63 protein-coding genes and 1 pseudogene (2 of these 64 cut by a window edge) are annotated in these 57,135 nt (G+C 39.8%); 18 read left to right on the forward strand and 46 right to left on the reverse strand.

The genetic code is table 11. The annotated features are described in order from the left end of the window. From JNO66_RS17440 to JNO66_RS17520, 16 genes and pseudogenes are all read right to left on the reverse strand, one after another. Positions 1-289, reverse strand: a pseudogene (locus tag JNO66_RS17440) (IS256 family transposase) (it extends 896 nt beyond the left edge of the window). 361 nt (positions 290-650) lie between these two features. Further along, complete coding sequence (locus JNO66_RS17450) at positions 651-1,895, reverse strand: alpha/beta fold hydrolase (protein WP_203090447.1); 1,245 nt, start codon at positions 1,893-1,895, stop codon at positions 651-653. Beyond that, positions 1,885-2,313 (reverse strand): hypothetical protein, encoded by a 429-nt coding sequence (locus JNO66_RS17455; protein ID WP_203090449.1) that lies wholly within the window; start codon positions 2,311-2,313, stop codon positions 1,885-1,887. The genes JNO66_RS17450 and JNO66_RS17455 overlap by 11 nt, the downstream gene beginning before the upstream one ends. 24 nt (positions 2,314-2,337) lie before the next feature. Then, a complete protein-coding gene (locus JNO66_RS17460) occupies positions 2,338-2,616 on the reverse strand; it encodes a hypothetical protein (RefSeq protein ID WP_210340930.1) in 279 nt (92 codons plus the stop codon). A 14-nt stretch (positions 2,617-2,630) separates the two neighbouring features. Beyond that, on the reverse strand, positions 2,631-2,927 hold the full coding sequence (locus tag JNO66_RS17465) for a hypothetical protein (RefSeq protein WP_203090451.1): 297 nt from the start codon (positions 2,925-2,927) through the stop codon (positions 2,631-2,633). Positions 2,928-3,054: 127 nt separating this feature from the next. Next, positions 3,055-4,533: an Lsa family ABC-F type ribosomal protection protein gene (locus JNO66_RS17470; RefSeq protein ID WP_203090453.1), complete on the reverse strand. Its 1,479-nt coding sequence runs from the start codon at positions 4,531-4,533 to the stop codon at positions 3,055-3,057. Between the two features lie 656 nt (positions 4,534-5,189). Next, positions 5,190-5,753, reverse strand: a complete 564-nt coding sequence (locus JNO66_RS17475; protein ID WP_203090455.1) for a hypothetical protein — start codon at positions 5,751-5,753, stop codon at positions 5,190-5,192. A 227-nt stretch (positions 5,754-5,980) separates the two neighbouring features. Then, entirely contained in the window at positions 5,981-8,560 is a 2,580-nt protein-coding gene (locus tag JNO66_RS17480) for an ABC transporter permease (RefSeq protein ID WP_203090457.1), read from the reverse strand. After that, positions 8,557-9,240: an ABC transporter ATP-binding protein gene (locus tag JNO66_RS17485; protein WP_203090459.1), complete on the reverse strand. Its 684-nt coding sequence runs from the start codon at positions 9,238-9,240 to the stop codon at positions 8,557-8,559. The genes JNO66_RS17480 and JNO66_RS17485 overlap by 4 nt, the downstream gene beginning before the upstream one ends. 79 nt (positions 9,241-9,319) lie before the next feature. Then, positions 9,320-10,324, reverse strand: coding sequence for a sensor histidine kinase (locus JNO66_RS17490; RefSeq protein WP_203090461.1), 1,005 nt, complete (start codon positions 10,322-10,324; stop codon positions 9,320-9,322). Then, positions 10,311-11,015 (reverse strand): response regulator transcription factor, encoded by a 705-nt coding sequence (locus JNO66_RS17495; RefSeq protein WP_203090463.1) that lies wholly within the window; start codon positions 11,013-11,015, stop codon positions 10,311-10,313. Before JNO66_RS17495 ends, JNO66_RS17490 begins: the two co-directional genes overlap by 14 nt. Positions 11,016-11,093: 78 nt before the next feature. After that, positions 11,094-11,603 (reverse strand): tubby C-terminal domain-like protein, encoded by a 510-nt coding sequence (locus JNO66_RS17500; RefSeq protein WP_203090465.1) that lies wholly within the window; start codon positions 11,601-11,603, stop codon positions 11,094-11,096. Between the two features lie 2 nt (positions 11,604-11,605). Continuing rightward, positions 11,606-12,217, reverse strand: a complete 612-nt coding sequence (locus tag JNO66_RS17505; protein ID WP_246483340.1) for a hypothetical protein — start codon at positions 12,215-12,217, stop codon at positions 11,606-11,608. Between the two features lie 16 nt (positions 12,218-12,233). Further along, entirely contained in the window at positions 12,234-12,815 is a 582-nt protein-coding gene (locus JNO66_RS17510; RefSeq protein ID WP_203090467.1) for a GNAT family N-acetyltransferase, read from the reverse strand. Beyond that, positions 12,812-13,297: a GNAT family N-acetyltransferase gene (locus tag JNO66_RS17515; protein ID WP_203090469.1), complete on the reverse strand. Its 486-nt coding sequence runs from the start codon at positions 13,295-13,297 to the stop codon at positions 12,812-12,814. The genes JNO66_RS17510 and JNO66_RS17515 overlap by 4 nt, the downstream gene beginning before the upstream one ends. Next, positions 13,294-14,550, reverse strand: coding sequence for a S41 family peptidase (locus tag JNO66_RS17520; protein WP_203090471.1), 1,257 nt, complete (start codon positions 14,548-14,550; stop codon positions 13,294-13,296). Before JNO66_RS17520 ends, JNO66_RS17515 begins: the two co-directional genes overlap by 4 nt. 211 nt (positions 14,551-14,761) lie before the next feature. Here JNO66_RS17520 and JNO66_RS17525 point away from each other — a divergent pair, with 211 nt between their 5' ends. Further along, complete coding sequence (locus JNO66_RS17525; RefSeq protein WP_203090473.1) at positions 14,762-15,721, forward strand: LacI family DNA-binding transcriptional regulator; 960 nt, start codon at positions 14,762-14,764, stop codon at positions 15,719-15,721. On the opposite strand, the gene JNO66_RS17530 is transcribed toward JNO66_RS17525, so the two are convergent. Next, positions 15,718-15,858 carry a hypothetical protein gene (locus JNO66_RS17530; RefSeq protein ID WP_203090475.1) on the reverse strand — a complete coding sequence of 47 codons (141 nt, stop codon included), beginning with the start codon at positions 15,856-15,858 and terminating at the stop codon, positions 15,718-15,720. The two genes, JNO66_RS17525 and JNO66_RS17530, sit on opposite strands and share 4 nt — an antisense overlap. A 14-nt stretch (positions 15,859-15,872) precedes the next feature. Beyond that, complete coding sequence (locus JNO66_RS17535) at positions 15,873-16,346, reverse strand: hypothetical protein (protein ID WP_203090477.1); 474 nt, start codon at positions 16,344-16,346, stop codon at positions 15,873-15,875. A 42-nt stretch (positions 16,347-16,388) separates the two neighbouring features. On the opposite strand from JNO66_RS17535, the gene JNO66_RS17540 reads away from it, so the two are divergent. Then, positions 16,389-16,772: a hypothetical protein gene (locus JNO66_RS17540; RefSeq protein WP_246483341.1), complete on the forward strand. Its 384-nt coding sequence runs from the start codon at positions 16,389-16,391 to the stop codon at positions 16,770-16,772. On the opposite strand, the gene JNO66_RS17545 is transcribed toward JNO66_RS17540, so the two are convergent. Next, entirely contained in the window at positions 16,756-17,274 is a 519-nt protein-coding gene (locus JNO66_RS17545) for a hypothetical protein (protein WP_203090478.1), read from the reverse strand. The genes JNO66_RS17540 and JNO66_RS17545 overlap by 17 nt on opposite strands. A 112-nt stretch (positions 17,275-17,386) precedes the next feature. Between JNO66_RS17545 and JNO66_RS17550 the strand changes: the two genes are divergently transcribed. Together JNO66_RS17550 and JNO66_RS17555 are read left to right on the forward strand one after the other, a co-directional pair. Continuing rightward, positions 17,387-17,839 (forward strand): OsmC family protein, encoded by a 453-nt coding sequence (locus JNO66_RS17550; RefSeq protein WP_203090479.1) that lies wholly within the window; start codon positions 17,387-17,389, stop codon positions 17,837-17,839. A 15-nt stretch (positions 17,840-17,854) separates the two neighbouring features. Further along, positions 17,855-18,151, forward strand: coding sequence for a hypothetical protein (locus JNO66_RS17555; protein ID WP_203090480.1), 297 nt, complete (start codon positions 17,855-17,857; stop codon positions 18,149-18,151). Positions 18,152-18,229: 78 nt separating this feature from the next. Here JNO66_RS17555 and JNO66_RS17560 read toward each other — a convergent pair whose 3' ends face one another. The 6 genes from JNO66_RS17560 to JNO66_RS17585 form a co-directional block, all read right to left on the reverse strand. After that, positions 18,230-18,475, reverse strand: coding sequence for a hypothetical protein (locus JNO66_RS17560; protein WP_203090481.1), 246 nt, complete (start codon positions 18,473-18,475; stop codon positions 18,230-18,232). A 108-nt stretch (positions 18,476-18,583) separates the two neighbouring features. Beyond that, positions 18,584-19,567: a tRNA dihydrouridine synthase gene (locus JNO66_RS17565; RefSeq protein WP_203090482.1), complete on the reverse strand. Its 984-nt coding sequence runs from the start codon at positions 19,565-19,567 to the stop codon at positions 18,584-18,586. Positions 19,568-19,685: 118 nt separating this feature from the next. After that, complete coding sequence (locus JNO66_RS17570; RefSeq protein WP_246483342.1) at positions 19,686-20,105, reverse strand: NUDIX hydrolase; 420 nt, start codon at positions 20,103-20,105, stop codon at positions 19,686-19,688. 23 nt (positions 20,106-20,128) lie between these two features. Continuing rightward, entirely contained in the window at positions 20,129-20,656 is a 528-nt protein-coding gene (locus JNO66_RS17575; RefSeq protein WP_203090485.1) for a P-loop NTPase family protein, read from the reverse strand. Positions 20,657-20,748: 92 nt separating this feature from the next. Beyond that, positions 20,749-22,125, reverse strand: a complete 1,377-nt coding sequence (gene rlmD / locus JNO66_RS17580; protein ID WP_203090486.1) for a 23S rRNA (uracil(1939)-C(5))-methyltransferase RlmD — start codon at positions 22,123-22,125, stop codon at positions 20,749-20,751. A gap of 101 nt (positions 22,126-22,226) precedes the next feature. Beyond that, positions 22,227-22,439, reverse strand: a complete 213-nt coding sequence (locus tag JNO66_RS17585) for a hypothetical protein (protein WP_203090487.1) — start codon at positions 22,437-22,439, stop codon at positions 22,227-22,229. Between the two features lie 227 nt (positions 22,440-22,666). Between JNO66_RS17585 and JNO66_RS17590 the strand changes: the two genes are divergently transcribed. The 3 genes from JNO66_RS17590 (at position 22,667) to JNO66_RS17600 (ending at position 25,200) form a co-directional block, all read left to right on the forward strand. Continuing rightward, the gene (locus JNO66_RS17590; protein WP_210340931.1) at positions 22,667-23,254 is read left to right on the forward strand and encodes a hypothetical protein; all 588 of its coding nucleotides are present in this window, start codon (positions 22,667-22,669) and stop codon (positions 23,252-23,254) included. Between the two features lie 57 nt (positions 23,255-23,311). Continuing rightward, a complete protein-coding gene (locus tag JNO66_RS17595) occupies positions 23,312-24,529 on the forward strand; it encodes an MFS transporter (protein WP_203090489.1) in 1,218 nt (405 codons plus the stop codon). A gap of 95 nt (positions 24,530-24,624) precedes the next feature. Next, positions 24,625-25,200 (forward strand): TetR/AcrR family transcriptional regulator, encoded by a 576-nt coding sequence (locus tag JNO66_RS17600; RefSeq protein WP_203090490.1) that lies wholly within the window; start codon positions 24,625-24,627, stop codon positions 25,198-25,200. Positions 25,201-25,258: 58 nt separating this feature from the next. Here JNO66_RS17600 and JNO66_RS17605 read toward each other — a convergent pair whose 3' ends face one another. From JNO66_RS17605 to JNO66_RS17625, 5 genes are all read right to left on the reverse strand, one after another. Beyond that, the gene (locus JNO66_RS17605; RefSeq protein ID WP_203090491.1) at positions 25,259-25,537 is read right to left on the reverse strand and encodes a hypothetical protein; all 279 of its coding nucleotides are present in this window, start codon (positions 25,535-25,537) and stop codon (positions 25,259-25,261) included. A 16-nt stretch (positions 25,538-25,553) separates the two neighbouring features. After that, positions 25,554-26,072 (reverse strand): YfiT family bacillithiol transferase, encoded by a 519-nt coding sequence (locus tag JNO66_RS17610; RefSeq protein WP_203090495.1) that lies wholly within the window; start codon positions 26,070-26,072, stop codon positions 25,554-25,556. Between the two features lie 19 nt (positions 26,073-26,091). After that, on the reverse strand, positions 26,092-26,853 hold the full coding sequence (locus JNO66_RS17615) for a (2Fe-2S)-binding protein (RefSeq protein ID WP_203090497.1): 762 nt from the start codon (positions 26,851-26,853) through the stop codon (positions 26,092-26,094). A gap of 19 nt (positions 26,854-26,872) precedes the next feature. Further along, positions 26,873-27,841, reverse strand: coding sequence for an ABC transporter substrate-binding protein (locus tag JNO66_RS17620; RefSeq protein ID WP_203090499.1), 969 nt, complete (start codon positions 27,839-27,841; stop codon positions 26,873-26,875). Positions 27,842-27,946: 105 nt separating this feature from the next. Next, a complete protein-coding gene (locus JNO66_RS17625; RefSeq protein WP_203090501.1) occupies positions 27,947-29,455 on the reverse strand; it encodes an AraC family transcriptional regulator in 1,509 nt (502 codons plus the stop codon). 194 nt (positions 29,456-29,649) lie between these two features. Between JNO66_RS17625 and JNO66_RS17630 the strand changes: the two genes are divergently transcribed. Then, on the forward strand, positions 29,650-29,979 hold the full coding sequence (locus tag JNO66_RS17630) for a hypothetical protein (RefSeq protein ID WP_210340932.1): 330 nt from the start codon (positions 29,650-29,652) through the stop codon (positions 29,977-29,979). 108 nt (positions 29,980-30,087) lie between these two features. On the opposite strand, the gene JNO66_RS17635 is transcribed toward JNO66_RS17630, so the two are convergent. The 10 genes from JNO66_RS17635 to JNO66_RS17680 form a co-directional block, all read right to left on the reverse strand. After that, on the reverse strand, positions 30,088-30,957 hold the full coding sequence (locus JNO66_RS17635) for an AraC family transcriptional regulator (RefSeq protein ID WP_203090503.1): 870 nt from the start codon (positions 30,955-30,957) through the stop codon (positions 30,088-30,090). A 96-nt stretch (positions 30,958-31,053) separates the two neighbouring features. Further along, positions 31,054-32,307: an aminopeptidase gene (locus JNO66_RS17640; protein WP_203090504.1), complete on the reverse strand. Its 1,254-nt coding sequence runs from the start codon at positions 32,305-32,307 to the stop codon at positions 31,054-31,056. Between the two features lie 420 nt (positions 32,308-32,727). Further along, entirely contained in the window at positions 32,728-33,348 is a 621-nt protein-coding gene (locus JNO66_RS17645) for an NAD(P)-dependent oxidoreductase (RefSeq protein WP_203090505.1), read from the reverse strand. Positions 33,349-33,478: 130 nt separating this feature from the next. Then, positions 33,479-34,531: a threonine aldolase family protein gene (locus JNO66_RS17650; RefSeq protein ID WP_203090506.1), complete on the reverse strand. Its 1,053-nt coding sequence runs from the start codon at positions 34,529-34,531 to the stop codon at positions 33,479-33,481. Positions 34,532-34,721: 190 nt separating this feature from the next. Further along, the gene (locus JNO66_RS17655) at positions 34,722-35,036 is read right to left on the reverse strand and encodes a YxeA family protein (protein ID WP_203090507.1); all 315 of its coding nucleotides are present in this window, start codon (positions 35,034-35,036) and stop codon (positions 34,722-34,724) included. Positions 35,037-35,051: 15 nt separating this feature from the next. Further along, positions 35,052-36,956: an ABC transporter permease gene (locus tag JNO66_RS17660; RefSeq protein ID WP_203090508.1), complete on the reverse strand. Its 1,905-nt coding sequence runs from the start codon at positions 36,954-36,956 to the stop codon at positions 35,052-35,054. A gap of 2 nt (positions 36,957-36,958) precedes the next feature. Beyond that, complete coding sequence (locus tag JNO66_RS17665; RefSeq protein WP_203090510.1) at positions 36,959-37,732, reverse strand: ABC transporter ATP-binding protein; 774 nt, start codon at positions 37,730-37,732, stop codon at positions 36,959-36,961. A gap of 166 nt (positions 37,733-37,898) precedes the next feature. Beyond that, positions 37,899-38,936 (reverse strand): sensor histidine kinase, encoded by a 1,038-nt coding sequence (locus JNO66_RS17670; RefSeq protein ID WP_203090512.1) that lies wholly within the window; start codon positions 38,934-38,936, stop codon positions 37,899-37,901. 11 nt (positions 38,937-38,947) lie between these two features. Next, the gene (locus JNO66_RS17675) at positions 38,948-39,631 is read right to left on the reverse strand and encodes a response regulator transcription factor (RefSeq protein ID WP_203090514.1); all 684 of its coding nucleotides are present in this window, start codon (positions 39,629-39,631) and stop codon (positions 38,948-38,950) included. 27 nt (positions 39,632-39,658) lie between these two features. Then, positions 39,659-40,048: a hypothetical protein gene (locus JNO66_RS17680; RefSeq protein WP_203090516.1), complete on the reverse strand. Its 390-nt coding sequence runs from the start codon at positions 40,046-40,048 to the stop codon at positions 39,659-39,661. A gap of 191 nt (positions 40,049-40,239) precedes the next feature. Here JNO66_RS17680 and JNO66_RS17685 point away from each other — a divergent pair, with 191 nt between their 5' ends. Next, entirely contained in the window at positions 40,240-41,220 is a 981-nt protein-coding gene (locus JNO66_RS17685; protein WP_203090518.1) for a metal-binding protein ZinT, read from the forward strand. A 215-nt stretch (positions 41,221-41,435) separates the two neighbouring features. On the opposite strand, the gene JNO66_RS17690 is transcribed toward JNO66_RS17685, so the two are convergent. The 3 genes from JNO66_RS17690 to JNO66_RS17700 all read right to left on the reverse strand — a co-directional run bounded on the left by JNO66_RS17690 (position 41,436) and on the right by JNO66_RS17700 (position 43,815). Next, on the reverse strand, positions 41,436-42,617 hold the full coding sequence (locus JNO66_RS17690; protein WP_203090520.1) for a YhgE/Pip domain-containing protein: 1,182 nt from the start codon (positions 42,615-42,617) through the stop codon (positions 41,436-41,438). Positions 42,618-42,698: 81 nt separating this feature from the next. Then, positions 42,699-43,283, reverse strand: a complete 585-nt coding sequence (locus tag JNO66_RS17695; RefSeq protein WP_203090522.1) for a TetR/AcrR family transcriptional regulator — start codon at positions 43,281-43,283, stop codon at positions 42,699-42,701. A gap of 64 nt (positions 43,284-43,347) precedes the next feature. Beyond that, complete coding sequence (locus JNO66_RS17700) at positions 43,348-43,815, reverse strand: flavodoxin (RefSeq protein WP_203090524.1); 468 nt, start codon at positions 43,813-43,815, stop codon at positions 43,348-43,350. A 125-nt stretch (positions 43,816-43,940) separates the two neighbouring features. On the opposite strand from JNO66_RS17700, the gene JNO66_RS17705 reads away from it, so the two are divergent. Together JNO66_RS17705 and JNO66_RS17710 are read left to right on the forward strand one after the other, a co-directional pair. Further along, positions 43,941-44,477, forward strand: coding sequence for a hypothetical protein (locus JNO66_RS17705; protein ID WP_203090526.1), 537 nt, complete (start codon positions 43,941-43,943; stop codon positions 44,475-44,477). A 19-nt stretch (positions 44,478-44,496) separates the two neighbouring features. Further along, positions 44,497-45,006, forward strand: coding sequence for a hypothetical protein (locus tag JNO66_RS17710; protein WP_203090527.1), 510 nt, complete (start codon positions 44,497-44,499; stop codon positions 45,004-45,006). An 84-nt stretch (positions 45,007-45,090) separates the two neighbouring features. On the opposite strand, the gene JNO66_RS17715 is transcribed toward JNO66_RS17710, so the two are convergent. Beyond that, positions 45,091-46,050 carry an oxidoreductase gene (locus tag JNO66_RS17715; RefSeq protein WP_203090528.1) on the reverse strand — a complete coding sequence of 320 codons (960 nt, stop codon included), beginning with the start codon at positions 46,048-46,050 and terminating at the stop codon, positions 45,091-45,093. Positions 46,051-46,362: 312 nt separating this feature from the next. On the opposite strand from JNO66_RS17715, the gene JNO66_RS17720 reads away from it, so the two are divergent. Further along, positions 46,363-47,610, forward strand: coding sequence for an NTTRR-F1 domain (locus tag JNO66_RS17720; RefSeq protein ID WP_203090529.1), 1,248 nt, complete (start codon positions 46,363-46,365; stop codon positions 47,608-47,610). Between the two features lie 295 nt (positions 47,611-47,905). Here the strand turns inward: JNO66_RS17720 and JNO66_RS17725 are convergent, their stop codons facing one another. After that, the gene (locus tag JNO66_RS17725) at positions 47,906-48,349 is read right to left on the reverse strand and encodes an NlpC/P60 family protein (protein ID WP_203090530.1); all 444 of its coding nucleotides are present in this window, start codon (positions 48,347-48,349) and stop codon (positions 47,906-47,908) included. 501 nt (positions 48,350-48,850) lie between these two features. On the opposite strand from JNO66_RS17725, the gene JNO66_RS17730 reads away from it, so the two are divergent. The 5 genes from JNO66_RS17730 (at position 48,851) to JNO66_RS17750 (ending at position 54,247) form a co-directional block, all read left to right on the forward strand. Beyond that, on the forward strand, positions 48,851-49,978 hold the full coding sequence (locus JNO66_RS17730) for a hypothetical protein (RefSeq protein ID WP_203090531.1): 1,128 nt from the start codon (positions 48,851-48,853) through the stop codon (positions 49,976-49,978). Between the two features lie 349 nt (positions 49,979-50,327). After that, entirely contained in the window at positions 50,328-51,386 is a 1,059-nt protein-coding gene (locus tag JNO66_RS17735; protein WP_203090532.1) for an iron-siderophore ABC transporter substrate-binding protein, read from the forward strand. Beyond that, positions 51,358-52,416: a FecCD family ABC transporter permease gene (locus tag JNO66_RS17740; protein WP_203090534.1), complete on the forward strand. Its 1,059-nt coding sequence runs from the start codon at positions 51,358-51,360 to the stop codon at positions 52,414-52,416. The genes JNO66_RS17735 and JNO66_RS17740 overlap by 29 nt, the downstream gene beginning before the upstream one ends. Beyond that, complete coding sequence (locus JNO66_RS17745) at positions 52,413-53,444, forward strand: FecCD family ABC transporter permease (protein WP_203090535.1); 1,032 nt, start codon at positions 52,413-52,415, stop codon at positions 53,442-53,444. Before JNO66_RS17740 ends, JNO66_RS17745 begins: the two co-directional genes overlap by 4 nt. Further along, the gene (locus JNO66_RS17750) at positions 53,444-54,247 is read left to right on the forward strand and encodes an ABC transporter ATP-binding protein (protein ID WP_203090536.1); all 804 of its coding nucleotides are present in this window, start codon (positions 53,444-53,446) and stop codon (positions 54,245-54,247) included. Before JNO66_RS17745 ends, JNO66_RS17750 begins: the two co-directional genes overlap by 1 nt. An 18-nt stretch (positions 54,248-54,265) precedes the next feature. Here JNO66_RS17750 and JNO66_RS17755 read toward each other — a convergent pair whose 3' ends face one another. Next, a complete protein-coding gene (locus JNO66_RS17755; protein ID WP_203090537.1) occupies positions 54,266-55,204 on the reverse strand; it encodes a diacylglycerol kinase in 939 nt (312 codons plus the stop codon). Positions 55,205-55,762: 558 nt separating this feature from the next. Here JNO66_RS17755 and JNO66_RS17760 point away from each other — a divergent pair. Then, positions 55,763-57,135 carry the 5' portion of a VanZ family protein gene (locus tag JNO66_RS17760; protein ID WP_210340933.1) on the forward strand. It continues 16 nt past the right edge of the window, so only the first 1,373 of its 1,389 coding nucleotides appear in the window; it begins with the start codon at positions 55,763-55,765; its stop codon lies off the right edge, out of view.

A 57,135-nucleotide genomic window follows, 5' to 3' on the forward strand; every position in this document is an offset into this window, starting at 1 on the left:
GATATTTCTCAAAGATAGACGGTGAGAACTCTCCACTTCGAGTGCGAGGAACACGGAGTTTAACACGTCCAATTTGATACATCATCTCCCGCTCATAGTAGCCATTACGATAGTCCTTTCGAAGATCTGAGCGTTCATAGTGATCCACTTGGAGATAATCATCTCGTTCTTTTTCCATGTATTCATTTAAAATTAAAACAATCATGGACTTCATAACAGGTTCAATGGAAGAATTCATCACCGATTCTTTTAAGGTATCCATATTTAGGTTAAACTGAAATTGAGTCATCATCATTCTCCTTCACGTTTTGTTTTTATGGGTAAAAACATTGTGGTCGGATTGATGATGGCTTATTCTCTTTTACACAATTATATGGACTTAATCGCTCTCTTCGTCGATTCCCTGTTCTCTCCGTCGATTCCGCGCTCTCTCCGTCGATTCCGTGCTCTCTCCGTCGATTCCGTGCTCTCTCCGTCGATTCCACGCTCTCTTCGTCGATTCCCTGCTCTCTTCGTCGATTCCGTGCTCTCTTCGTTGATTCCGTGCTCTCTCCGTCGATTCCGTGCTCTCTCCGTCGATTCCGTGCTCTCTTCAGCGCCTCCATGCTCTTCCCCTAAACTATATACTCCTCAAAAATTCTTCACTGCGCTCATGCAAACTCCTCCAAAAAACCAAGCAGCTCCTCCCACGAATCCGTTGTCGCTTCTGCATTCGCCGCTTTGGTCCCTCCAAAATCCATGATCATTCGACTCCCCACATGCATAAGCACATTTGCGGGCATTCCAGGTAGTGCGTAAGGGAAAGCGAGAAAATGTCCAGCTTCCTCATAATGGAGTTCGCGTGTCTCTGTCTCCGTTTTCTCAGCAATCTGTCTCGCAAATTTCTCTGAGGGCCACACTTGATCCTGACCACCGGCAATAAGAAGAACAGGAGCTTTGATTCGTTCTACCTCTATTCGACTCGGTTCTGCTTTTTCAGGCTTAGACAAACTGTTCTCCCAAATGGATAAAAACGAAATGGGTTTACGCTTAATCATTCCACCAAGCATCGAGAACATTTGTGAAGGTCGATATTTAAAGGTGAGGTACGATAAATCCTTCCCTCCCAGTGTCCAAGAAGGGATAGGGGCATAGATTGTATTTTTCAATCCCGAGGTCACGTATGCACCTGGTGCTCCAGCCACAACGGCCTTAAACTCATCCGGATAAACGGAGGCGAGTACCAGCGCCGCTTCTGCTCCTCTGGAGTAACCGATTAGTGTCACACCCTCTACACCAAATCGTCCCTTCACCCACTGAATGGCTCCATCGAAATATTCTAGAGGAATCTGGTCCAGATCTTTTGGCACACCCTCTTGACCAAAATAAGCTAAAGCAAACACGTTGTACCCTTTTGTAGCGAGTAGCGCGGCCGCATGCTCTTGAATTTCACCATCGGATCCCCCTAAAACAACCACAACAGGCTTTGCTGGCTCCTGCTCATGGTAAAAAAGTGTACCGACAACGCCTTCTTCAAGAATAACCTCCCTCATTACATCTTCCCGCCCAAACGCTCGTACAGTTGTTACCTGACCTACCTCTTCTCCATCACGCTTCAATGTCCACTTCATTTTAAGCTCAGACGCATCCGATTTATAAAAATAATCACCATGTACCTCTCCGACTTTTTCTGCAGACCAAAACAACCCTTCCACATCTAGTTCGGGAAGGGTTTGTTCACCACTTTCGTTTGTTTTAATGCTTACTGTTGATTTAAACTCATTTTCCTTTTGGTCAGTCAGGCTCAGTTCAACTTTAAGCGTCTCACAAGGCGTACAGCCAGTCACTGTAATGGTTGTTAATTCATCAATTAAACCGTGCATGGGCGAGACATGAATAGCTGGTTTATTCTGCATCTATTACTCCTTTCTCATTAAACAGTTCCTTTAAGCTCGAGGTTTCGTCTTCAAGCAACGTATAATATACTTCAGTTCCATCCTCTGTTCGTTCCATTAAGATGGCTTCGATTGTCTCTTCATCTAACCATAGAAACATGGGATTAACTTCTTGTTCAATAAGATCTAATCGGTAAGATGCAGGCTCAATATCAAGAATACCATCCATCTTTTTAGCTGATTGCAGGATAGACATCATCTCATCTATGTCTTCCTTCTCTGTCCATTCTACAATAGGTTCATCTTCAAGCTGTTCATAATCAACCAATTCATACAGCTTAATTTCCTGTACTCCGTGATTGGGTTGCTGTTGTTGGTTACATGCCCCTAATACGCCTATGATTAAAAATAGAACAACTGCCATCATACTCTTCTTCATTATTTTCCTCGCTTTACTATTCGTTTAAGGCTCGCTGATACCCATTGCTAACAATAACAAGAACGTATTAGCAAGTACAGCGCCATTCCCCAAGAAACCAATAATCAAATAAACATATCTTTTCGAAAGAATGGCAGATACAATGGCGAGTACTATTCCAAGCAGAGAAAGGACTCCACCAAGGCTGATAACGAAATAGATATCTACATCAGGACCTCTCAGCACAAAGAAACTAATCACATAGAAAACAATACAAATAAGTGACCCAATTCCACACCATCTTCCTACTCCTTGTTTATTCAAGATTCCGCCTCCCGTTATGTGCTAGACTCAACCGCCAACATAACAAAAAATAATAATCCACTGATCATTAGCATGAAACTATTGCCAACGACACCTATAACAAATAGCTTAGAACGTTTTGATTCTTTCCCAGAATAAATGGCGAGTGTGATACCCGTGATGGATAATGCAGCAAATAAGATTATTTCTATATAAATGCCCGCATCTGCAATTAATTGAGTATAAAAAATGGTCATACTAATAAGCATTAAAGCGATTGATCCTAATGCTAAGCGTTTTCCACGCGTTTCTTGTGTATTTTCTCTTTCCATCCTTTGTATCCCCCTTTTTCTTAGAGAACTTCTCGAAACGGTCTTCAAAATCCTTTAATAAATTTAATCGAATCAAAACCATTAAAAAGATATAGAAGCTTCGTCTTCTATACCTTTTCAAATTAAACTATAAGTTTATAGTTTTCGTTGCGATTGTTGCTTGGAATGCCTGATCATGCTCAACAAAGACCATTGTTACATTAAAGGTCTGGAGAAGTTCTTCAATTTGCGTACGCGAATAAATATCTATAAAATTGAGCGGTTCATCCCAAATGTACAAATGTGCTTTCTCACATAAGCTTTTTGCTATAAGTAGCTTTTTCTTTTGTCCACCGGAATAACTTGATATTTCTTTTTCAAATTGATTTCTGTCAAAGTCCATTTTACGTAAAATCGATTTAAATAAGGACTCATCTATCTGACTTTCTTGGATAAAGTCAGATAATAAACCTTTTAATTGAGAAGTGTCCTGTTGAACATATGAAACCACAAGACCTGAACCTATACTTATCGTACCCTTATGTTGAATTGGTTCTCCGAGTATTAACTTTAGGATACTACTTTTTCCACTACCATTCTTACCATCAAGTACAACTCGATCACCTTGTTCAACTTTGAAACTAATTGGCTCATTCACTACTTCTCCATCATACATAACTGATACATCTGTTAAGTGTATCAATTCTTTCGATTTAAATTGTAATGGTTTCAACTTTAGAGACTCTGATTTTTCCACGTTTTTTAGAAGCCTTGACTTTTCCTCTAACGCTTTCTCTTGTCTTGATTCAATATTTTTTGAACGTTTCATCATTTTTGCAGCTTTATGTCCTACGAACCCTTTGTCTAATTTAGAACCCGAATTGGTAGTACCGTTTTTAGAGGCTTCCACCTGATTAGACCAACTTGCTGAACGTTTTGATGATCGTTTTAATCTACCAATATCTTTCTGTAAACGTTCGTTTGTCGATTCCTCATGTTCCTGTTTCCTATCAAAATTTAACTTCCAGGAAGAATAATTTCCGCTTTGGATATCTATATTCGTTCTGTTTATTGATAAGATATGGTCCACACATCCATCTAGAACGTTTCGATCATGTGAAATCAAAATAAAACCTTTTTTTCTTTTAAGATAATCAGATACTATTATACGTGCATGCGTATCTAAGTGATTGGTCGGCTCATCAATTAATAAAAATTGATCCTCAATTAAAAAAAGCGCTGCCAATAAAACCTTAGTTTGTTCTCCATTTGACAATGTTTCAAATGGTCGGTACATCACTTCCGCATCGACATTTAAATAAGAAATCTCTTTAAGGAATTGCCAATCTTCTGCTTGAGGGCAAATCTCTTCTAAGATCTCATGTGTAAACTTCCTTTTATTCGGAATAGGTTGAGGAAAGTAATTAAATTCTACTGTTGAACTAATTTTCCCGCTATATTCATACTTACCTAATAATAAGTTGAAAAAGGTCGTTTTCCCACGTCCATTACGACCTATAAAACCTAGCTTCCAATCTGTATCTATGTGAAAACTAACATCTTCAAAAATATTGTCGAAGCTATTTGGGTATGAAAAAGTAAGATTTTGCACTTGAATCATTGACATGTTTGTTCCTCCTTTGTACATCTCTCTTTTCTTTTATACAAGGTCGGCACATCCATCAATTCTTAAGATACTCCGCATAAACTTGATGGATACTAACGACTTATACGGAGTTTGTCATGTGTAACCAACGTATCTAAACTCATATCAACTCTCCTTTAATAAGAATGGGGATACTACCTTACAATGCGAAAAAAAATCCTTCCAATAAAAAATTGAAAGGATTAGTCGTTTGCGTGCTACTTGTATTTTATACACCCTTATTATCATATAACATTATAAAAAAGGTTAAAGCTGAATGTATAACAATGAATAGACTAATCCTATATTTTAATAATCAAACAGATTCGTTTTGAATAAAATATAGATTAGTTAATCATTTTATAAAATCAGCCCTCTCATATTGTTTCCACTATAATAACAGTTTCTAATAAGAAATTCAAATCTATGCTACTTCACACCATGTGTGAAATGCAAATGTACAAAAAAAGAGTTGAACCATTATTCGGCCAACTCTTCCACACTATCTTATTTATTTTTTTGATCCTTTAAAGTCGAATACGCTAGCATCCCTAAACTAAATACAATGACGCCCATGATGAGCCACATAAATAGATCAAGTAAATCCATTGTATCACCTCTTTTCTATAGGGTTGATGCTACTGAACACATTCAAAGCTATACTCATTTGACATCTTCCACCAGGCCTTCTGAGGTTCTCCACCCATTCCACCTACATCACCAGAATCAATGGAAGGCGTGCCACCCATGTCATAGCAGCGATTAATCAAGTTTTGTTTCTCTTGGTGAGTCATATACTTTGAAGAAAAATACAATGCTGCCCCTGTAAAGAGCCCAATTACCGCAATTCCTCCCCAAATGATGGCCGGAGCCACTTGTGTTGAAACATCTCCAGAGTTAGGTGTAGCATAGTTAATCATCTCTTGTATTTGGTCATCTGTTAACTGATCGAGTCGCTCTTGAATGAGCGTGAATTCTTCATCTGTAAACGAGTAAAGTTCTAATGCTTTCTCTTGATCAATGTGTGCCGTTCTTGAATTTGTGTCTACATATACACTACTTTCTAATGCTTCAAGAGCCTCTGGCGGGAATTGCAACGGCTCCTCGTCTGTTGCTGCATTGGCCTGCCCTGCTGGAAATACTAATGAGGCAACCAGCATTAATGCACTCATCATGGATAGAAAACTCATCCTGTTCATCATCTAAAACCTCCTAAAAGTTTGAAAATGATCTACACATAAAATGGTAAGGGGATCTGGAATTCTTTTGAAGTGTCGAACGAAGCGAGATCTCTGTAGCCTTTTTTAACCATAGATCGGTAAAAATGTTCAAGATCTTAGCAAAAAATAGCAAGTTCACATTGCAATGGATTCTCTTACTTTAAAAAACCAGCTGATACGTTCATATCAGCTGGTCTGGTCTTCATTAATTATTGATTTTCTTGAATTAATCCTTCAATAATCGTTTCGTTTTTCGTTTTAGTTAAGGAGTAAAGCATGGCTAGCCCAACAATCACAAAGACACCTATGATTACGCCTAGAATATGAAGCCAAGGAATCGTGAAGCTGTACGAGAAAGCATACTGAGTTTGGCGATAAATCATGTACATAACCAAAATGCTTAGTGGCAACCCATAGAGAAGAGCCTTCACCCCGTAAAAAGCACTCTCAAACATCATCATCTTTTTAAACGATTTGTTTGTCAATCCAACCGACCGTAGCATGGCGAATTCTCGCTTACGCAGAGCAACCCCTGTTGAGATCGTGTTCAGGATATTTGCCAAGGAAATCAGCGTGATTAATGTGACAAACCCATAGGTGAATACGGATATGACGGCAATCATTTGCTCGCCTTGTGTTCTTTGATCGTATAAATTATTTATTGAACGATTTGAAAGCTCTGAAAGCGTTTGTTCCGTAGCCATTGGATCATCACTTTTTACGTACATCAAGTTATCCTCTGCTTCCAAATCTGATTCATTAAGTATTGCTTCAAATGTTTCGTTGGAAACAAAAATGTTTACGGATCCTAAATAAGCGTTATAACTTCCCATTGGTGTTTTGTCCGTTAAGGCTGTGACTGTCAGCGTAGGTAACTCTTTTGTCTCTTCTGTATCCCAATTGGTTTCTACGATATTTAACGAATCATTGATGTTTGTGATAATTGATTTTGTACGAACATATTTACTTTGTTCGAAATCCTCATACGTAATGGTATCAAGCACGATTGCAGACATCGACTCATCATCCCAATTATCAGGAATTTGTGCACCATCCACATATTCATCTAAGCTATCTTTATCAATTGAGGTAATTTTGGCATAATACCTATACTGTCCATCATCCATTCGGTCGTAACCACCAGATTCAAGTAGTTCAGGTGCCACTTCTGATTCATCCAAATACAAGGAGACATTCATTTCTCGTTGAGTTAAAACGTCTGTTACCTCTGCAGAGTCTTCCATACTCTCTCTTAGTTCACTCACCGATTCAGCATCATCTGAATAAATCTCCAAGTCATAACTCACAGCATCTCCAGACTCAGCGATCTGATAGGACTGCTTTAGACTATCAGTGAAAAAAGAGACACTTAAAAACAGAACAATACTGACGATGAGAGAAAGTACCGTCACATGATATCTTTTTTTGTTACGCTTTAGATTCTTAAGTCCGAGTTCAGCTTCAATGCCAAACAGTCGTCGAACTAATTTGGACGTACGAATCGTTTTATTTTTAAGCTTAATATCGTGTGTTTGCCTGATCGCATCCATCGCCGTAATTCTAGACGCGCGGAGCGCAGGAAACCAAGTAGATATAAAGATCGTTAATGCAGACAACAGAATGGTGATTAGAATGGAAAAAGGAGTAACCGTTAAGCTTAGCTGCTGATCTAGCCCAATGGAATCTAACATCGGATTAATCGCTAAAAACGTAATACCTATTCCAACAATCCCAGCAACAATCCCAATTGGAACACTTATTACTCCAATTATGGCCCCCTCAAAAAAGACGGAGTTACGCTTCTGACGTTTTGTTGCTCCAACACTTGAAAGCATTCCTAAGTATCTTGAACGCTCTGAAACTGAAATCGCAAATGCATTAAAAATCAATGCAACGGATCCCGCAATAATCACAACTATAATGACCCCTAACATTCCATTCATCGTTCGGTCGATACTGTCACTTGCTGTTATTCCTGAATGACGCAGAAGATCACTATTGTACTGCACATTTGTGATACCAAGCATATCTGAGAGTTCATCAGCATGGTCATAGATGGATCGATCAGGTTTGTCTACATACACAAAGCTATCCACTGGATAGTGCTCATCACTTTCATCAATATACGAAAGCACCATATATCCTGGCGTCCAGCCCCATTCCCAGTTCGGTTGTTCAAAGAAACCTACGATTGTGTAGGATGCGTCTTCCACTTCAATGAGTGTTTCGTTCAAATTGCCTTCGTCATCCTGCTCCAGCCAATTTTCACTTGTCAATAAACCGTCCTGTGGCTCTGCCCATTCTGCATCAGTGAATCGTTTTCCAGTGGCAAGTGTCACTTCATCTCCAATGGACCACGTAACTTCTTCATCTAAAGACGAGCTTACGATCAATTCATTTTCGGTCTTAGGCAGGCGCCCTTCTAGCAACTGCACATCAAATTGGGTGAAGGCTTCATCGTTCATTCCTCTTACCCAAATATATGGTTTAAAACTACTCATTGAATCATCAAGCTCCGCATATCCGCGACCTTGAATCAGTGACAGTGAGTCTGTTTGCTCATCCTGAAGAAGACTATCAATTTGATCGGTTGTAAGATCTTTATAGGAAACATGCCAATTCCCGTTATTCTCAATTGCTTCTTTTTTTAATAAGTCCGCATAAGACACACCAATCGTCACTACTGCCATAATCATCGCTGCTGAGATAATGGTTCCGAGGATTGTCACCAATGTTCGTTTTTTGTTTTCTTTTAAATGACGAATCGTCAGCTTATTCACAATGTTCATGGCCGAATGACCTCATCACTAGCAACCTTGCCATCCTCAATTGTAATGACACGATCTGCCTGTAGGGCAATCCGATCATCATGCGTAATCATAATTAAGGTTTGTTTGTACGTTCGGTTAAATCGTTTCAGAAGATCAATAATTTCTTTACTGTTTTTACTATCAAGATTTCCAGTCGGCTCATCAGCTAACATAATTGAAGGGTGACTGATCAACGCACGTCCAATAGAGACCCGCTGTTGTTGACCTCCTGATAATTGATTCGGTAAATGGGTTAATCGACTATCTAGGCCAAGCTGACCAATCAAGTCCGTGAAGTGCTGCTGATCTACCTTGTGCTCATCTAGTAAGAGAGGCAACGTTAAATTTTCCTCTACCGTTAAGATCGGAATTAAATTATAAAATTGATAAATGAGTCCAATCTGACGTCGTCTAAAGATCGCCAGCTGCGTTTCGTTTAGATCATAGATATTCGTTTGATCAATCAACACATTCCCACTTGAAGGACGATCCACCCCGCCAAGCAAGTGTAGGAGCGTAGACTTACCAGATCCAGAGGGACCAATAATTGCTACGAATTCTCCCTTATTCACAGTAAATGAGACGTTATCCAATGCCTTAACAGCTGTTTCTCCCTTGCCATACACTTTAGATAGGTTTTCAACCTTTACTAATTCCATATAATTCCCTCCAGCAGTTGATATCCTAAGTGTACAAAGAGAAGATGACGCTTTAATGACTCACCAGGTGACAATTCAGTCACTTTCGATTGTTCTTATAAAACGTGATGCGAAACACCGTGCCCTCTCCTTCTTTACTTTGAACATCAATCTCTCCATTTTGGCTTTTTATGATCTGTTGAACCAAGGCCAAACCAATGCCTACACTTCCTTCTTTTGCATGTGTTCCTTTGTAAAATCGTTGAAAAATATAAGGAAGCTCCTGCTTTGGAATGCCACTTCCGCTATCTGCAATTTGAATTTCCGTAAATAAAATGTTACTTGTATAGGAAATTGTTAGCTTTCCACCCGGTTGCGTATGCTCCACTGCATTCTTTAACACATTCCCGATTGCTTCCATACTCCATTGAAAATCTCCGACATATTGAACATTTGTCTCTCCTTCAATCTGAACATGAATCTCTTTTAACTCAATAGGGATCAGCAAGGGTTGAAGCGAACGTTCAATTAGGTCCGTCACTAAAACCTTCTCCCTCTTAAACGCAATCCCCCCGGCATCCATCTTTGAAAGCTTTAACAGTGAGGTCACTAACCATTCCATTCGTTCAAGTTGGACAAGCTGATGACGGGCAAACTCACGCCTTTTGTTATCACTTACTTCTGGCTCATACATAAGATCAGCCATAACAGTCATAGACGTAAGAGGTGTTTTTAACTGATGTGAAATGTCTGAGATCGCATCGGTTAGCTTATTCTTTTCTCCTTTTAAATCATCACTTTGCTCAGCAAGCATTCGTGTCACTCGGTAGATATCGTTTTTGAGTATACTCAGCTCCCCCTCCTCGTTATCTCGGATATCAAGCGTTTCACTCCCTGCAGCAATACTGCGCACATATTCGGACAGCCGCTCAATATCCTTATACCGCCTATTTGTGAAAACAAAAAAACCTCCTACTATAAGAATAGAAGGGATGAGAACTAGCCAAACAGCAGGAGCCTGGAGAAGCATTGCACAAAGCAAACCACCGCCAATAACCAAAGCGAAATAAAACAGTAAACCCTTTACTTCTCTATGGCGTAGCATGGCTATCACCTGCCTTGTAACCTAGTCCACGAACTGTTTGAATCATCTCAGGCTGATGCGGATCATCTTCAAGCTTTTCTCTAAGTCTCTTTATATAAACAGTTAACGTATTATCATTTACAAACTCTCCACCCACATCCCAAATCCGGTCCAAAAGCTGTGCACGCGAGAGAACCTGTCCAGGATGCGCAGCAAAAATCATGAGCAACCGATATTCCAGAGCAGTCAGCACAATTTCCTGACCACGTTTGTATACTTTTGCTTCTAATGTATGGACTTCAATGGGTCCTATGGATAAGGTATTTGATTGCGGCGAGGATGTTTGCTTGGAATACCGTCTTAGAACAGACTTAATCCGCGAGGTAAGCTCTCTCACTCGAAAGGGCTTCGTGATATAGTCGTCGGCTCCCATATCAAGCCCCATCACCACATTCACTTCTTCATCCATTGCTGTTAAGAAAATAACAGGAAGATCTGCCTTCCCTTTGACGAGCTGACAAAGCTCATACCCGCTTCCATCAGGGAGCGTCAAGTCTAGTAAGCAAAGTGTAATCGACTCAAGTTCCTGCTCAATAACCTGCTTCGCCGCTTTTGTATTCTCACATAACCGAACATCATAGCCTTCTTGTTTTAAAGAATAGCTTAGTCCTTCAGCAATGGCTCGGTCATCTTCTACAACTAGGATCGTCATGTGTGTCCCTCTTTCTGTACAGTACTCTCCCATTATTCTACTCACATTTTTGCGCTGCGTATACACTACGTTTAATACTTAGCTCAGATTTGACGAACACCAAAACGTATGGACAAGTCCATAAAAAAGAATGAGAGGCATCTGAAAAAAATGACCGTCCACTTCTCCTTCATAGGTATGTTGGATGTTGGTCGTACGCTCTGTGCTTCCAATTTGTTCTTCTTTTTTATCCAGAATAACCGCAGTCCGATCCATTTGAATCTTAAATGTAAATGTAGGATGACCCTCCAGATACACAACCACCTGGTGCGCTTTGAAAAAACCTTTTGGATATTCCGCTTCACCGATTGTCTGGTCATTCTTAAGAATCTCCCACTTCGTTTCACCCAAGAGTTTGATTTTCTTTTGTGAGATTGTATATGTATCCTGATTCCTATCATCGTAGGTACGAATGTTCACATCATAGATTGGATTACGTGTTTGTTTCGTAAAGAACCTCTCCATGGAGCCAATTTTAGCTTGTCCATCGTAAATTGAGAAGGAGTCGGTGGATCTCGCTATTGTTGGGGCGGTGTAACTAAAGTTCACTGTTAACCCTCCCACTCTTCCTCAAAACACATATACCAGTAATACGAGGGATCAAGCAGAGCAACAGCGCTTCTTGTTTCGGTCCAGTCCTCACTGTTCCCTTCAAATGCTTTGATTCTCTCAACCTGTTTTTTTCGATCCAATTCCCGATAAATCATAAGCACTTGCGATTTCTGATGTTTATTTAGAGTAAAAATTTTATTGTTTAATGAATCGATATCACCCAATGAATCTACGTATTGAATGCCTATCACATGTTCTGGACGATAACCTTCAGCTGACTCAGTAAAAAGCTTTTCAATTGTGTCCTCCGCCTTTTGAGGCAATGACTCACGCTCTAAGTGCAGTGAAAGGGAAACGTAATTTTCTTTATCTAATCGTGTATCCCATCTCCACCAGGATAAGTCCATTGGTCTTGAGCGACCGGTTAAATCATTTCGTTTGGAATCTTCCACATATGCATCAAAGCCTAGCCATTCACCTAAACGAGCAAAGTAATCTATCTCTCTGCTTGTGAACATTGAACGATTATGTAAGGAAGAAAGATTTAGCCTGCGAAAGTTTCGAACATAGCCTTCAAAGAAGGACATAAGTGGGTGCATTTGGTTAGCCAATAGTTACAACTCCTTTTTAAGAAAATGTTTTCTCATAGCACCTACATTCATGAACTCGCTCGTATCTGCTCTTCATCTGCTCAAGATTGTCTCCCGTATAATGAGCGAATCCTTGAATAAAGTGCAATCCTTTTGCCTTTACAGAGACTTGATCGTTATTGTCTATATAAACGTGGTAGTAGGAATCCACGTTCTGAAATCCGTTCCGTACATACCATTCACTCACCCACACGTCATCTCTTGTCCATGCCTCAAATCGATTAAGTCCCGTTTCTTTGGCCAATTTTTCTGCTTCTACTAGCAACTGATTACCAATACCTTTTCGCCGGTAGTCCGGATGTACGGCGATGTGCCAGATCATTCCGCCTAATCCTTCTCCTCTGGAGCATACTGTTTTTTCTGCGACTTCATATTCCACATCAATAAGTCCAACCACTTGATGATCTTCGATTGCCACCAACTCAATGGACGGATGCTCATACGTTTCTTTTTCCTTTAAAACATTGTCAAAATAAGCTGTATTTAGGAAGGCCAGAACCCTGCAACGAAGCCAGCTCTGTTCATCTGATGGTTGATATGGTCTGATTTCGATGTTCATTCAGCTCCTTTTAAGTTCAACACAGCAACAAGCTCTCCGTCTTCATCAACCTGCCCCGTTTCAACAAACCCACAAGAAGTGTACAATGCTCGCGCTACTTTATTATCTGCTTCATATGAGAGATAAATAGAATCAGCAGCACCTTTTGGAAATGTGCGAATATAGTCTATCGCCTCATGAGTAGCAAGCATCCCGTATCCCCTGCTTTGAAATTGTTTATCTAACATCAGTCTGGCAATGGTGTAACTTGGACCTCCTCCAAATTCATGCTCCTCGCTATACGTCATCATAATAAAGCCAATCATCGTATCACCCGCGTAAACTGCAAAAGGCATAACGGTTAGTTTCCCTTCTTCCAGGGCCACATATGCTTGCGCCAAGCTATATTCATTTGATCCAACAAAGGTTTTCTGATTATCTGCTACTTCAAGCTTCAAACATTGATCAAGGTTTTCCCAGGTAATTTTTTTAAAAGTAATCATTTCAGTTGATTCTCCAATCTTTCTAGTGCGTTATTAAGGTCTACATCCACTTCAACATGCTTAGGCGTCCAAGGTATATAAACATGAGGTTCAATCCCTTTGCCAGTCATACCCAATCCATCGTCAACTCGTGCTAACTTGGAGCTAGGATAGTGAAGAACATACCCTTCATCCCATTCTTGGCTCACCAAATTAGTGTAATCATTTACGCCAAGTGTGGGCCTTCCAATCACAGTTACTTTGGGTGACTTTTTGCACAGCTCAACAAAGGATTCTCCTGAGCTTGCACACTCTACATCAGTTAATACAACGACCGATTTTGGATACTCAGTTCCTTTTATAAACGTATCCGGTAAAAACGCGTCAAACTTAAATTCTACAAATCCTTTCCCACGATGCCTCGACCATTGATCCTGATAGGTTTCTAAGAACAATCGTGCGTTTGGATCTTCTACCTGCTCAAGATCAAGAGATAGATCACGCAGGGCACGCTCTGCATTTGCCTCTGTGCAATGATAAAGCATCCGATCCTCGGGTCCGCGAAGCTCCACTCCTTCTTCTGGCATTAGAAATGGCATGAGTGGGTAAAAGCTTGAATCACTTCCTCCTCCATTGTTTCGAACGTCAATAATCCAGTTTTCTGCTTGGGTGAGCTGCTCTTGATGCTCTAAGACCAATGTCATGATTGCATCTGGATTCGCGAAGTCGGAGAAGGTTAGAAGAAGTGTCTCTTCAGATACAGACTCCAGCGTATACGATGGTTGAGCGATGGATCTTTCCACCAATTGATAGGTAAAAGATTTTTGCGCTCCTTCTTTATCAATGATTTCACCGTAGGAATATCGCAATAAAACAGGTAACCAATTCTCTCTCTCCGCTTGAGATTCATGAAGCATGCGTTGATGAATTTTAAGTAGTTCAGTCACAGAATGGCCGCCCAATGAATAGATACTCATCCCTTTTTCCAAAAATGTATCTCCTAAAATGTCCGTTACAATTAAATGATCCTGATATCGTCTCACTCGAAAACCTGGATCTTTTTTTGCTTCTTTATGTATGGATGTATCGATAAATTGTATGTGATAATCATTAAAATCAAGTAGATAATCCCTAACACTATGTACAAACTCTTCTCTTGTTTGCTGATCTGCTCCTTGAATCAAGGTTTGAGGAAAATCCCAGCCCTTTTTGTCTTGTCCTCCTGCGTAATCATGCTGCATTGTATGCACAATGTCTCTTGCTATTTTTTCCATTATGTCACCTCCCTCCTACTATTCGACAAACCTAGGAGAATTCCTTTTCTCAAAACGTCTAAGAAAAGAGTTGACCTGAAATGCATTTCATACCTTATGCTCAAGATGCCACTAGTCGGCGAGATTCTTAGAGAAGCGTAACGACTAGTGGTTTTTACGTCGTTACTTAAGGTAAAATGAGGCTTAGTAAATGACGTAGGAGCTGTTTATTGTGACCAACATTCATGACATTGCTAAGATGGCTGGTGTTTCTGCTACAACGGTATCTAGAGTGTTAAATCATCATCCGCATGTGAATGAAGAAACCGTTAAAGCGGTGCAACGAGCCATTGATGAAACTGGCTATACAAAAAACATTCATGCGGTCCATTTAAAAAAGGGCAGAACAAATCTAATTGGGATCGTTGTGCCATTTATGGATCAAATCTATTTCAGTCAGCTCGTAGACGGGATTGCTAGAGCTGTTTCCAAAACAGACTGTCATTTGCTTATTATCCAAACGCAATACATTGAAGAAAAAGAGCTAGAAGCACTAGAGCTCTTAAAAACAAAGCAAATCGATTGTTTAATTTTTTGCTCTCGGAGTGTTCAGATGGATGTCTTACAAAGCTATAGTCAAAGCGGAAAAATGGTGGTGCTTGAGGATATTCAAGTCGAGGGGATTAGCTGTACCTACATGAATCACTATGACTCGTTTTATGCCGCCCTAGCGTTTTTGTATGCAAATGGGCATAAGCGGATCGGCATCTGTCTTAATAGAGAGAATAGTACAAGCAGCCTGCAACGTAAAAAAGCGTTTGCCGATTTCCTAAACGCACATCAGCTCCCATTTTTAGATGAAGACGTTGTGACGGATTGTTTATACCTTGAGGATGGCATCAATTTGGCCAATCAACTGATACAATCTGCTGCTCGACCAACCGCTTTTTTAGTAACAAATGACCAAGTAGCTGCTGGACTTTACACAACACTCGTTCGTGCAGGATGGAACGTTCCAAAGGACCTTGCGATTATTGGCTTTGACAATCAATCCATTTCCAAAGCCTTAGACATGACGACTGTACAGATCCCATTTAACAAAATTGGCGAACAGCTTATTAAGCAAGCATTGGAGTCTGAGGCAACAAGGCATGAAATTAAGCTTGAGCTCATTAAACGAGGAACCGTTTAAAATAGCATGAGGATGGCATAAAGTAACGCTCCTGCAACGAACATAAACCCACCAACCATCACAAAGCCATAAAGAAAACCCTTTGCCATCGCGAACAAATCAAGAGTCATTTCTTTTAGTATATTTAAAATTAACATGTTCCCCACTCCTTCTATTCGTACCCACCATTCGCTTCCGGTAGCTGCTGATACTCTGGTTTCGTTTGAATAATATTTATACGTATTTCATTTAAAACGGTTTCCCATTTTAATTGTTTCTGAAAATGACACGACGTGTTCCAACTAAGATCATAATCTTGCTCATTCATCGTCATTTTCAGCTCATATTTTTCATAAGGTTCCATACATGGAGGTCCTGAGCCCTTTGATACCTTAAACACATCGACCTCTCTAAACAAATTATAAATGTGTGAGAGTTCCTCATCCGTAAGAATCATTTCAGTCTCAGCCTTACCGTCAGCAACAAGATCCTTTGTAAACGTATGCTCATATGTATTAAGTTCGTTCGCGAGCATCACTCCATACTTAAGGGAAAAGGCAAAATCATCGGGCATTTGCTTAGGAAACGATTGATCACAGCCACTTACTATGAACAGGATAAGCAGAGGGAGACACCACTTTTTCATCAACTTTTTCCCTTCTATTATAAAATAAAGGAGAGCTTATTTTTGGATATAACTACTAATCTTGCAATTTTTGTTATGATCTTATTCATTCTAGTTTCCATCTTCCAATTCCTTCTTGCTTTTGGTTTTCCATTTGGTGAGTATGCCATGGGTGGCTACCATCGAACCTTGCCTAACAAGCTTCGCATAGTGAGTGTGGTAAACGGCATTGTACTACTTTTAATGGGGACAGTTTTTCTGATGAAAGCTGAGGTCTTAGACGCTCCAAGCTTCCTTCCCACTACGGTTCTAGTCTGGGTTTTCACAGGATTTCTTGCATTGAATACAGTAGGTAACCTGGCTTCTCAAAGCAAAAAGGAACGCATAGTGATGACACCATTGTCAGGACTGATGTTTGTCATGTGCTTGATTATTGCGTTGTCTTGATTTTCAGGCGGCGCCTCTTCATTTCAGCCTCATAGGTTAGTGCTCCATTAACTGCATTTGCATTTACATTTACCCACCCATTCTCATACTGATCTGAATCATCCCAAGGGAGGTATAATTCCCACAATCTCTGTTTCTTTTCACTCAATCCCAACACACTAACCACGTCTCTAAAATGTAATAGCCGACCAAAGATATGCGGACGATCTAACGTGCAGTTGCTTAGAGGATTATGAGTAAACATCCCTAAAGGTTGGGCTTCTGCTCGACTTTGGTAGACAAGCTCATTCTCACTTTCATAGGATAATTGCATGTGAAAATACATCGCTTCAAATTGAACGACCATTTCGTTATAGTTATTCTCATAACCCAACTTAGAAGCTATCATACACTTTGCCTCTAAGCGGAGTAAACGGCCAATCGGGATCACAATCTGTTCCACATTCTCAAATGACACTTCAATAAAAGCCGTCTCCTTACTAACCCAATCCTTAATCCACATTGGCTCTCTCACCTCACTACCTAAAAATATTCAATAAGATTCGCCTTTTTCCTCTTCATTTCTATTATGGTAAACTGTACGTACTAAAGACGAGAATGTAGGAGGCATAAACATGGCAGAACATAGCTTTCACCTAAAAGCCAACTGGCCAGGCTTACGTAATGATGTAGGAGAGATTGAATCAGGAAACCTTGTAACGAAAGTCTCGATCCCTCCTGAAATGGATGGACCCGGAGTTGGGACAAACCCCGACGAAATGCTGCTTGGCGCCGCAGCCACTTGTTACATCATCACGCTTGCTGCAATGATGGAACGCAGTAAATTAGATAAAACTTCGCTCACCATGGAATCCGAGGGAATTGTGGATGTCACAAAAGGCGTCATCACCTACAAAACAATCATACATAGACCACAAGTCGTGTTAACTGCAGAAGCCACAGAAAAGGACATTCAGCTTGCCCGCAAGCTTGCTGAAAAAGCAGAAACTTCTTGTATGATTAGTCGTGCCATTCAAGGAAACGTAGAAGTGAAGCTTGAAGCGAAGGTAGAGAAAGCAGAAAAATAGAGGAGGCTAATGACGATGAACATTACATTACTCGTATTTTTTCACTCGATTGATGACGCAAAGCAGGAGCTTATGAGCAAAACGTATCAATCAGACATCCGCCCGGTGGTCGGCGACATCATTCACGATCCCGGCTTCCACCCAAAATTTCATAACGGATATGAAGTGGCGAAGGTGACCATTGATTATTCTACTAATGAATGTCTTGCATCGCTGTCGCCATTGGTTGTGGAGCTGCATGAGATTTCATTTGATGAATACCAGGAGCATTTAGCTGAGCATGGGTGGAAGTCGGTTGAGCGGGAGAAATAGGCGTGGGGACACGATGTGGGTTTTGCGCATTCTCAACGTTTTTGAGCATCGACTGACCGGACCGAGCTTCTCCCAAAATTACTCTCGGCTTTCCAATTTCTTTTTCATCAACAGTCGCTGCCTCTCTCTCATTTCTTCAAACTTTAATTCTTTAAGCTCAACGACCTCTAACCAAATCATATATAGTAATGTAATTGGGGTACAAATGATAAAACTGACTGCTAAGGTCGTCACGATGTTTCCGATTAGACCGAAATAAGTAAAGATCACCTGTAAAAGCGTAAAGATCGTGACAGCGACGATTCCATATATCACGTATAACATGGCTCTTACTCCCCTCATCAACTTATGTTACTTCTTATTCCACAGCAAACGATTTATTCCTCTTCCACCAAAAAACAGCGCACCCTCAATTTAGGCACGCTGTCTCAATTAATCCTGTAATACTTCCTTCTGTTCTTCTACTTTAAATGCATCCAACAATGCACGAACTTCATCCGTAGACTTCGCATTCATAAGCTGATTTCTCAGCTCTCCCGCTCCGCGGAAATCACGAACGTAAATTTTAAAGAAGCGATGTAGCGGCTTGAATGCACGTGATTCAATTTCATGATACTGATCATGAAGATCTAGCTGCATTCTTAAAAGTCCTAGTAATTCCTCGCTTGTATGCTCTTTTGGTTCTTTTTCAAACGCATATGGGTTAGTGAAGATACCACGCCCAATCATGACACCATCAACACCGTACTTCTCAACAAGCTCCATCCCCACTTGACGGTTCGGTATGTCCCCATTGATTGTTAACAACGTGTCAGGCGCAATCTCGTCACGAAGCTTTTTAATTTCAGGAATTAGCTCCCAGTGCGCATCCACCTTACTCATCTCTTTACGCGTACGAAGATGGATAGACAGGTTCGCAATGTCTTGTTTTAAGACATGAGTTAACCAGTCACGCCACTCATCCACATACGTATAACCAATTCTTGTTTTTACGCTGACAGGTAGACCACCGGCTTTAGCCGCTTGGATCAACTCTGCTGCTACCTCAGGACGACGGATAAGGCCACTACCCTTTCCGTTTCCAGCGACATTCGCCACTGGGCATCCCATGTTTAAGTCGATTCCTTTGAAGCCCATCTCAGCCATACCGATACTCATCTGCTTAAAGTATTCAGGCTTGTCTCCCCAAATGTGCGCAACAATCGGCTGCTCATCTTCGGTAAAGGTCAAACGCCCGCGAACACTCTGCTTCCCGTCTGGATGACAGTAGCTCTCAGAGTTCGTGAACTCCGTAAAATACACATCTGGAGCAGCGGCCTGTGCGACAACATGACGGAACACAACATCCGTCACATCCTCCATCGGTGCTAATATAAAAAATGGCCGTGGTAAGTCACGCCAGAAATTTGTACTCATTGATTCATTCAGATCCTTTCATCTATGAAGCTGTGCATCAATCGATTGTATCAAACTCTCATAATCCTATCACAAAGCGGGTTTCACTAAAAGAACCCCGAATTCGATTTTACCGAAATCAGGGTGTGTCTCGCAAGTGTTTTTTAGATAGTGAAGGTTCTGTATGTTTACTTGTGTTCAATTCAAGAATTTTACGAACGACCTCTCTAGGCCTCACGTCTAATTCAGGTAAGTCATCTATAGGGATCCATAAAGGTACATACCGACCTTTTTCCTCTACCTTACTTATGTATTCAAGTCCACATCCTGTACCAAAAGTACCTGAAACAACCTCTGCTAAGTAAAAGTACTGAGTTCCCTGCCACTCAACAGTTTCTACAAGTTCTTTAATACGCACCTCTAAACCTAGCTCCTCAAATGCTTCTCTTACCGCAGCTACCTCTGGAGTTTCCTGTTCTTCAATTCCACCACCTGGAAACACATAGTAAGTACTTGGTCCTTTTATTCGTTTAATAAGAGCAACCTTGTGATCTTTCATGAGAACAATTGATCCACGATCTCTCATTGCCTCAGCTCCATTTTAATAAAATTCTTCAAATCAACATTATTTTTACATATAACTACCTTATCTCCATAATGATCTAATAGCTTTAATATCTCAGGCTTACTCTTGTTCTCAAAATAAGCGTTCCACTTAAACATGTTAATAAACATCTTAAAGGTTGGAGTATAATTGGCTTTCTCAATTCCTACTATTTGACGAATAAATCGTTTGATAATCCGATAATTCCTTTTCCCATAGGGTATGTCTAGAAATAAAATGAGGTCGGCCTGATCTAAACTGCCCTTGACCCATGTATGATGAACACCTTCTATAATCCATTTATCAAATTTCACAATGTTGTATAGTTGTCCATCTCTCTCTTCCACATTTCTTCTTATGTCTCTACTCCCTTCTACTCTTTCCCACACCATATTATCAAGTTCGTAATGTTGTATACCTGTTTGAATGGATAATTTCTTAGCAAAAGTTGTTTTGCCACTACCTACGGACCCAATGATGTGAATTTTACTAGGAAGGTCTTTCATATAATCCTCCTCTTGTTCTTTTTGTATTAAAAATACCACTCCGGAAACTTAAAGGAGTGGCATTCTTGATACACTTTTTTTACTTCTATTCTCTAGTTCGCCAACTCCATCTCCACCACACACTCCACATGCGTACTCTGCGGAAACATGTCCACCGGCTGCACTTTCTTTGTCTTATATCCACCTTCTTCAAGCACCTTCAGATCTCGTGCTAGTGTGGCAGGATTACAGCTCACATAGACAATTCGCTCTGGCTTCATTTGAAGCATGGTGTTGAGTAGCTTTTCGTCACAGCCTTTTCGTGGTGGGTCGACAACCATGACGTCTGGGCGGATGCCTTGGGCTGCCCACCATGGGATGACATTTTCGGCTTCGCCTACTGCGAAGTCGGTGTTTGTAAATCCGTTTAGTTCGGCGTTGCGCTTCGCATCGCTGATGGCTTCGGGAACAATTTCGACTCCATAGACATGTTTTGCTTGCTGGGCTAAGAACAGCGAGATGGTTCCGATGCCGCAGTATGCGTCGATCACGGTTTCTGAGCCAGTCAGGTTTGCGAACTCTAAGGTTTTATCGTATAAAACTTTGGTTTGCTCCGGGTTGACCTGATAAAAGGATCTGGCAGAGATCGCGAATTTAATATCCCCGATGGAGTCATAGATGTACTCTTCGCCCCAGAGAACTTTGGTTTTATCTCCAAAAATAACGTTTGTGCGTTTTGGATTGATGTTTTGAACAATCGACTTTACTGATGGAAAAGCTGAACGAATTTCTTCGATTAGGTTCTTTTTGTTTGGTAGAGCTTCATCGCGAGTAACGAAAACTACCATTAATTCGCCACTTTGACGACCATACCGAACAACCACATGTCTTAATGTGCCACGGTGTTTGTCTTCATCATATCCACGGATCCCATACTGGTTAGCTAGCTCTTTCACCTTTTGTACGATCTCATCGTTATGTTTGTTTTGAATGATACATTCTTCCATATCAACGATGCGATGGCTTCGTTCCTGGTAAAATCCTGCAATGACTTCTCCGTCACGTTCGCCGACTGGTACTTGTGATTTGTTGCGATAGCGCCAAGGCTCGTCCATTCCGAGTGTTGGAAGAACAGGAACGTCGGTAATTCCTCCTAATCGTTCTAAGGCATCCTGTACTTGCTTTTGCTTATAGCGCAGCTGACCAGCGTAGGTCATATGCTGCAGCTGACAGCCTCCACATTGGTCATAGATCGGACAGGGTGCCTCTGTCCGGTCAGGGCTTGGTTTATGAATCTTCATCAAACGTGCAAATCCATAGCCTTTACTTGTTTTTGTCACCTTCACTTCACAGGTTTCACCGGGCAGTGCTTTTGGGATGAACAATGTGTAGCCTTCATGCTTTGCAACCCCTGCTCCTTGGTGACTTAAGTCAGTGATTGTGACATCAAGTGTTTGATTCTTTTGTACGGGTGGTGTGATTTTACTCATCTATGTTAATTCCTTTGCTTCTAAATTTGATCGTATCGTTATTTTAGCATGAATGGAAATCCGTTGATATAGCATCGGTTTTCATTTCATTAATCGGAAACTTATGGATTTTTAAGAAGTTTCCTTTTTGAAAGCTTCTTCATTTCGACAGTACCTACAATACTACTTATCATGCCTATAACAATACTAGTCGTCACTACTTTAACCACATAATAAATCCCTGTTCCAGAAATACAATCGATAATGATGAAATTTCGTATGGTTGAACCTTCTATACTGTAAAACACGGTTTGATCCTTGCTGCTTTTTGACATCATTCCCCCTCCTTCCCACTATGGTATGTCGATGTAATTTGTCCAATAACAACCGATTTTGACATCAATTCATATAAGTCTAGCAACTTTACAAAGCTCTTCTTTTTATGTATGATCTGATACACAGACCGATCAGTCGGTATAATATAAAAAGGGTGATTAAAGTGACTAAAACAAAAAAGAACCTACTTGTTTTTCTGGAGAAACATCATTACAACCCCCTTGTGATGAAAAAAGCAGAAAAACTAGCTATGGCGTTTAATACAACGATAGATATTGTGATCATGTTTGATGTATATGAGGAAGATCAAGAAGACGAATTACAATTTATTAAAAGCGACTTAGAAAGCTTCTCAACTACTAGTCAATTGACTAAGAATATTTGGTTTGAAGAGTTAAGGAGTGAGTCTGATTATTTAAAGATCTTGAAGGAGAAATACAAGCTTAAAGCGTACTCACAATTACTTTCGGTAAACGAGGAAGAACATTTTCTAGATACCATGATTCATAGTTCTATGAGTCAAATGGTTCAAAAGCATTTTCCAGAAAGTGATTTGCATCTTCTTTCTATTAATCTATTACTATTCAAGAAAGACGAATTTGAATCTGGAAAATTTGCTTATTTGAATGAAGAGGTCAATGGTGATCTTACTTTAGTTTGTACTCATGAACCTAATGAGAATTCTGGACTCTATTTTAGAAGACTTTCAACTGATTTTGAGAACGGACTATTCCTAACCTCAATTAAAAATGGAACCGAGATTTATAAAATAGTCGATCGCGTCGCTATTGAGAAAATAAAGCTTGAACTATAAAATAAAATATACACCATATAGACCGATCAGTCGGTTTATTTTGAAAGGAATATTGATATGGAAACAAATACAAACCAGTCACTATTTAAAAATAGAACCTATGTATTAATCCTCTTGGCAGGGATTTTTGCGGTTATGGGCTTTAGCATGTTCTTAACAACAACCACATGGTATGTCGTCACCGAGCTGAACATGCCAAGTATGTTAGGCATTGTGTTAATAGCAGCAACTGTTCCAAGGTTAATTATGATTACGTATGGCGGAGTGCTAGCAGATCAATATAAGAAAACAACAATTATGTTTAGCACAAACTTAATTCAAGCCATTCTTATGTTCGTTATCTACTTGTTGATTGCGAATGATTCTATGACGTTATCCTTGTTGCTTGTTCTGGCTGCCTTATTTGGTATGCTAGATGCGTTTTTTGGCCCTGCCAGCTCCTCGATGGTACCTAAGATTGTTCCGAAGAGTCAGTTGCAACAAGCGAATGCGTACTTTCAAGGTGTTGATCAGGTTGCTTTTATCATTGGTCCCATCCTTGCTGGAGTCATAATGGAAACACGAGGCGTTTCCGATAGTTACTTTGTAGCAACGGTATTAATACTTGTTTCAGCTATTTTTGTCTTTCCACCATTAATTAAAGAAAAAGCTGTTGAATGGAGTCAGAAACAGAGTCCACTTAAAGAGTTAAAAGAAGGATTTCATTTTGTACGCTCTTCGGGATTTTTGGTAACTGGAATTCTTGTATTAGTCGTTTTAAATTTCTTTGTTTTTGGATCGTTGCATATTGCGATTCCATTACTAGTGGATGTACACGGTGGAAGCCCAATCAACTTAAGTTATATGGAAGTCAGCTTAGGTGTGGGTATGGTAGTAGGTACTCTCATACTGAGCTTTATAAAATTAAAAAGAAAAGGTTTTACTTCACTCATTGGTTTATTCTCTACCCTCATTTTCTTTTTGATATTTAGTATGCTTCCAAACTTAACGTTACTAACAATCCTCCTGTTTGTTATTGGTTTCTCAATGGCTTTTGTATTCATTCCTGTCTTTACACTTGCACAGGAAAATACTCAAGAACACTTAATGGGTAGAGTGATGAGCCTCATCTTTTTAGCGATGAATGGTTTTGATCCTATTGCCTATGGAATGGTGAGTGGTTTTGTGGCTACAGGACTCAACATACAGATCGTTCTCCTGGTGTCTAGTATCATTGGCCTTACTGCTACCGCCATTATTTACTGGAGAGGCAAAGAGTTTAAGCATATTAGTTAGCTAACAACAAGCTATGTCTAGTTATAGGCAGCCACATTTGATACGATAAGAATGTGGCTGTTAGTAAATGGACAAAAGCGAGGGACTGAGGTTAGGTGGACAAAAAGGTAAATTTGAAAGATAACATTATTTTAGCTGCTCGAGAGCTTTTTAACGCAAAAGGGTATTCTGAGACCTCTATGAGTGAAATAATAAAAAAAGCAAATACAAGTAAAGGCAACCTTTACTACCATTTTGAAAGTAAAGAGACTCTCTACCTCTCTATATTGGAAGAGGATTTGAATAAATGGCTAATGGATTGGCAGAAATACAACAAATCACAAGAGAAAAATAGTTTATATACATTCGCTAAGTTCTTTTCAACAAATAGTCTAAACAGTTTTTTCCATCAGGCAACAGAAGAGTTCTATGCTAGTACATTTAACTCTGAACAAACAACTTCGAGAATGAAAAAGATTGATGAGGCTTATTTAAACTTCTACGTAGAAATAGTTAAGGACTGCCAAGAAACTAATTTGATTGACCAGAAGGAAGATCCAAAAGTCTTAGGTTTTATTTTAATGTCCCAGTTTGTGAGTATAAATTTTAAAGAATACTACGGAAACGAGATCGACTCATATACTCTTCTTAGAAAAATGATTGATATTTTTCTAAACGGAGTTGGAACGTGAGAATATCAATAGAATAAAGAAGCAATCGTGTATATAGCCTACACGATTGCTTCTTTAGTTATTTAGCAAAGCGTTTAAAAAGCGTGACAAACGTTGTTAGTAGCCCTACAAAGAATAGAATTGAACCAATAACTATTATCTGCTGAATATGCATGGTTCTTCGCAGTTCCAACTCACTAAATTCAATACTTTCCTCAGGGAACTTGTTCATAAAACTGTTAATCCAACTATCTGCCATCCCCATCCCTAGGCTGGTACTAGATAAAATGAGTATTAACCCTACAACCGTTAGAACCACACTACCAAACATAAAGTACTTAAATATTTCTTTATTCATTCGTTCTCCCTCTTCCCTACCAACCCATTCGTTTCCGCAAAGAGGTGATATGAGCAATATGGTGATTGCCGTGCCAAGCATACATGCCGATCGCAGCAGATAGCTTCACTTCACCACTCTCCGGATGGATAAAGGTTCGGTCAAGCGCCGCTGAATCCAAAGAGTGCAATAGCTTTGCCCATCGCTCGTGTAATGAATCAAGCAAATTCAATGACACTTCTATCGCAAGCTTTGAGTCAGGGAGCTCTGCCCATCTATCTTCAAAATAAGGGCGTATCGTTGGTTCTTCCTCAGTAAGTGCCCATTTAAACCGAATATAAGAGTTCATATGACTATCAGGGATATGATGGACAACCTGCCTTAGAGTCCATCCATCTGGGCGATACGGTGTATCAAGCTGAGTATCCGATAATCCTTCTACTGCCTTCCTAACGTTTATCGGAGCCATCTCAATCTCTTTAATCCAATGAGTAATCTGATCTAAATGTATCACCGATGGTTCTGTAAACTGCCCAATTGGGTAACGAAGATCCATATGTTGTTCCTCCTCTTTCCTAAGCCTTTAACAGCTTTTCTCTTTCACTTTCAGTTAGTCTTGGACAGGTTTCGCAATAATCGTGACCAGTGGAAAGCTTAAATGCTAAGCAACAATGATTACGTAAATAAAAGGTCTCATTATCTGAGTACTTAAAATGGGTAAGTCGTTTATATTGATTTGGAATGAGTGAACTTTCATGAAGATGTTTTTCATCATGTAAAAGTACATTTACTTTATCATAGTTTAATTCGTTACTGTATCTCGTTTTTATTCTTAAGTAATAATTTAATACTTGATGCCACACCAGTGACCACATGATGTTCGTTTTACACCCTGTATATGTTGATACGGCATCTAAGATCTTTTCAACTTGAACAATTAAGTCCTGAAGAAAACTGCTGACCAAACGATCTCTTTCAGACAAACGTTTATAAATAAGAGGCTTAAGGTCACTCTCATTTATTCTGTAGGTGAATTGAGCTTGCCTAATGATATTAAAGTGAATAGAGCTAGGTACTATAGGGAGTTTAAGATCATATAAACTAACTGATATCATGGCAGCGGTCACAAGGACCGAGAACCGTTTTGCAAATAAAGAACCAACTACAATTTTAGGAGGGTTATCTAAAAGAGATGATTGTGTATCTAGGATCTCTTTTCGTTTGGCCGGGTCGACATAATCACTTAAGGTGTACGGATATGCCATTTCGGGATCGTGAGTAACAGATATATGAAACTGTTCAGATAAAAATTGTTTCGTCTCATCAGGTAGTATCATTTTCGATAACCTCCGTGAATCACTCGATGTCATTCAATATTTCATCGATGATCTGACCTCTTCCAATGGCACCCCACCCTTTAAGAAGCCAGTATGAATCCGTTGCATAGATCTGATCTTTTTGGGCGGCAGGAATTTGGTTCCATAGCTCGCTTTGCTTCATTTCTTCCACTGTGTCAGAGCTGTTCACATCACCTTCTAAAAAGATATAATCTGCGTCAATCTCAGGTATCGTTTCCAATGAAAGATCTTCACGTTGATCAACCGGCGTCATTTGCGATGGTGAAAAGGTTAACTCATTATATAAAAGTGTATTCATGGGGTGCCCGTTCTCGGCGTAGATTTGAACCATATCATCTCTTAGGCGCAGGTATGCAAGTTTACGATCCTCTAATGTCTCAATGATTTTTCTCGCATCTTCTGTTTTTTGACTTAACTCATCTATTTTCTTCTCTGCAAGATCCACTTTGTCATACATACCAGCTATCGCTAATAAATCTTCTGTCCAGAAATCAGGATCCTCATCATAATCAAGCCACTCATTACCAAGAACAATCGTAGGTGCGATTTGCTCTAATAGATTGTAGGTGTCATCTGGTGTTCTACTTTCAACAAGTATGACGTCTGGATTGAGTGATGTAATGGCTTCTAGATTAGGCTCATCTGCCGAACCAACTAATTGCACTCCTTCTAATTGATCTTCTAGATAAGCTGGGTAGTCTCCACCATATCGAGCCTCCACATTTACAGCATACGGTTTTTCATCAATTGTTAACATATGGTCGATGTATGTTGCTGATAATACAACGGCTTTTTCAATTTCTAAAGGAACGTCTGACTCTCCTTTAAGATGCGTGATTGTTTGTGTCTCTTCGACAGCCGTTGCACCTTGATCTTCTGCAACATCCTCTTGATTACTACACGCACCAATCATCGCTAAAGATCCGATTAAAGAAGTTAAAATCACTAAATTTGTTTTCCTGTTCATATTCTCCACCTCATAATGATAATAATTATCATTATCATGACTTATGAATACGATTCGATCAATAGACTTACTTGCATGTTTTGATGGACATTTTTTCTACAAGCATTATTGCTCGATCAAATGTGTATAGATAAACTCCAATGAATATTGATATCCTCTTGGTCCTAGGGTCTGATAGAACAAATCGTGAGCTTCTATGAGATTGCTCTTTTTATTTAAGCTACTTCTAAAATCTTTCATTCTCTGATGTGCCTCAACATTTGAATCAACCATGATAAAAATATAATCGGCAAGCACTGAGTTAAGCTCTTCCAATCCAAATTCTCGATGAGTCCCAGTAATAAGTTCAGAAGGATTAAGCTCTAAATCTTTGTATAATAAATGTCCCATTTGACTCGTTTCACCGTACATTCGGTACCCTTGAGGCCCTACCCTGATGAAACAAACCGTTTTTACACCTAATGTATCTTGTAAAATCCGTTTTACTTTCTCTTTTCTTTCTTCGAATTGTTCGATCCAATTCTCAGCTTGAACTTCACGCCCAAAAATAGAAGCCAATTCAACTAAGACTTCTTTGTAATTTCTATTTTGCTGAAGAATCATAATAGGAGCAATATGATCTAACTCAGTAGTTGGAATGAAGGATTCACTAGCTAATATGATATCTGGATTTGCATCTTTTAGTTTCATGTAGTTAGGGACCACACTATCAATTAAAATCCCGTGTTGACTATTATTAATCGTACGTTTTGAAACTCTTTGCTTATATGAAAGGGATGATACCGGATTAAGTCCAAGTACAGAGAGATGATCATCAAATCCGTAATAAACTGAAGCGATATTCAGGTTCTTCTTTTTCATGTAATGTGAAGGAGCTACGCCCTCTACTTTTTTAAATACTCTACTAAAGTAATATTCATCGGTATACCCTAAGTAAGCTGCAATGTCTTTCGCTTTCACTCTTGAGAACAATAATTGCTTTGCTAGCTTCATTCTTTTTTCCCTTAAATAGCTTGAAGGAGTGATATGATACGCTTGTTTAAATTGTTTACTAAATTGTGTGATGCTGTATCCAGAATATGACGCTAGAAATGACACGGTTAGGTTATCTGTAAAGTGTTTGTCCATATACAGTTTGACATCTTCCATTGATCGAAACGAAGTCATCTGTGCTTTCTTTTTTATATGGTGTAACAATTGACCTAGAACCTGTTTTATTTTCAACCGATTATGCTTCTCATACGTACTAAGAAAAAACAACCCATTAGACGCCAATCTTATATCAGCAGAAGGATCGACTATGATCGGATATGTAGGTGAAGTGATAACCCATTCCTTATTTTTCCTACTTATTTCAGCACAATGAAAGAAAATAGCTACACATTCAACAAAAGTATCCTCATCTGAATACCACATCACGTTCATACCAGGTGTAAGGATAAGTGAATCTCCACTTCCTATTGAAACCAGCTCTTGGTTGATGGTTAAATCACCACGTCCCTGCTTCATATAGATCATGCAATAACTATGCATCTTCCTCATATACGTTTGTTCGTTCCCAGTAAACGCAATCTGTTTTATGTGAACATTTGATAGATACAAATTATTTTTCATTGAAATCCCTTCTACATTCATAGCTACCCCCAGTACAAACCATGATGATAAATAGCTGAATCTATTTTATTATATATTTTTTTGATGATAAGAACATTTTTCTAGTCTAAATAAGATCAGTTTATTCAACTAATTGGGCGTATCATAGAAAATGAAAGGTATCAGATTAAAGGATGGATGGGATAACAATGAAGATGTCTACGATTGAATTTCATTTTAGTAATGGAATTAGGAAACAATCTCTAATCATTAATCAAAACAACGAGGAGTATACAACATTTTTAGGGAAACTTCCTACCCTCTTTTCATTTGAAGATCAGATCGGTGTGAACAAAATCAGCTATCCTAACAGAGATCTTTTGCTAATGACTGATAGTCACGAGTCTCAAGATCATGTGAATGTCCGCTATAAACATTTAAGCAAGATTATTGAATTAGGTTCATTTTCATTAAATAAACAGGAATGGAGACAAACGAAGGAACGTTTTCAAGTGTTAATTGATGTTGTAGAACCTGGTCATTGAGACACGAAGTGAACTGCCTTACGAAAAATTTGATAGTAAAAAACCTAACCTCTCAGCAGGACATGCGAGAGATTAGGCTTTGTGATATATGTTCATGTACAGAAATACTTATTTAATTGGGATCCAGATCTCCGAATATAAATCTGGACTGTTTGGATCCTCTTCCGTATATAATTCAAATTCTGGTGTACCGGCATGCTCATATCCAGTGGAAGTGAACGATTCGGAGAAGATTTGTTTCCACGCATTTTGCATTGCAGTAGGCATGGGTCCATGTACTTCAAAGACCGCCCACTTGGAAGCTGGAAGTTTTAAGCTTGCCATCCCTTCAGGTACCTTTCCAGCATGGGAGGTTGCCACCCAATATTCAAACACATTAGCCTTCTTCTGTTCCTCACTGACTTCTCCACAAACACCTAACACTCCTTTTACTACCCCATCATTCAATTGAAATAGCAACTCGCTTGTTCCATTTCCATTAACCTCTTCCCAAAATTCTGGAATACCTGCTACGTTTTCATCCTCCCCCACACTAGAAAATTCTCGCTTCACGCCAATAATTTGAAACTCACCTTTCTCTACTACGCTATACTTCATTGGTTCTGCCCCTTTCAAGGTTACCTGGATCATCAGGCGATTATAGGATTGCAGCTTCCCTTTATGCTTTCGTGCTTCACTTGGATTAAACCCGTGCTGTCTACGAAATGCTTTCGAAAAAGCCTCAGGAGTGTCATAGCCATATTTATAGGCAAGGTCAATAATCTTCGCGTCTGTAGTTAGTAGTTCTTTTCCGACCAATGTTAATCTCCGACGCCGTATGTAGTCACCAACCGTACATTCAGTCAGCACTGAAAAGGTTCGTTGGAAATGAAAAGGCGACACATTGGCTTGTTTAGCAATACTTTCTATTGTGATATCTTCCAGCATATTTTCTTCCATATACTCTATTGCCCTTTGTATTGACTCCACCCATGCCATGGCTTTCAACTCCTTAAAGTCATCTTAGCAACAAATAAAAAATGGATCCTGTCAATCTGTGCTTTGTTGTGGCAGCTAAGTATTTTCGATTTGAATTTAAAACTGAAACTTACCCTGATTCATCAGCAGCACTTCCTTTCCATCTTTCTGAACACCAATCACTTTCATATCTTCCGTACCAAAAGCTACATTGACATGCAAAATGGATGTGTTAAGTCCGGCTGCTTTCAATTCGTTTGTTGATAAATTATCACCATTTTTAAGGTTGGAAGGGGACGCATTTCCAATACCAATATGGCAGGCCGTATTCTCATCAAACAACGTGTTGTAAAAGAGAGTATCTAGTTGAGCAAGAGGCGATCGGTTAGAAACTAAGGCTATCTCACCCAGGTACCGGGAACCCTCCTCTGTCTCGATAAGACTTTGTAACACATCTTGTCCTGAGGTGGCATGGTAATGGTCAACTCTACCATTTTTAAAAGTGATGGACACATCTTCAATTATACGTTCACCATAGATTAATGGTTTAGAAGCTACTAGCTTGCCATTCACTTTATTCTTATGGGGGGCTGTAAACACTTCTTCAGTAGGAATGTTTGGAAAGAAAGGTACTCCCTCTTTATCTCTTACACAACCGCCAAGAAATAGATGATTTTTTGGCAGGCCAACCATTAAATCTGTCCCACGGCTATTTGTGAAATGCAGGGCTTTAAGCTGGGTTTCATTTAGAACCTTCTTTCTAGATTCAAATGCTTTATTATAATGTGTCCAGTCCTTTATTGGATCTTCTCCATCAGCCCTAGCTCCATGTAGCATCCGTTCCCATAACAGTTGAATGGCTTCTTCTCTAGGTAATTGAGGAAACACTTTATTTGCCCATACGAAGGAAGGTACGATTAGAATACACCATCGTATCTCATGTGATCTAATCTTTTTATGGTGTTCATATAATCTAGTACGGTATGCTTTCTCATATCGATTTATCCGTTCAGAGGCAACGCCTGTGAAGGCCTCGAAGTTTTCAGAACGAATATGAATATAGGCAGCCCCGGCTGCGTTCCATTCATTAAAGCGATCTACCTTCCAGTTAGGAATGTGATCGATCGCATGATCTGCTGCATGTAAATAAAACTCTTTTGTAGATTGTTCATCTGTCCAATCAATGATGACGTTTGAAGCACCCGATTCATACGCAAATCGTTGAATGAGTCGTGCGAACGTAACATGTTCTATATCGCTATGAATGATCACTAATTGATTCTTCTGTACGTTTACACCTAATTGAACAGCAAGCTCTGCATACTTTGCTAACTGTTTTTTGCTTACGTATTCATATATTTCGTTCAGCAATCATTCACACCTCCTACACGTATACTAATCTACCTTTATTATGTAATTTAATCTCAATCTATACAATACCACTCGTGGGGTGTAATGTGTTTTTTCTTTTTTTATTCGTTTGAGGGGCTTAATGTAAAATAAATACCCTCTTGCTATAATACGCTTAGAGGGTTTACATGTAATACTATGGTTTCTGTTCATAATTTTTGATTTACAATTTTTTATATCTGTACGTACAAAATATAGCATATACCAAGCTTAACAAGGTGATAAAGGGAACTGCGCCAGCACTAACATTGTATTCTAGCAGTTCCCTTCCCCTTATCAGAAGAAATAACGAACCACCAATGAAGCAAAAATAAAAGATCATACTTATAAAGAGATAAAATGACTTTTGCTGCTCCATTATTAGCATCTCCCCTCCTAAACTTAATACGCAATCCCCACACGCGCACGTACATAAGATGGATCCGTCAACTGATCATACGTAAATTGGGCTGTATCTTTAACCGAGATTTTCACTCCTTGATTTGGTAAAAAGTCCTTTTCTACTCGGTACTTCCCTATCCGTTCTCCATCAGGCAAGTAGGTTGGGCACACAATCGTCCAATCAAGATTCGATTGCTCGATAGTCTGATACGCTTTATGGTGTTCCTCGGCTGCACGAGTTGTTTTACGCTTGGAATCTGGTGACTGATAACGCAATAGCTCTGGATGGGTTCGACTTTGCAGGATACCTGCAGTGCCAATCGTGATGATCCGCTTGATTCCCTTTTCCTCCATCACTTGAAGGATAAGTGGCATACTTTCAGATAAGGTTGTTGTTCCATCTGTGTTTAGTGCACTAATCACTACGTCTACATCTGAGATTGCAGTGTGTAGGTCTCGTTTGTTTAGTACATCCCCTTGAACTACGTGTAGATGTTCATCCGTGCTTGTTAGTTTTTCTGGAGTCCGTACGAGTGCTGTCACTTGATGTTGATCTTCTAGAGCTAATTGGACTAATTCATTTCCAACTCGACCTGTTGCACCTAATATAACGATCTTCATGCTTCCACCTCTAAACCTAGCTTTTTCTCTTAAGATACGTGTACCCTGTTCACTCCGTATTCATTCTTAAAACAAATAAAACGACGAACAACCCAGTTCCACCAGATCGCTCGCCGCCTTTAACGTTTGTTTAATGCACCGCAGTTAATTGACATTTTTTTATATCTTGAATAAACGCTTCAACATGTTCTTTTTTCGTGGCGTAGCTTGTGCAGATTCGCACGACGCTCTGGGTATCATTAATCTTTTCCCAAATGGAGAAAGAATAGTGTTTGCCGAGCTCCGTTAACACCTCATTTGGCAAGATCGGAAATTGTTGATTGGTTTTAGAGTCATATCGTAAGGAGAATCCTCCTTCAACAAACGCTTCTCGGATTATTAACGCCATGTCCACGGCATGCTTGGAGATCCTAAGATATAAGCCATCTTCAAACAAGGTTTCAAACTGGATTCCAAGAAGTCTTCCTTTTGCCAGTAATCCGCCTCTTTGTTTGATTAGATAACGAAAATCCTTCTGCAAGCGTTCATTCGTAATGACAACTGCTTCACCAAATAATGCGCCTATTTTTGTTCCCCCTATGTAGAAAACATCACAGAGTCTGGCGATATCTTCTAACGTTAGGTCTGTACCTTCAGAGACTAAGCCATACCCAAGTCTTGCCCCATCCAGAAACAATGGCAAATCACATTCTTGGCATACTCGTTTTAATTCTTCAAGTTCTGACCTGCTATAGGTTGTTCCCATCTCAGTTGGATGTGAGATATAAACCATCCCAGGCTGTACCCTATGCTCAGGTGTCCCTAGGCTCATATGTGCGTCATATATCTCTTTCACTTGGCCCGCTTGGACTTTGCCATCTTCACTTGGCACCGTAAGAACCTTATGACCCGTGGATTCAATGGCTCCCGTCTCAAGACCGGCAATGTGTCCTGTAGTTGCAGAGACCACGCCTTGATGAGGACGTAGGATAGATGAGATGACCGTTGTATTTGTTTGAGTTCCACCAACCAAAAAGTGAACATCTGCATCATTGGCATTACACGCTTTTCTTATATCATTTCTAGCTTTCTCACAATGCTCATCGGTTCCATATCCAGCGGTTTGTTCTTCATTGGTCTCCACAATTCGTTTCAGAATTTTTTCGTGAGCACCTTCACTATAATCATTTTCAAATCGTATCATGAATCATTCTCCTCCAACCTTGGCTAAACACTCAATTGACTAGCACAGAAGCATGGAATTATTTTATGATTCCATTCTACCATGTATTCTCACAGAATAGACAAATGATTTGTTCTGTTTTTGTGGAAAAGTCATTTTTGAAAGTGCTTCCTTCGTTTTTGGAGCATCATTTGATCCTTTATTTTAGCTTTTATGGCATATTTTCTTTATCAATCAACTCGTACTCCTCTGTATAAGATCCTTTGGCCAGTACCCTTACAAAGGTTCCATTATCTAGAATTGTACTTGTGCTAAACACCACTCGTTTAGTCTCTCCCTCTTCATTTACACCTTGCAAACGATATTTGTATCGTCCATTATCGTCTGCCGGTGCCTCTTGAACCTCTACATACACATACTCTTGGGAAATGAGAGGATTAAACCGATCAAAGCTCTCGCGAAAGATAAAGTACAGGCTTGCTACTGCCACAATCAAAATCACAGCTGTTATCAACGCTTTTTTCATCATTTATTTTCCTTTCTATAAAGCACGCTTAACGATACGTTTGTAATATCCGATCGTGAAGAGTGCAAAGAGTAAGTAGATGACGATGTACACTGTCATACTAATGACTATTGGCGTCACCATACTTGTAGCCATTAGAACCGAACCGACATTTAACGCAAATGCAGCATGCATCAACCCAACAACAAGAGGAATCACATAGACAAAAACCTGTTTACGAATGATTCCCCGAAGAATGTCACTTACTTGAAATCCAAGCTGTCTCAATGTTCGGTAGTGGCTTGTTTCTTGTTCAGCTTCTGTCATTTGCTTAAAGTACAAGATACTACCCGTTGAAAGGATAAACACTAAGCCAAGTAAACCGGCGATAAAAATAAGGAGACCAAAGGTTTGGAGAGATTCTTCATATGCAGAGTAAAAGTCTGTGATAAATGCGTCGGGGTCAAGACTTGACAAAAAAATTGTAGAAGCCGCCTCAGCATTCTCTGTATCAACTAATTGAAAGATATTAAAACTCACCAACTCTGATGTCTCTCCCTCTTGAAGATGATTCTCTATACTTCTGAAGGTTTCCTCAGAAACAACGATCTGCTCCCCGTAAAACCGATAATTCATCACATTCTCAAGTTTGAATTCAGTCACAACGATCTGACTTGCATCATTGTATTCAATTGATTTAGGGAGCGAAATATCATTTCCTTCAATAATTGCTCGTGTATTATAGTGGATTGCCTCTCCCGTTTTCGGTGTTTCAACATCTAATCCTGCATGTACCAACTGCTCTGCGGAGAAAAGCATGAATGCTCGATCTAGAGTTGAACCTTGGTTAACCCATGTCCCTTCGAAACGAATGGCCTCTAATTGATCTGTCTCATATGCAATATTTGCTTCATCTAATTGAAAAGATATTTGTTCGGCCTCGTCTTGCATATTTTCCAAAGCAAAGTCAAAAGGCATGGCGAGCCTAACATCTTTCTCGGTTGAATAATACAAAGAATACGAAAGAGAAATCATTGTAATCGTCATCGCTGAGAGCACAGTAATCAGTGTTAACGAATTTGCATGCCCTTTAATTCTGTGCATAAACGATGCAACAGATAGGCTATGATACAAGCCAAGATGACCATTTTTCTTCTTTCGAAATGTATTGAATAACCAACTGATGGTTGTATGAAAGAGTAAGTAGGTTCCAAGAATTGTACTAGCTAGAACGATAATCATTAGAAACATCAGCATATCTGCCTGCTCTACAATGAAAGTAGACATGTAATAACCAAATCCAATTAACACAAATCCCATAACCCCCAGAAAAATGGAGACGATAGTTGGTTGCTTGACCACTTCTTCTTTTTTATGACTTGCTTGAAACAGCTGCAGTAATGTACTACGATAGATCGTCCAAATGATCTGTAGCGATGTGAGGATGATGAGACACGTAAAAACAATAAGAGTTTGTATAACCGCCATTCCTGAGAAAGGAAGACCAATCACTGTCTCAAAACCAATCATATTCATAAAAAGAAGCATAAAAAGTCTTGAGAGAACCGTCCCCACTATCAAACCAATGCCTAATGCACAGAGTCCAAGAACGGCATGCTCCGTAATGAATACCCGCGCAACCCATGCCTTAGACAAGCCAATCAATTGATACAAACCAATTTCCTGACTTCGCCTTCTGATAAAGATCGTCGTCGCATACATCGTAAATACGATGGTAATTAGAATAAGTAGAATGCCTGCCACTTGAAAGCTTGTTGAGAAATTCATGCTCGCTTGATTCATCTCAATGATCATTTGGTCATTTTGAAGAGTGGAAAAGATATAATACAAACTAATGCTAATGATCATTGCGAAAAAATAGAGATAATACATGTTAATATTCTTTCGCATACTTCGAAAAATTAGCTTTTGTGTATTCATGTCTATTTCCCCCCACCTAGGACCGCTTGCATATCTAAAATGTCCTTAAAGAAGGCTTCTCTTGTTTTTTCTCCGCGATACAATTCTGAAAAAGTCTGTCCATCCTTCAAGAAGATCACTCGGTTACAATAGCTTGAAGCAAGTGGATCATGCGTGACCATCACGATTGTCACTTGACGAACCTGGTTAATTTCATGCAAGTTTTCAAGTAGATTCGAAGCTGCTTTCGAATCAAGAGCACCGGTTGGTTCATCAGCGAACACAAGTGAAGGCGAATGAATAAGAGCTCGCGCTGCAGACGTTCGCTGCTTTTGACCTCCAGAAATTTCAGTTGGGTACTTATCAGCTAGATCTGAGATTCCGAGCAGTCCTGCAATGGCTTGAAACTCTTTCTCAGCCTGTTCTTTACTTATCTTTGTAAGTGAAACAGGCAACAGGATATTTTCTTTTACGGTTAATGTATCAAGCAAGTTATAATCCTGAAAAATAAAGCCTAAATAACGTCGACGAATGGTTGAAAGCTGTCGATCTTTCATCTTGGATAGTTCATGGTCATTGATAAAGATTTGGCCTTCTGTGGCACGATCAATGGTTGCTAATGTATTTAGAAGGGTTGTTTTGCCTGAGCCGGATGGACCCATAATGCCTACAAATTCACCCTCCAATACACGAAGGTCAATCCCCTTTAAGACCTGTTGTGCACTCCCTTTTGTTCCAAAGGATTTACGAACGCCCTCAGCTAGTAAAACGGTTTGTGGCGATTTGTGAGAATTCATATTTCACACTCCAATCAAGTTGTTCTATAAACAGTGTAGATGGAATTTGGCGTAAAATCGTATCAATTAGATGATAAAAGAGGACTTAATGTGATATTTTTGTCACGTTGACTTTATGTAAAAAAGGAGTCTGGCCAAACGATTGACCTGACTCCCAAAACGTATGCTACATAGATGATTGATTGATCTGATCAAAGGAATTAATTTGTGGAAAAATCATAGAGACTGATGTGCTCTCATTAAAAACGGACGAAACATGAAGCTGAATCTGTAGCTTTTTGCTAATGACTCGTGCAAGATACAAACCCATTCCCGTTGCACCGTGCTGCACTCGTCCATTATCACCCGTAAATCCACGATCAAATATACGCGGCAAGTCGTGAGCTTTAATCCCTGGTCCCTCGTCTTTGATTGTGACCATCACAGATTGCTCATCATTCTGCTCCGTATGAATACTGATTGTCCCGCCAACTGGACTGTATTTTACTGCGTTGGTTAGAAGCTGCCGAATCACAAACCCACACCACTTTTTATCCGTATGTACAATAGACGCGGGATCTCCTGTTAGCTGAATCGATATATTTTTATCATGACACCAACTCGACAACTCACGAATTTCCATGCGCAATAGTGTTTTTACCTCTAGCTGTTCTGGAAGTAGATCCGTATCCAAGGTTGCAAGTCTTGATATGTAGAGCTGTCTGTCGAGCAATAAATGCACCTTCAACCAATTGGATTGAAGACGTTGGGCTAATTCGTTTGATTGGTGCGCATCCAACGTAATCTTCATTGTCGTTAGAGGAGTTTTCATTTCGTGAACCCAAGCTGCGAGATCGGTCTGGTTAGCTTGATTTGAGGCGTTATTTTCCGAACGTTTCGCTTTTTCGTATTCATATACGTTTTTCAGAATGGAATACATCTCTCCTTCCGGAAAACGACTACTCGGTTGAGGGATACGTTCAAACCACCCCTCGTCTACTTCATTCATTTGAGATCTCAGGATTTTATAGTAGCTCGTTTCTTTTTTATATTGAACGAGCAAGAATACAATTGATAATAGTAAAAATAAACCATTTAAATAAAGGATCGAATCGAGTTCTACTTGAATTCCCGAATCAACGAATAATAGGGTATTGGTCAGTAGAAGCAGTAATACAACGAAACCAATCCAACTCTTCTTATAAATAAGATAAGAAACAAACAATACTCACCCTCCTAAAGTGTAACAGCCATATAGCCAAGCCCTTTTTTAGTCACGATCCCATCAGATAAATGAATCGTAGAAAGCTTTTGCCGTAGCCGCGTTATATTGGCCGTAAGTGTATTGTCATTAATATATTGATCATCCTCCCAAAGCATTTTCATCAACTCATTACGCGAAATGATTTGGTTCGTTGATTTGACGAGAACGGAAAGAATAAAAAACTCATTCTTCGTTAGGTCAACAGATGTTCCATCCTTATAAATATCGCCTCTTTTTAAATCAATCATTGCTTGATTCCATTCAATTACATCAGACTGTGCATCTTCGTACGTATATGTCCGACGAAGGATTGCATTTACTTTTGCAAGAAGAACGTCCATATGAAAGGGCTTTTGAACGTAATCATCTGCACCAGAATTCATCGCCATAATCATGTCCATCGGATGGTCTCTCGACGAAAGAAAAAGAATTGGTACTTTAGACACTGCGCGAATCTCTCTGCACCAATGGAAGCCATCAAACTGAGGTAGCTGTATATCAATCATTACAAGATGCGGCTGATTTGCAATGAAGCCTTCCATGACATTTGAGAAATCAGTTGGACTACTAACGTTAAAAGCCCATTGTCTTAACCCCTCTGTTAACGCATCTAAGAGTTGAGTATCGTCTTCTATGATAAAGATGTTCCTATTCATGTCGCGGCCTCCTTTGCTTCTAGTCATTTAATCAGTCAACAATTCTTCAAGACTCAAATCCGTTTTAATGAGGTAACCCTTGTATAAAAAATGCATATTGTCTGTGTTTAAATAATAGAGTTCCTCCGTTGAGTGGCTCTCTTCATGTTCAAGAATGATCGGTAGTCCTGTATCTTCAAATGACATTTCATATGTTTCACTTCTAGGACATTGATTCACTTTTTTAATAAAAGCCTCTATCTCTTCTGTGTCTAATATGATCTCCTCACCTTGATCTGAGTGAACAATCATTGAACTATAGCTTGAATCTAATAAATTACTTAGGAACACATTGTTACAGGTGTTGGACGCATAGATTGCAAGAGCAAAAGTAATGATAAAAAGAACAGACGTTAGGTAGAAGACCTTCTTTGCCATCACATTCCTCTATTCACTATTTTTCTATTAGGATATCACACTATTCTGTTGTATCTGTCTTCTCTTTACGAATAATTACCTATATCTCCAAAAGATTTCTTGACAATATGGGGAAATCTCTTTAATCTATAAAACGTAATAATTACGATCGTAACCGTTACGATTAACAATTAATAGAGAGGGAGATTTATTTGAAAAAATTAGCTTTCATATCATTTGTACTTGCCTTACAAGTTGCACTTGTTGCCTGCGGTTCTGAAAATGAGCCCACGTCCACGTCTACCCCCGAAGAGACCGATGCAACAACTTCGGAAGAAACTGAAGCACCTGAAACGGCCGAGATTCATATCGAGGGCTTAGCCGATCATTATCACACGGGGGATCAGGTAGAGCTAACCGCATCTCTCAGTGAGGATGTCGATTATGATCACTGGCATTGGTATACGAAAGAAGAAGAACAGGACGAGTGGGAAGCTGCCTCCGGTCAAGAAGTTCAAACCTATTCAGGAGAAGCAACAACCGATGGATTACATATAAAAGCAACTCTTTATAACAATAATCATGAAGTGTTTGCTGAATCGGATCCAGTCTCAATTAAAATCGATGATCACCACGGTCATGATGATGAAAATAAGCAAATATATCAGGGGTACTTTGAAGATGATCAAGTAGAAGATCGTGAGTTATCTGATTGGGAAGGCGACTGGCAATCTGTTTACCCTTACCTTGAAAATGGAACACTTGATGAAGTGTTTGAACATAAGGCTCGGCATGGAGACATGACGGCTGAAGAATACAAAGACTACTACACTGTAGGATATGAAACAGATGTTGAACGCATTGTGATTGATAACGGACATGTTAGCTTCTATACAAATGGTGAAGAAGCATCAGGAGATTATGAATACGACGGATACGAAATTCTTACGTATGAAAAAGGAAATCGCGGGGTTCGTTTTATTTACAAGCTAGCGGATGATGCTGAGTCAGACGACTTACCTCAATACATTCAATTCAGTGATCACATTATTTTTCCATCAGAATCCCATCACTATCACCTTTATTGGGGGGACGATCGTACAGAACTTTTAAACGAAGTGACACATTGGCCAACGTACTATCCATCTGAATATGATGGGGACGATATTGTTCGCGATCTATTGGCACACTAAGTAAGAAAGAACGACTAAATACCAAGAGATCGAATTGAAATACATCTCTTTTAGACTAAAATACATCGAAAAATCTGTGAATACATCCGGTTTCATACGAAATACATCCAGATTGAGCTGTAATACATCCAGTTTCCTGTCGAATACATCGGATTCGCGCAGCCTCTGCCACAAATAAAAGCCAGATGAATTGATTCATTCATCTGGCTCACTTTTTATTTCGTTGTTGAGACTGGTGCTTGTTTTTTGAGTGCAATTCTAGCCATACAGATCACAAGAGCCACCGCCATAATTAAAATCAATGGCATAAACTCCTGTGTCACACCTGTGCCACCAAAGATAACGGTAAAATACCCATCAGCTGCATACGTTGCGGGCAGCAAACTTGAAACGGTTTGATAAAAGGTTGATAGCATTGCAATTGGCACAATGACGCCTGATGTGACAAGCTGCATGGAAAGTAGAACGATGTTCCCCATCATTCCAGCTGGTCCAAACAAAATTAAGAAGACCTGCGAAACGATTAAGAAAGATAGGAAGACTAAGAATTGATAGAACCACACTGTCCAAAATGGAAGGGTCACTTGAATATCAAAAAACGCAATCAGTCCATACGTTAAAAAGGCAAGTCCTGCACTTACGATTACATTTAAAAGCTGACGTGACCAGAACACGTTCCATTTTTTAAAGCCTTGACGGTTCAGCGTAATGTCCGCAATCTGGATCTGCATGTTCATTGTCATTGACCCTACAAATGAAGCAAGGACTAACATCATCGGAATCATTGTAGCTGCAAAGCCTTCTGTATCATTAATTTTATTAATATTGGCTTGGATTGGAGCCACATCAACTGCTTCTAATGACGTTGTAAGCTCCTCTCCAATTGCCGCAATTGCTTGCTCAGGTAACCCGCTCTCTTCAAGCTGTGTGGCCAGTTGCTCTCCACCCATGACAAGCTGTTGTTTCGCTACTTGTTCATTCACTGTTGTTGTAAACTTTGTCGCGATCTGCTCAAGTGCTTGTTTTCCAACCGTAGCAGATGCTTGGTTAATAGAGTAGGTGATTTCAGCTTTCTCGTCTGATCTCAGCATGTTTGTGAAATTGTCTGGAATATGGACAATCATTTGTATCTCACGATTGTTTAGAGCTTCAGTTGCCTCGTCCTCTGACATTGATGTCTCAATGGTAAGAGGTAAGTGTTGTTCAATTTGTTCGGCCACCATTTGTCCTGCTTGTGCATCGTCATTAATGAGTGCTACTTTAAGCTCTGTAATTCTCTCTTGCACCCCGTCGTATGCTGTTAACCATACAAAAAAGAATACAAGCTGGAACACCAGTGCTGTGACAATTCCTGCTTTTGTTTGTGGAAGCTTAAGTAACTGTTTAAACGTATTCATTCTGTTTCCCCAATCCTAACTAGTAATGTAAGTACTTACTTGCATCTATTTTCTTAAGAAAAAGCATTCGTTTGAATGCTTTTAAGGCGAGACACCTCTGACAAAAAGCTGTACACTTCCTTTTAGAAATGCCTCATCAGGCAAAGACGTTACTCGATCACCAAATCTCGCTTTCGATATAAAATAACCGAAGTTCATCCAGATAAAATGAAGTGCCAGTTGCTCGCAATCAATTGCGATAATAAGCTCTCTATCTTTCATCTTTTCAAAGTATTGAGTTAAATATAGTTTAAACTCTACAGGCCCTCGTGAAATCTCATCGTTTAATTCTTCAATCTTATAAAATTCCTTAAACCCAAGCATCACAAAATCCTCAATACTTCGCATAAAATCAAGATAGCCCTTCGCAATTTTATACAGATCAGACTCAAGATCCCATTCGATTGACTGATCAATGATTCCTTTTAAGTCAGGACCAAATCTTTGCCCTTCTACGACTTTTTCAAGGATTGTTTGCTTATTTCCAAAGTGTCTAAAAAGCGTAACCTCATTACACCCTGCCTTTTCAGCAATTAAACGAGTGGTTGTTCCCTGGTAGCCATGCTCCTTTAACAGCTCGAGAGCAGCACTGAGAATTCGCTTCTTTGTCTTATCCTTTGCTGACATATCTGTCCATCCTTTAAAGAAATGCAAGTAGTTACTTGCATATTAACCGACAGTCGCATGTTCGTCAACTAGAAAATGAAGCGTGAATTGTCATCTTTTTAATAAACTCTTCTACAAACCTGTCGCATGCCTGAAAATCTTCCTCTGTCTCAGGTGTAAACTCGATCTTTAATCCTTCAGTTAAAAGAGCGGCCCCTCGTTCAACTAACTTCTTTTCAAATATATGTACGGCTTCACAAAATTCTGGGTAGACCGTATCGCCTGAACCAAATACAGCAGCTTGTTTACCCGTTAAGTTCACATCATCCATTGCTGCGTAAAAGTCATCTGCCTCATAAGGTAAGTCCCCATCTCCCCATGTATAAGAACCAATAATGATCCCGTCATACTCGGTAAGATTGACTGGATCATACTCCTCCATTTCCTCTTGATCTACAACAAATCCATTTGCACGCAATTTTCCCGTTATTAAATCAGCGATATCCTCTGTATTACCTGACATACTCGCAAAGACTAATACGATTTTAGACATCGACTCACCCTCTCTTTTCCTTTCTTGCTACCTCCATTCTAATGAGAATGAGAATTATTTTCAACTATAAATTTGTGTTTAACTCTCCCTGTTTGAAGGTATTGGAATTTTAAGGAGTTGATTGGATGTGGCCGAACAAGGAGAAACGAAAGGAAAATCGCAAGAAAGCACGAGAACGACAACACTGGTCTACTTTTCTTATTATAGGTATAGCCATTTTTATGAATAACGGATTTATTTTAGAAAGCAACCGACCTGATGTACTTATTTACACAATTATCGGTATAATGACAGGTTTGATTCCTCTGTTCTCTATTTGGCATGCTTGCAAAAGTCTGGAGCAGCGTAGACGTCTTGCTACAAAGGAAGCGTCTGAAGTTGCTTTTACAGTGGCTGCATTACTTTTCACATCCATCTTTATTGGTTTATTTCATGAAACGATTGAGCTTACCTTAGATCGGCTAGTCGCTGGAACTCTCGCCGTTTGCTTCTGGATTTTCTTTGGTATTGTCAGTCGTGTTGTGTATAAACGTCTGTTAATTCTTCAAAATGCATCTGCGGTTAAAGACAAACATGATAAGAAAACATTTTATAGGCAACTCACTATTGCAGGATCTGCATATGTCGTCTTTATTTTTGTCATGTTTTATTGGATCTTTTAAATGAGAGGAAATGATGGACATGAGTAAAAATGATCCGATTCCTTATTACGATGAGCAAAGTAAGCTTCATCTTCTATATCTCCTTTCAAGTATGTCATCCTTTCAGGTCATACGCTTTTCACTAGCGGATCTTTTTGCCATTGTCTTTATAAGCCTAACCATCGTGCTCACTCTCATCCCATTTTTCGTCACACTCAGGTGGGACCACGAACAAAAAGTAGATAGCTGGAATCGGGTTGTTGTTAAACGACTTCGTGATACGTCTTTTAGCTTATTAGTTGTCTTTGTTGCACTCGCTATTATGTTTCAATTCATTGACTATTATATTTACTGGAGTACATTCAGCTTTTACTTTTTTCTTTGGCTTGTATTTCTTCTTTATTATCACTCCCTTTATCAGAAGCTGCTATCCATTCAAAACGTTTCTTCTTCTGTTGATGCTAAGAGGTGGCGTGAGGATTGGACTAAGGATATAAGTATTTTGGTTGTTGGTTTGGTTATTATTGGGGTTATGATTTATTTTAATTAGTTAGATCGGTCAGATGATATCCAAAAGAACGTGACTCTCACTCAACGAGGGCCACGTTCTTTTATATCCTGCATTTATGAGTGTTTAATCATTGAAAGTCACTCCGGTTAATTCTTCACTAAGCTGCCATAAACGTTGAGCTGAATCAGAATCAGTAGCCCAAGGAAGCACGCCAGGCATGTCCTCAGGGGAAGTTACTGCTTTAGCTATATTAACATCTAAACAGTAAACGCCTCCCTTGTTCATTAGGGTTGGACTTGTAGCACACCATACACTGGTTGCTGCACCTTGTTCTTCAGTCTTTAAATCTGCCCCAAAATCTAAGCTATCAAGTTCCTGCTTTGTTAAGAAACGTGAAAGATCAGTATAGATGGCACCAGGATGTACAGAGAATGCTCGAATCCCGTGCTTATATCCTAATTTATCTAGTGAGACAGCAAACAATGCGTTGGCTGACTTAGACTGCCCGTATGCTCTCCATCTATCATATTCTGATGTTTCAAAGTTAGGATCTTCAAAATTGATTCCGCCAAAAACAATTCCGGAAGAAGAGAGAGAAACAACACGAGCATTCTTTGCTTGTATTAAAGCTGGCCAAAGTCGTGCCGTTAGCTGAAAATGACCTAAGTGATTAGTAGCAAATTGAGACTCATAACCTCGAGAATCTCTAGTTAGTGGCGCGGCCATTATACCTGCATTGTTTATAAGTATATCTAATGGTCTTCCTGAATCTAAAAAACGTTTTGCGAATGCATCGATTGAATTAGGGTCTATTAAATCCATTTCATATATTTCTACGCTCGGAACACCCTCTAGCACACTGCGAGCTTTATCAAGTGTACGAGCAGGAACAATAACTGTTACACCTGCTTCTGCTAAAGAACGAGTAGTTTCGAGTCCGATTCCAGAATAACCTCCTGTTACTATACACGTTTTCCCTTCCAAATTAAGTCCTTCAAGTACCTCTTTTGCAGTCGAATGTTTTTCAAAACCTGATTGAATAGGTTGCTGTGGGGTTTTAGTATAAGTGTTGTTCAATGACATAAGTAATTCTCCTTTATTTATAGCGTAGTTACATTCTACAGCTAAGAATACCTTAAGTTAAATATTAAGACCTTTTGAGGCTTCAATTCTGATTATCTCCAGTACGTTTTATTTTTAAACGCCACGCAGTTACTGTTCTGTCGTTACCCACCTTGAAAAATTTACAAAACAAGCATTTCCTTTTCTCCCCTCTATATTTTTGAGTTCCCCATACACCATATTTGCAGTTTATAGGCACATCGAGTTTCCAACATCTATCTTCCTCATATGATATCAAAGCTTTAAAAAAAGGAAGAAACTCAGGAGGTATAGATGTTAATTAACCGTCTTTTAAATAGTGGTTTTGAAACAGGGACATTGGTTCCATGGATTGTTACAAATGGTTTTCTTACTACAGCATTCAGCCATACCGGTCTTTATGCAGTTCAACTATCAAGCGCTACAGGTGCAAGTATTTCTCAAAATGTTGCGATAGAACCAGGTGAGAGCTTTGAGGTATTGGCCTCACTTGCGAGAACAACCGGACTTCCATCTCCACAGGTGGTTTTAACAGTTCAATTTTTTGATTCAGTCTTTAATGCAGTGGGAACAACGACTTCAGTGATCATTGAAACATCTGGGTTACCAGTTGTTGAAAACGAAACATGGTTAACTGTGTATGAAACCACTCCTATCGCACCAGTGGGAGCAGCCTCGGCAACCATTACATTTACTATTGCTCCCATTGTTGGTGGATCTGACATTGTCATTGATGATGTTGCACTAATTTCTTCCGCTCAGTTATTTGTTCCAAGTGGACCCCCTGGACCAACTGGACCGACTGGGCCAACCGGACCAACCGGACCAACTGGACCAACCGGGCCAACTGGGCCAACTGGGGCAACCGGGCCAACTGGACCAACTGGGGCAACTGGGCCAACTGGGCCAACTGGGCCAACTGGAACAACTGGGGCAACTGGGCCAACTGGGGCAACTGGGCCAACTGGGGCAACTGGGCCAACTGGGCCAACTGGGGCAACTGGATTAGCTGGAAGTGGAGCAATTATCCCATTTGCATCTGGACTTCCAACCGCCCTAACTACAGTTCTTGGCGGACTTACTGGCACTACAAGTCTAGTAGGTTTTGGAAACTCTGTAACAGGGATCAGTTTATTAGGCGGGAACACAATTGATTTAACAGGGGCTGCAGGGACCTTACTAAACTTTGCATTTATCGTACCAAGGGATGGGGTAATCACTTCATTATCAGCCTTATTCAGTACCACTGCTGCACTAGCATTAGTTGGCACTACAGTAACAATCACAGCACAAGTTTTCCGTTCTCCAGGTCCGGCGGCAACAAATATTCTAACAGCAATACCTGGAGCATCTGTTACCTTGACACCACCATTAACGGGGTTAGTAGCACTTGGAACCGTTTCTACTGGAAACGCGACAGGTCTTGCTATACCAGTCACTGCTGGAGACCGTCTCTTAATTGTCTTCTCAGCAACGGCAGCGGGTGTAAGCTTAGTAAATGCTGTTGCCGGTTACGCAAGTGCCGGATTAGGTATAAGTTAACGAATTACAGAGAGTTTCAAATTAAGAAGCCCCACTAACAGTCTTTAATAAACAAAAGTAGCTACGTATACATGCGTAGCTACTTTATTTATGCCTTTCAGATATTCACCTGCATGAAGATCTCTTGCTTTCTTTTCATTGGATCTAACTTTGACATTGGAGTATTGGCAACTTAAACGATGTCTCTAGTAGGGTCCTAGAACATCGGACTTTCTAATGATATAGAAGCAAAAAAAGACGAATAATCCTAGTTGGGGTTATTCGTCTCTTCATTATGTGTACGTAATGAGTGTCCTCACTCGTATACCTTCTTTTGATAGCCCTGCATAATTCTTTCAAGAGGTACCCACCCAATTATTTTTGGACTATTCCACCCAGGAGCACCACTTAAATTTTCAATGTCAAGATATCCGTTAATTCGAACCTTATCCCAAGCATGAATTACCTTGCCATGACCTATTGATAACCCTACGTGACCCCAGTTCTTATAATCCCCATTAATTGGACCTGAGCAATCATAAAAAACAAAAGAGCCTTTTTGAGGGATACCTTCACTTATACTTTCAGCATATAAGTTAGCCGATTCTTTTGCACTATCTCCTCCAAAAATTTCTATATGATTGCTTCTCTCTAATGCATCTTCTACAAAAGCCAAACAAATGTATGCGTAATCTATGGAACCTAATCGATCTTCAGCCCAACTGATTGCATTGTCAATATACACACAATATTTACCCATTAGCACTCTCCTAAACTAAAAGTTGGTTTTACCTCTAATCTATTCTTACGTTATTATTTTTTATACCTGGTTCATATAAAACACCAAAATTATCTCATCACAGCATAATGGTCTAGCTGGGTATGTATTAATTAAAGTATAACGTAGCATTAGATAGCTGACTAGAAGCCCTTTGCTATCATTATTCTAGTCAATCTCAAGTGATTGATTCATGTTACACTGGGATCATAAAATAAATTAGGAGAGAAAAGGAATTTTTCTTATGAATAAGACAATGAAGCGTTTGAAAGATAGTTGGAGAATCTTGTAATTCATCATCCAACCAAAGGATTTACCTTTAGAGGAAAGAGATAAATTGAATCAAATTATTTAGGAAAAGTTCAATGTTAATATTAGAGCCCCCCTAGAATAAATGGCTGCGTTTTCAATTCAAGTAAAGCGTCAAGCTTTATAACCTTTGGGGAGTAAGAGAAATCTTGTTTCCTTTTATGGAGGTCTAACATGATAAAGAAAAGTCTAGCTATAGTTAGTTGTTTTCTGTACTTATCCTCTTGTTCTCATTCTAGTTCTGGTGAAGACTTAGGTTCTTACTCAGAACTAGGTAACAGTAAATATGTTATTGGATTTTCAAATATTCTTGAACCTGGAAGCGAAATTGCCCTTTACAACGATCAAGGCGAACAATTAGAAGATCTAGCGTTCCCCGGTTTTGATCTATTGAATAGTGTGCAGACAACTGACAATATCTATATTGCAGGTCATCGAGGATATCAACACGCAAAAATTGAACGATCAACGGGTAACCTTTCTGTGCTTAAGCATCCTGAGAGTGTGGACGGCTATGGTGGGGCTTACCAAATGAACGTTAGTGATGGTTACATCTTCTATGATGTAAATGTTGGTTCAATGGAAGAGAGTAGTGGAAAGTATATAAGCTATTTTGTCTTTGGGAAAGAAAATCAAGAAGAGAAAATAGTAACCGAACTAGAAGGAACGGTTCACACAGCATTTCTATTAAACGATTATTTTTATGTTTATACTGAAAGTGAGCTCATTACAGGTGATGATGATCAACTAACCGCTGAATCTTTTCATAACTTTGTTTTAGTGGACAAAGAAACAGGAGAAGTGAACGACACTAATGTTCTTCCTATTGAAGAAGATATGTACCCGACAACGACTTTGAATGATATGTACACTATTTTTAATAATACTATTGTTATCTCTTATTCTGATAACATCAATCAATCAAAAGAAAATCAACTTATAGCATTCAACTGGGAAACGGAAGAAACAGAAGTCGTCAAAACGTTCCCTCAACCGCTTCGTCCAATTACAATTATACCTTACGAAGAAACTTTAATTGTCGTCAGTGAAACAGGAGTAGTTAAAATACTTGATCGCGAATATAACGAAGTTGAAGAATATACTTTGGAAATTGATTTTACTAGAGTGATGGACTTTGATGTAAACCAAGATCAGATATCGTTTATGGTTTATAAAGATTCATCTTCTGAATTCCAAGGGGAAATATCTACTTTTCAATTAATAGATGGTCAGAAACTCAATACTGTACCAATTGAATATAAAAAGGACTTTGAACAAGCTGAATTAATTGTAGTTGATTAAGATCTGCGTTTAAATTGATATGAAATTGAATCACTACTAGTATCATTCTTCTACAAAAATAACCACTCAGAACGAATTGTTCATGGGTGGTTATTTTTTTTACTGAAATTTTAATATAACTCTATAATCTTATTCTAATGATTCTTTTTTTGTCATTGTATAAACTCTAAAAGCGAACTATATAAATTTATGACCTTTCTTATTAGTACGATTCTCTTACCCACTTTCTAAAATTGTCATAATAAAACCAAAATTTAATTGACAAACACTCTCATTTACCTATACACTAATTGAGAATGATTATTGTTATTGGATACATATAAATTAAATAGATTGGTAGGGGTTATTTATGAAATTCAAGTGGTTAATTGGTTCGGCTGCATTAACGGTTGCTTTAGCAGGATGCGGAAGTGAGTCTTCTGAGACAACAGGAAGTGAAGATGAAAAATCAGAATCGACGAATACTCAAACAGCATCAGATGAAACAAGTTCTGAGTATCCGATCACGATTGAGCACGCTTTTGGTGAAACCGTTTTAGATGAGAAACCTGAACGAGTGGCTACGATTCAGTGGGGAAATCAGGATATCGCACTAGCTCTTGACACCGTTCCAGTTGGATTTTCTGCGGCTAACTTTGGAATCGTTGATGACAAAGGAATGCTTCCTTGGACGGCAGAAAAAGTAGAAGAGCTTGGAGAATCAGATCCAAATGTGTACCAGGATACGGACGGTCTTGATTTTGAGGCGATTGCGGACTCTAATCCAGATGTCATTCTCGCTGCCTACTCTGGTATCTCTCAAGAGGATTATGATTTACTGACTCAAATTGCTCCTGTTGTTGCTTACCCAACTTCTCCATGGACAACAACTTGGCGCGAACAGATTACCTATAACGCAATGGGTATGGGAATGGAAGCTGAGGGTGAACAGCTTGTTGAAGATACAGAAGCATTAATTGATGAAACGGTCTCAGAACATCCTGAAATTGCAGGAAAAAATGTTCTCTGGGTAAACTTCTCGGCTAATGATTTATCACAGCTTCATCTTTACACGCCTGTTGATACACGCGTATCCTTTTTACAAGAGTTAGGCTTAGTATTCCCGGATAATGTATCGGAAATGATTGAAGATGATACGGCTTACTCACTTAATTTAAGTGCGGAAAATGCTGATGCGTTAAATGAAGCGGATGTGATTGTTGGATACGGAGACGACTCGCTACTTGAAGCACTTCAAAATGATTCTCGTTTGGGGCAAATCCCAGCTATTGAAAATGGTGCGGTTGTCTTTATTGACGGTAACTCTGATCTAGCTGCTGCTGGTACACCAAACCCACTTTCTATTTCTTATACAATCGATGAGTATGTTGACCTCATTGATGAAGCGATCCAAAAAAACGAGGAATAATGAAGTGAGGACACATACGAAATCAAACGTGCATCTTCCAAAGCATTTTTGGAAGGTGCTCCTTCTTTCTCTTGTCCTTCTTTTTGCCTGTATGATCGCCTCTCTTGTCTTTGGTTCAAGGGTTGTCACAAGAGAGGAACTGTTCGCTGGATTGTTTCAACCTGAATACGAATCGTATGGGGCAAGTGTTGTTCGCGAGCGCATTCCGCGAACCATTTTTAGCTTGTTCTGTGGGGCTGCTCTCGGTGTGTCAGGTGCGTTAATGCAAGCCGTGACACGAAATCCGATTGCAGATCCGAGTATTCTAGGTGTAAATACAGGTGCTTCTCTCTTTGTGGTAGCCGGCTTAGCATTTTTGAACATTAGTACAGCAGGTGAGTATATTTGGCTGGCTATTACAGGTGCGATGCTAACGGCTATCTTTGTATATGGAGTTGGGTCTATGGGGCGGTCTGGTCCGACACCTCTTAAGCTTGTTCTTGCAGGTGCAGCAACGAGCGCTGCCCTCTCCTCTTTAGTGAGTGCCATTATGCTGCCTCGCTCAGACGTGATGGATCAGTTTCGATTTTGGCAGGTTGGTAGCTTAGGCTCAGCAAACTGGAGTTCTAATACACTCTTCATCCCGTTCTTACTTGTTGGGGTGATTCTTGCTATTATTACGGCACCTGCACTTAATGCACTAGCACTTGGAGATGAAGTTGCGACAAGTCAGGGCGTGCGGACAGGCGTACTAAGATTGGTTGCTGCCTTTGCCGGTGTGATTCTTTGCGGGGCTGCCACAGCACTTGCTGGCCCCATTGGCTTCGTGGGGCTATTGTCCACGCACCTAATGAGGTTAACACTTGGTGCTGATCTACGTTTTATTATCCCGATGTCCGCCTTATCAGGGGCTGGCATATTAACAATATCCGATGTGTGCGGAAGGTTGCTCGGGAGTCCTGGAGAACTTGAAGCTGGAGTATTAACAGCCTTTTTAGGAGCCCCAATCCTTATCTATCTTGCCACTCGAATGAAAGTGCGATCATTATGAGAGAACATACAATCACTCAAATCAAAAGCGGCCGTCGTAACCGGCTTAGGCGCTGGATTCTTGTTAATAGTCTATTGATCTTACTTGCATGTGTCCTTTGCATTGCAATGCTGATGATAGGGAATACCATCTATCCAGCCAGTGATGTTATTCGTGTATTAATGGGCGAATCAGTCGATGGTGCAACCTTTGCAGTTAATACCATTCGTCTTCCGCGAATGCTTGCCGGGCTTTTTGCTGGGATTGCCTTTGGTATTGCCGGGAATACATTTCAAACGATGTTGCGTAATCCACTCGCGAATCCTGATATTCTTGGCATTACAGCTGGTTCAAGTGTAGCCGCTCTTATCTGTATCCTTATTTTTCGAACAAGCAATACAACGATTTCTATTGCTGCGGTCCTTGCAGGTTTAGCTACTGTAGTTATCATTTATATTTTGGCAAAAGGGAAATCCTTTTCAGTCGGTCGCCTTATTTTAGTTGGAATCGGCATTCAAGCCATGCTTAGTGCTGTGATCTCTTATCTTCTATTAATAGGAGCTCAGCAGGATCTAGCAACAGCCCTGCGTTGGTTGAGCGGCAGCTTGAACGGATCTCAGCTTCAAGCGATCACTCCATTAATGATCACCGTTGTAATTTGTGCACCGATTGTTATGCTTCTTGGTAGTCAGTTAAGCTTGTTAGAACTTGGCGAACAGTCAGCTACCTCACTTGGATTAAACACAAACAAAACGAGAATGCTGCTAATCTTAAGTTCTGTTGCTATGATTGCTGTGGCCACTGCAACAACAGGACCAATCGCATTTGTTGCGTTTCTCTCAGGTCCAATTGCAAAGCGGTTAGTCGGTCCTGGCTACTCCAATGTCCTGCCTGCGGGTTTAGTTGGATTAAACCTTGTTCTTGCAGCTGATTTAATTGGTCAATTTGCCTTTGAAGTACGTTTCCCTGTTGGCATTATTACTGGGTTGCTAGGTGCACCTTATTTAATTTATTTACTTATCCGCATGAATCGAAAGGGAAGTTTATAATGAAACCTACTCATACATTGCAAGCGGAACAAATTAGCGCGGGGTATGATGAAAAAATCATCTTAAATGAGATTAATGTATCCATACTCCATGGCAAGATCAATGTCATTATTGGTGCGAATGCCTGTGGTAAGTCCACGCTACTGAAAACGATGGCACGTTTACTCAAGCCAGCAGATGGCATGGTATCACTTGATGGGAAGTCAGTTGCCACGTTCTCTCCTAAACAATTTGCACGAGTGATTGGAATGCTACCGCAATCACCTACCGTTCCAGAGGGCATTACTGTTGCTGACTTAGTTGGACGTGGCCGCTATCCACACCAGTCCTTACTTGGTACCTGGTCAAAAAAAGACTACGCGGCTGTAGCAGAAGCAATGGAAATGATGAATATCACAGAGCTTGCGAATCGAAGCATTGACGAGCTTTCAGGTGGACAAAGACAGCGTGTCTGGATTGCCATGGCCTTAGCGCAGCAAACCGATATCCTGTTCCTTGATGAACCAACAACGTTCCTCGATATTACGTATCAAGTAGAAATCCTAGACCTTCTTACAGATTTAAATAAGAAGCATGGAACAACGATTGTTATGGTGTTGCATGATATTAATTTAACAGCTAGGTACGCAGATTATATCTTTGCCTTAAGAAAAGGTCAGCTCATAGCTGAAGGAGCGCCAACAGATGTGATTACAAGTGAGGCCGTGAAAGAAATCTACGGATTAGATTGCACAGTAATCCCCGACCCAGTTTCACATACTCCCTTGGTAGTTCCAAGAGGTCGTTATCATGTAAAAGCATAAAAAAAAGAAACCGGCCACTTATTGGTCGGTTTCTCCATTTTCAAGCTTCTTTTGATCACGCGCAGCTGGCGTAAGCATTTGAAAATGTCTATATAAATTCACAAACTCGGCCGGTAAGCTACCGCCTCGTTCCCCATCTAAGTTCAGCTTCATTTCGGCATTGCCATCCAGTACTTCTACTTTAATGCGGTTCGCTTGGATGTACATTACCTTCGGATGATTAATATGTTCGCCACGTAAGGCAAGCCCACCAACTTGAATGAACTCCGCAAACGTCGTCTTTTTCACAATGAGAAAATCAAACATCCCATCCTGAAGAGACGCCCGTGGTGCAAGCTTTTCAAAGCCACCCACAGAATTCGTATTTGCGATTAAAAACATCATGATGTCGCCTTCAAATAGCTTTCCATCATATTCAATCCGAACAGAAGTCGGTGAAATTTGAGGTAGCTTCTCAAGACCTTTAATGTAATAAGCAAGCTGACCAACGAGTGTTTTTAGCTTAATAGGAACTTCATACGTTAGTTCAGTCAGCGCACCCGCTGCTGCTATATTCACAAAGTACTTATCGTTAATTTTTCCTATATCAATCGGCTCAATGTGATCACCACATAAGACATCACACGCTTTGGTAATATCCTTCGAAATCCCCAGTGCTCGCGCAAAATCATTTGTTGTACCAGCTGGAATAATCCCAAGCATTGGACGATTCTCAAGCTCTGCCAAACCATTTACGACTTCAAAAATCGTACCATCCCCACCGGCTGCAATGACTAGATCATAACCCTGCTCACCCGCGCGTCTAGCTGCTCGCTTGGCACAACCCTCTTCTGGCGTTGTCGCATGCGCTGACGTCTCATACCCTGCTTTCTCCAAACGATCTAGCACATAGGCTAAATTCTTACGGATCTGCTCACGCCCTGAGGTTGGATTATAAATTAAACGTGCTGTTTTCATATGGCTCTCCCACTTTGCTTCAAGGTATACCGCTCAGAAATCTCTACTTTGTATTGTATCGCAAAAAAGACGAAAAACAATCCTTTCTGCCTATTTCTCAAATTGTTACAAAAGTTAAGGACGATTTGATTTGAGGTTAAGAAATGATTAAATGTCTAAGTCTAATTTGATCAGTTGCTTTATGTAGAGTATTTCCCTTTAGAAAAGTTGAATAAACTTATGATTAAGTGAGAGGATAGCGTAGCAGTTTGGGGCTGGGCTATCGCATTGATTCCTCCTCCATCGCATGGATCCGGCGGGCTATCACATCAATCTCTCCTTCATCACATGGATCCCGCGGGCTATCACATCAATCTCTACTCCATCGCATGAATCCGGCACCCTATCACATCAATCTCTCCTTCATCGTATGAATCCGGCACCCTATCACATTAATCCCTCCTCCATCGCTTCAACTAAGCAAATCCCTACAACTCTCTCATTCACACCTAGATTTATTTTCCATATTGGTAGATAATAGAACCTGAACTTATAGGAAAGGAAGATCCCATCAACGTTATGACTGCAGACACTATTTTTTCTCTCATCAAAGATCACTTCACCACCTCACTAATGGGCATTATCATGTTAGCTTTACTATTCTCCATCGCTTACTTCCTCGTGTACAAAAAGCTATTACGAGGGACTGCCAGCATTTCCATTAAGCCCACCATTGTTACTTTTATGTTGGTCGGATATATTCTCATGGTACTTGGGGTCACCGTATTTTCAAGAGGGTCTTATTATGCTGGTTCCATCGACCTTACACTGTTTAGTTCGTACGTAGAGGCGTGGAACGAATTTAGCGTAAAAAGTTGGCAGTTCGTCATTTTGAACATCGTGATGTTTCTTCCATTAGGCATTCTTTTACCGCTACTTCAAGATCGATTTAAGCATGCAGCTTGGACACTTGCTGCGGCAATTCTTTTTACGTTAGCAATTGAAACATTTCAGTACTTTACAGGCTTTGGTGTCTTTGAGGTAGATGATTTGTTTAACAACACATTAGGGGCCATTATTGGATATGGAATGACTATGAGTGTACTGAAGGTACGGAACAAACGATTATGGCCGACTATTGGCTATCTCTCCCCCTTACTTCTTACGTTACTGGCTTTCGGAATCGTCTTTGGCACCTATTCATTAAAGGAATTTGGTAATCTTAGTATTGCTCCGACAAAAAAGGTTAATATGAATGAAACAACAATTATTTTAGATGTGTTTTTCAATGGAGAGACTGATTCAGCAACACCTGTATATCAAGTATCACCGTATTCACATGCTGAGGCACTAGAGGAAGTTAAAGAGTTGTTAATAAATAAAAATATTGACCCGCACGAGATAAATGAGGATATTTATACGGAAACAGGCGTTTATACATTGCAAAGCGAACCGTATTATTCCGTATGGTTTGAGTTTAAAGACGGGAGTTATAGATATAATGAGGGCTTAGACTTTGAAGATAACGTAATGCCTAAAGATACCGACCAGGAGATATTAATTCAAAAGCTTTCCGAATTCGGCATTACTCCACTAGATCAAACTAATTTTCACCAACTGGACACAGGTAGATATGAGTGGACAGCCGATCTGCTAGAAAAGGATGGTCAACTAATTGATGGCACTTTAACTGTTGAGTATTACTCAGACGATTCAATAAAATCCATTGAGCAATCAATGATTACTTATGATAAAGTGATAGACAAACGGCTTAAGTCTGAACAAAAAGCCTTTAATCAATTAATGGAAGGCTCCTTTTATCCATATGCTGAGCACTATGACAAAATAGAAATTAAAGAGCTAAATGTTACGTATGTACTTGACTCAAAAGGTTTCTATCAACCTGTGTATGCCTTTAAAAGTATTGTAGATGGAAATGAGTTGGATTTACT

Origin of the sequence: Alkalicoccobacillus gibsonii (genome assembly GCF_016798245.1) — a bacterium.
In the GTDB taxonomy this organism is placed as follows: domain Bacteria; phylum Bacillota; class Bacilli; order Bacillales; family Bacillaceae_D; genus Alkalicoccobacillus; species Alkalicoccobacillus gibsonii.

Excerpts from the sequence above, each read along its gene's own strand:
- JNO66_RS17690 (WP_203090520.1), bottom strand. The coding sequence starts at position 42,617 with ATGAATACGTTTAAACAGTTACTTAAGCTTCCACAAACAAAAGCAGGA.
- JNO66_RS17555 (WP_203090480.1), top strand. The coding sequence starts at position 17,855 with ATGAACATTACATTACTCGTATTTTTTCACTCGATTGATGACGCAAAG.
- JNO66_RS17565 (WP_203090482.1), bottom strand. The coding sequence starts at position 19,567 with ATGAGTACAAATTTCTGGCGTGACTTACCACGGCCATTTTTTATATTA.
- JNO66_RS17735 (WP_203090532.1), top strand. The coding sequence starts at position 50,328 with ATGAAATTCAAGTGGTTAATTGGTTCGGCTGCATTAACGGTTGCTTTA.
- JNO66_RS17535 (WP_203090477.1), bottom strand. The coding sequence starts at position 16,346 with ATGAAAAAGTGGTGTCTCCCTCTGCTTATCCTGTTCATAGTAAGTGGC.
- JNO66_RS17750 (WP_203090536.1), top strand. The coding sequence starts at position 53,444 with ATGAAACCTACTCATACATTGCAAGCGGAACAAATTAGCGCGGGGTAT.
- JNO66_RS17610 (WP_203090495.1), bottom strand. The coding sequence starts at position 26,072 with ATGGATCTTCGTTACCCAATTGGGCAGTTTACAGAACCATCGGTGATA.
- JNO66_RS17630 (WP_210340932.1), top strand. The coding sequence starts at position 29,650 with ATGTCTACGATTGAATTTCATTTTAGTAATGGAATTAGGAAACAATCT.
- JNO66_RS17680 (WP_203090516.1), bottom strand. The coding sequence starts at position 40,048 with ATGGCAAAGAAGGTCTTCTACCTAACGTCTGTTCTTTTTATCATTACT.
- JNO66_RS17655 (WP_203090507.1), bottom strand. The coding sequence starts at position 35,036 with ATGAAAAAAGCGTTGATAACAGCTGTGATTTTGATTGTGGCAGTAGCA.
- JNO66_RS17590 (WP_210340931.1), top strand. The coding sequence starts at position 22,667 with ATGAAAAAAGCAGAAAAACTAGCTATGGCGTTTAATACAACGATAGAT.
- JNO66_RS17755 (WP_203090537.1), bottom strand. The coding sequence starts at position 55,204 with ATGAAAACAGCACGTTTAATTTATAATCCAACCTCAGGGCGTGAGCAG.
- JNO66_RS17470 (WP_203090453.1), bottom strand. The coding sequence starts at position 4,533 with ATGTCAATGATTCAAGTGCAAAATCTTACTTTTTCATACCCAAATAGC.
- JNO66_RS17700 (WP_203090524.1), bottom strand. The coding sequence starts at position 43,815 with ATGTCTAAAATCGTATTAGTCTTTGCGAGTATGTCAGGTAATACAGAG.
- JNO66_RS17465 (WP_203090451.1), bottom strand. The coding sequence starts at position 2,927 with ATGGAAAGAGAAAATACACAAGAAACGCGTGGAAAACGCTTAGCATTA.
- rlmD (WP_203090486.1), bottom strand. The coding sequence starts at position 22,125 with ATGAGTAAAATCACACCACCCGTACAAAAGAATCAAACACTTGATGTC.
- JNO66_RS17545 (WP_203090478.1), bottom strand. The coding sequence starts at position 17,274 with ATGTGGATTAAGGATTGGGTTAGTAAGGAGACGGCTTTTATTGAAGTG.
- JNO66_RS17710 (WP_203090527.1), top strand. The coding sequence starts at position 44,497 with ATGAGTAAAAATGATCCGATTCCTTATTACGATGAGCAAAGTAAGCTT.
- JNO66_RS17515 (WP_203090469.1), bottom strand. The coding sequence starts at position 13,297 with ATGATTACTTTTAAAAAAATTACCTGGGAAAACCTTGATCAATGTTTG.
- JNO66_RS17665 (WP_203090510.1), bottom strand. The coding sequence starts at position 37,732 with ATGAATTCTCACAAATCGCCACAAACCGTTTTACTAGCTGAGGGCGTT.
- JNO66_RS17725 (WP_203090530.1), bottom strand. The coding sequence starts at position 48,349 with ATGGGTAAATATTGTGTGTATATTGACAATGCAATCAGTTGGGCTGAA.
- JNO66_RS17455 (WP_203090449.1), bottom strand. The coding sequence starts at position 2,313 with ATGAAGAAGAGTATGATGGCAGTTGTTCTATTTTTAATCATAGGCGTA.
- JNO66_RS17495 (WP_203090463.1), bottom strand. The coding sequence starts at position 11,015 with ATGACGATCCTAGTTGTAGAAGATGACCGAGCCATTGCTGAAGGACTA.
- JNO66_RS17625 (WP_203090501.1), bottom strand. The coding sequence starts at position 29,455 with ATGAAAAATAATTTGTATCTATCAAATGTTCACATAAAACAGATTGCG.
- JNO66_RS17475 (WP_203090455.1), bottom strand. The coding sequence starts at position 5,753 with ATGATGAACAGGATGAGTTTTCTATCCATGATGAGTGCATTAATGCTG.
- JNO66_RS17550 (WP_203090479.1), top strand. The coding sequence starts at position 17,387 with ATGGCAGAACATAGCTTTCACCTAAAAGCCAACTGGCCAGGCTTACGT.
- JNO66_RS17605 (WP_203090491.1), bottom strand. The coding sequence starts at position 25,537 with ATGAATAAAGAAATATTTAAGTACTTTATGTTTGGTAGTGTGGTTCTA.
- JNO66_RS17620 (WP_203090499.1), bottom strand. The coding sequence starts at position 27,841 with ATGAACAGGAAAACAAATTTAGTGATTTTAACTTCTTTAATCGGATCT.
- JNO66_RS17675 (WP_203090514.1), bottom strand. The coding sequence starts at position 39,631 with ATGAATAGGAACATCTTTATCATAGAAGACGATACTCAACTCTTAGAT.
- JNO66_RS17560 (WP_203090481.1), bottom strand. The coding sequence starts at position 18,475 with ATGTTATACGTGATATATGGAATCGTCGCTGTCACGATCTTTACGCTT.
- JNO66_RS17570 (WP_246483342.1), bottom strand. The coding sequence starts at position 20,105 with ATGAAAGATCACAAGGTTGCTCTTATTAAACGAATAAAAGGACCAAGT.
- JNO66_RS17660 (WP_203090508.1), bottom strand. The coding sequence starts at position 36,956 with ATGAATACACAAAAGCTAATTTTTCGAAGTATGCGAAAGAATATTAAC.
- JNO66_RS17530 (WP_203090475.1), bottom strand. The coding sequence starts at position 15,858 with ATGTTAATTTTAAATATACTAAAAGAAATGACTCTTGATTTGTTCGCG.
- JNO66_RS17520 (WP_203090471.1), bottom strand. The coding sequence starts at position 14,550 with ATGGAAAAAATAGCAAGAGACATTGTGCATACAATGCAGCATGATTAC.
- JNO66_RS17695 (WP_203090522.1), bottom strand. The coding sequence starts at position 43,283 with ATGTCAGCAAAGGATAAGACAAAGAAGCGAATTCTCAGTGCTGCTCTC.
- JNO66_RS17730 (WP_203090531.1), top strand. The coding sequence starts at position 48,851 with ATGATAAAGAAAAGTCTAGCTATAGTTAGTTGTTTTCTGTACTTATCC.
- JNO66_RS17715 (WP_203090528.1), bottom strand. The coding sequence starts at position 46,050 with ATGTCATTGAACAACACTTATACTAAAACCCCACAGCAACCTATTCAA.
- JNO66_RS17485 (WP_203090459.1), bottom strand. The coding sequence starts at position 9,240 with ATGGAATTAGTAAAGGTTGAAAACCTATCTAAAGTGTATGGCAAGGGA.
- JNO66_RS17450 (WP_203090447.1), bottom strand. The coding sequence starts at position 1,895 with ATGCAGAATAAACCAGCTATTCATGTCTCGCCCATGCACGGTTTAATT.
- JNO66_RS17615 (WP_203090497.1), bottom strand. The coding sequence starts at position 26,853 with ATGATACTACCTGATGAGACGAAACAATTTTTATCTGAACAGTTTCAT.
- JNO66_RS17480 (WP_203090457.1), bottom strand. The coding sequence starts at position 8,560 with ATGAACATTGTGAATAAGCTGACGATTCGTCATTTAAAAGAAAACAAA.
- JNO66_RS17510 (WP_203090467.1), bottom strand. The coding sequence starts at position 12,815 with ATGAACATCGAAATCAGACCATATCAACCATCAGATGAACAGAGCTGG.
- JNO66_RS17705 (WP_203090526.1), top strand. The coding sequence starts at position 43,941 with ATGTGGCCGAACAAGGAGAAACGAAAGGAAAATCGCAAGAAAGCACGA.
- JNO66_RS17740 (WP_203090534.1), top strand. The coding sequence starts at position 51,358 with ATGAAGCGATCCAAAAAAACGAGGAATAATGAAGTGAGGACACATACG.
- JNO66_RS17650 (WP_203090506.1), bottom strand. The coding sequence starts at position 34,531 with ATGATACGATTTGAAAATGATTATAGTGAAGGTGCTCACGAAAAAATT.
- JNO66_RS17645 (WP_203090505.1), bottom strand. The coding sequence starts at position 33,348 with ATGAAGATCGTTATATTAGGTGCAACAGGTCGAGTTGGAAATGAATTA.
- JNO66_RS17745 (WP_203090535.1), top strand. The coding sequence starts at position 52,413 with ATGAGAGAACATACAATCACTCAAATCAAAAGCGGCCGTCGTAACCGG.
- JNO66_RS17490 (WP_203090461.1), bottom strand. The coding sequence starts at position 10,324 with ATGCTACGCCATAGAGAAGTAAAGGGTTTACTGTTTTATTTCGCTTTG.
- JNO66_RS17635 (WP_203090503.1), bottom strand. The coding sequence starts at position 30,957 with ATGGCATGGGTGGAGTCAATACAAAGGGCAATAGAGTATATGGAAGAA.
- JNO66_RS17720 (WP_203090529.1), top strand. The coding sequence starts at position 46,363 with ATGTTAATTAACCGTCTTTTAAATAGTGGTTTTGAAACAGGGACATTG.
- JNO66_RS17575 (WP_203090485.1), bottom strand. The coding sequence starts at position 20,656 with ATGAAAGACCTTCCTAGTAAAATTCACATCATTGGGTCCGTAGGTAGT.
- JNO66_RS17585 (WP_203090487.1), bottom strand. The coding sequence starts at position 22,439 with ATGTCAAAAAGCAGCAAGGATCAAACCGTGTTTTACAGTATAGAAGGT.
- JNO66_RS17595 (WP_203090489.1), top strand. The coding sequence starts at position 23,312 with ATGGAAACAAATACAAACCAGTCACTATTTAAAAATAGAACCTATGTA.